Annotated in this window: 58 protein-coding genes, 1 tRNA gene and 2 riboswitches (2 of these 61 running past the window's edge); of the genes, 56 read left to right on the top strand and 3 right to left on the bottom strand. The window is 47.7% G+C overall.

Going from position 1 to position 57,671, the window contains the following annotated elements; genetic code table 11:
- Positions 1 to 959: the end of a helix-turn-helix domain-containing protein gene (locus tag PCH02S_RS12705; protein WP_246069055.1), read on the top strand. Its footprint begins 1,405 nt before the window's first position; only the last 959 of its 2,364 coding nucleotides appear in the window; its start codon lies off the left edge, out of view; the stop codon is at positions 957 to 959.
- A 653-nt stretch (positions 960 to 1,612) separates the two neighbouring features.
- Here PCH02S_RS12705 and PCH02S_RS12700 read toward each other — a convergent pair.
- Positions 1,613 to 1,686: transfer RNA gene (locus tag PCH02S_RS12700), tRNA-Arg, on the bottom strand.
- A gap of 393 nt (positions 1,687 to 2,079) precedes the next feature.
- The gene (gene tadA, locus PCH02S_RS12695) at positions 2,080 to 2,547 is read right to left on the bottom strand and encodes a tRNA adenosine(34) deaminase TadA (RefSeq protein WP_407670067.1); all 468 of its coding nucleotides are present in this window, start codon (positions 2,545 to 2,547) and stop codon (positions 2,080 to 2,082) included.
- 268 nt (positions 2,548 to 2,815) lie between these two features.
- Positions 2,816 to 2,903: riboswitch (cyclic di-GMP riboswitch) on the top strand.
- 81 nt (positions 2,904 to 2,984) lie between these two features.
- On the opposite strand from tadA, the gene PCH02S_RS12690 reads away from it, so the two are divergent.
- From PCH02S_RS12690 to PCH02S_RS12640, 11 genes are all read left to right on the top strand, one after another.
- Positions 2,985 to 3,737: a PilZ domain-containing protein gene (locus PCH02S_RS12690; protein ID WP_127453459.1), complete on the top strand. Its 753-nt coding sequence runs from the start codon at positions 2,985 to 2,987 to the stop codon at positions 3,735 to 3,737.
- A gap of 78 nt (positions 3,738 to 3,815) precedes the next feature.
- Positions 3,816 to 4,916: a redox-regulated ATPase YchF gene (ychF, locus tag PCH02S_RS12685; protein WP_127453457.1), complete on the top strand. Its 1,101-nt coding sequence runs from the start codon at positions 3,816 to 3,818 to the stop codon at positions 4,914 to 4,916.
- A gap of 32 nt (positions 4,917 to 4,948) precedes the next feature.
- A complete protein-coding gene (gene prfA / locus PCH02S_RS12680; protein ID WP_127453455.1) occupies positions 4,949 to 6,025 on the top strand; it encodes a peptide chain release factor 1 in 1,077 nt (358 codons plus the stop codon).
- A complete protein-coding gene (gene prmC / locus PCH02S_RS12675) occupies positions 6,025 to 6,912 on the top strand; it encodes a peptide chain release factor N(5)-glutamine methyltransferase (protein ID WP_127453454.1) in 888 nt (295 codons plus the stop codon). The genes prfA and prmC overlap by 1 nt, the downstream gene beginning before the upstream one ends.
- Positions 6,913 to 7,296: 384 nt before the next feature.
- Positions 7,297 to 8,046 (top strand): stage II sporulation protein R, encoded by a 750-nt coding sequence (gene spoIIR, locus PCH02S_RS12670; RefSeq protein WP_127453452.1) that lies wholly within the window; start codon positions 7,297 to 7,299, stop codon positions 8,044 to 8,046.
- 34 nt (positions 8,047 to 8,080) lie between these two features.
- Positions 8,081 to 9,148 carry an L-threonylcarbamoyladenylate synthase gene (locus PCH02S_RS12665; RefSeq protein WP_174806772.1) on the top strand — a complete coding sequence of 356 codons (1,068 nt, stop codon included), beginning with the start codon at positions 8,081 to 8,083 and terminating at the stop codon, positions 9,146 to 9,148.
- Positions 9,149 to 9,212: 64 nt separating this feature from the next.
- Entirely contained in the window at positions 9,213 to 9,773 is a 561-nt protein-coding gene (locus tag PCH02S_RS12660; protein WP_246069054.1) for a manganese efflux pump MntP, read from the top strand.
- A 115-nt stretch (positions 9,774 to 9,888) separates the two neighbouring features.
- Positions 9,889 to 10,491, top strand: coding sequence for a low molecular weight protein arginine phosphatase (locus PCH02S_RS12655; protein WP_127453449.1), 603 nt, complete (start codon positions 9,889 to 9,891; stop codon positions 10,489 to 10,491).
- Positions 10,492 to 10,548: 57 nt separating this feature from the next.
- Positions 10,549 to 10,629, top strand: a riboswitch (ZMP/ZTP riboswitch).
- A 102-nt stretch (positions 10,630 to 10,731) separates the two neighbouring features.
- The gene (rpiB, locus tag PCH02S_RS12650) at positions 10,732 to 11,190 is read left to right on the top strand and encodes a ribose 5-phosphate isomerase B (protein ID WP_127453447.1); all 459 of its coding nucleotides are present in this window, start codon (positions 10,732 to 10,734) and stop codon (positions 11,188 to 11,190) included.
- 11 nt (positions 11,191 to 11,201) lie between these two features.
- Positions 11,202 to 11,807 (top strand): TIGR01440 family protein, encoded by a 606-nt coding sequence (locus tag PCH02S_RS12645; protein WP_127453445.1) that lies wholly within the window; start codon positions 11,202 to 11,204, stop codon positions 11,805 to 11,807.
- A 42-nt stretch (positions 11,808 to 11,849) separates the two neighbouring features.
- Positions 11,850 to 13,100, top strand: a complete 1,251-nt coding sequence (locus tag PCH02S_RS12640; RefSeq protein WP_127453443.1) for a serine hydroxymethyltransferase — start codon at positions 11,850 to 11,852, stop codon at positions 13,098 to 13,100.
- Between the two features lie 60 nt (positions 13,101 to 13,160).
- On the opposite strand, the gene PCH02S_RS12635 is transcribed toward PCH02S_RS12640, so the two are convergent.
- Positions 13,161 to 14,429, bottom strand: a complete 1,269-nt coding sequence (locus PCH02S_RS12635; protein ID WP_127453441.1) for an MFS transporter — start codon at positions 14,427 to 14,429, stop codon at positions 13,161 to 13,163.
- 183 nt (positions 14,430 to 14,612) lie between these two features.
- Here PCH02S_RS12635 and PCH02S_RS12630 point away from each other — a divergent pair, with 183 nt between their 5' ends.
- The 44 genes from PCH02S_RS12630 to PCH02S_RS12415 form a co-directional block, all read left to right on the top strand.
- Positions 14,613 to 16,439, top strand: coding sequence for an ABC transporter substrate-binding protein (locus PCH02S_RS12630; RefSeq protein WP_127453439.1), 1,827 nt, complete (start codon positions 14,613 to 14,615; stop codon positions 16,437 to 16,439).
- Positions 16,440 to 16,629: 190 nt separating this feature from the next.
- Positions 16,630 to 17,259, top strand: a complete 630-nt coding sequence (upp, locus tag PCH02S_RS12625; protein WP_127453437.1) for a uracil phosphoribosyltransferase — start codon at positions 16,630 to 16,632, stop codon at positions 17,257 to 17,259.
- A 25-nt stretch (positions 17,260 to 17,284) separates the two neighbouring features.
- A complete protein-coding gene (gene wecB / locus PCH02S_RS12620; protein ID WP_127453435.1) occupies positions 17,285 to 18,421 on the top strand; it encodes a non-hydrolyzing UDP-N-acetylglucosamine 2-epimerase in 1,137 nt (378 codons plus the stop codon).
- 224 nt (positions 18,422 to 18,645) lie between these two features.
- Positions 18,646 to 18,867 (top strand): AtpZ/AtpI family protein, encoded by a 222-nt coding sequence (locus tag PCH02S_RS12615; protein WP_127453433.1) that lies wholly within the window; start codon positions 18,646 to 18,648, stop codon positions 18,865 to 18,867.
- A complete protein-coding gene (locus PCH02S_RS12610) occupies positions 18,867 to 19,247 on the top strand; it encodes an ATP synthase subunit I (RefSeq protein WP_127453431.1) in 381 nt (126 codons plus the stop codon). Before PCH02S_RS12615 ends, PCH02S_RS12610 begins: the two co-directional genes overlap by 1 nt.
- A 33-nt stretch (positions 19,248 to 19,280) precedes the next feature.
- On the top strand, positions 19,281 to 19,979 hold the full coding sequence (gene atpB / locus PCH02S_RS12605) for a F0F1 ATP synthase subunit A (RefSeq protein WP_127453429.1): 699 nt from the start codon (positions 19,281 to 19,283) through the stop codon (positions 19,977 to 19,979).
- Between the two features lie 77 nt (positions 19,980 to 20,056).
- Positions 20,057 to 20,281: a F0F1 ATP synthase subunit C gene (atpE, locus tag PCH02S_RS12600; protein WP_028556930.1), complete on the top strand. Its 225-nt coding sequence runs from the start codon at positions 20,057 to 20,059 to the stop codon at positions 20,279 to 20,281.
- A gap of 78 nt (positions 20,282 to 20,359) precedes the next feature.
- Positions 20,360 to 20,845, top strand: a complete 486-nt coding sequence (gene atpF / locus PCH02S_RS12595; protein ID WP_127453427.1) for a F0F1 ATP synthase subunit B — start codon at positions 20,360 to 20,362, stop codon at positions 20,843 to 20,845.
- The gene (locus PCH02S_RS12590; RefSeq protein ID WP_127453425.1) at positions 20,842 to 21,375 is read left to right on the top strand and encodes a F0F1 ATP synthase subunit delta; all 534 of its coding nucleotides are present in this window, start codon (positions 20,842 to 20,844) and stop codon (positions 21,373 to 21,375) included. Before atpF ends, PCH02S_RS12590 begins: the two co-directional genes overlap by 4 nt.
- Positions 21,376 to 21,408: 33 nt before the next feature.
- A complete protein-coding gene (gene atpA / locus PCH02S_RS12585) occupies positions 21,409 to 22,923 on the top strand; it encodes a F0F1 ATP synthase subunit alpha (RefSeq protein ID WP_127453423.1) in 1,515 nt (504 codons plus the stop codon).
- Positions 22,924 to 23,053: 130 nt separating this feature from the next.
- Positions 23,054 to 23,911: an ATP synthase F1 subunit gamma gene (atpG, locus tag PCH02S_RS12580; RefSeq protein ID WP_127453421.1), complete on the top strand. Its 858-nt coding sequence runs from the start codon at positions 23,054 to 23,056 to the stop codon at positions 23,909 to 23,911.
- A 49-nt stretch (positions 23,912 to 23,960) separates the two neighbouring features.
- Positions 23,961 to 25,358 carry a F0F1 ATP synthase subunit beta gene (gene atpD, locus PCH02S_RS12575; RefSeq protein WP_127453420.1) on the top strand — a complete coding sequence of 466 codons (1,398 nt, stop codon included), beginning with the start codon at positions 23,961 to 23,963 and terminating at the stop codon, positions 25,356 to 25,358.
- Positions 25,359 to 25,404: 46 nt separating this feature from the next.
- Complete coding sequence (locus tag PCH02S_RS12570; protein WP_127453418.1) at positions 25,405 to 25,809, top strand: F0F1 ATP synthase subunit epsilon; 405 nt, start codon at positions 25,405 to 25,407, stop codon at positions 25,807 to 25,809.
- 227 nt (positions 25,810 to 26,036) lie between these two features.
- A complete protein-coding gene (locus tag PCH02S_RS12565) occupies positions 26,037 to 26,402 on the top strand; it encodes an NADH-quinone oxidoreductase subunit A (RefSeq protein ID WP_127453506.1) in 366 nt (121 codons plus the stop codon).
- Positions 26,387 to 26,905, top strand: a complete 519-nt coding sequence (locus PCH02S_RS12560; RefSeq protein WP_127453417.1) for a NuoB/complex I 20 kDa subunit family protein — start codon at positions 26,387 to 26,389, stop codon at positions 26,903 to 26,905. The genes PCH02S_RS12565 and PCH02S_RS12560 overlap by 16 nt, the downstream gene beginning before the upstream one ends.
- 428 nt (positions 26,906 to 27,333) lie before the next feature.
- Entirely contained in the window at positions 27,334 to 27,774 is a 441-nt protein-coding gene (locus tag PCH02S_RS36695; protein ID WP_276562926.1) for an NADH-quinone oxidoreductase subunit C, read from the top strand.
- Between the two features lie 3 nt (positions 27,775 to 27,777).
- Positions 27,778 to 28,878: an NADH-quinone oxidoreductase subunit D gene (locus PCH02S_RS12550; protein WP_127453415.1), complete on the top strand. Its 1,101-nt coding sequence runs from the start codon at positions 27,778 to 27,780 to the stop codon at positions 28,876 to 28,878.
- Positions 28,878 to 29,882: an NADH-quinone oxidoreductase subunit NuoH gene (gene nuoH / locus PCH02S_RS12545; protein WP_127453414.1), complete on the top strand. Its 1,005-nt coding sequence runs from the start codon at positions 28,878 to 28,880 to the stop codon at positions 29,880 to 29,882. Before PCH02S_RS12550 ends, nuoH begins: the two co-directional genes overlap by 1 nt.
- Before the next feature lie 174 nt (positions 29,883 to 30,056).
- The gene (nuoI, locus tag PCH02S_RS12540; RefSeq protein ID WP_127453413.1) at positions 30,057 to 30,509 is read left to right on the top strand and encodes an NADH-quinone oxidoreductase subunit NuoI; all 453 of its coding nucleotides are present in this window, start codon (positions 30,057 to 30,059) and stop codon (positions 30,507 to 30,509) included.
- Complete coding sequence (locus PCH02S_RS12535; protein WP_127453412.1) at positions 30,502 to 31,032, top strand: NADH-quinone oxidoreductase subunit J; 531 nt, start codon at positions 30,502 to 30,504, stop codon at positions 31,030 to 31,032. The genes nuoI and PCH02S_RS12535 overlap by 8 nt, the downstream gene beginning before the upstream one ends.
- Positions 31,033 to 31,034: 2 nt before the next feature.
- Positions 31,035 to 31,346, top strand: coding sequence for an NADH-quinone oxidoreductase subunit NuoK (nuoK, locus tag PCH02S_RS12530; protein WP_127453411.1), 312 nt, complete (start codon positions 31,035 to 31,037; stop codon positions 31,344 to 31,346).
- Positions 31,347 to 31,361: 15 nt separating this feature from the next.
- On the top strand, positions 31,362 to 33,263 hold the full coding sequence (nuoL, locus tag PCH02S_RS12525; protein ID WP_127453410.1) for an NADH-quinone oxidoreductase subunit L: 1,902 nt from the start codon (positions 31,362 to 31,364) through the stop codon (positions 33,261 to 33,263).
- The gene (locus PCH02S_RS12520; protein WP_127453408.1) at positions 33,253 to 34,875 is read left to right on the top strand and encodes a complex I subunit 4 family protein; all 1,623 of its coding nucleotides are present in this window, start codon (positions 33,253 to 33,255) and stop codon (positions 34,873 to 34,875) included. The genes nuoL and PCH02S_RS12520 overlap by 11 nt, the downstream gene beginning before the upstream one ends.
- Positions 34,876 to 34,879: 4 nt before the next feature.
- Positions 34,880 to 36,391, top strand: coding sequence for an NADH-quinone oxidoreductase subunit N (locus PCH02S_RS12515; RefSeq protein WP_127453406.1), 1,512 nt, complete (start codon positions 34,880 to 34,882; stop codon positions 36,389 to 36,391).
- Between the two features lie 237 nt (positions 36,392 to 36,628).
- On the top strand, positions 36,629 to 37,102 hold the full coding sequence (locus PCH02S_RS12510; RefSeq protein WP_127453404.1) for a hypothetical protein: 474 nt from the start codon (positions 36,629 to 36,631) through the stop codon (positions 37,100 to 37,102).
- Positions 37,103 to 37,231: 129 nt separating this feature from the next.
- Positions 37,232 to 37,909 carry a hypothetical protein gene (locus tag PCH02S_RS12505; RefSeq protein ID WP_127453403.1) on the top strand — a complete coding sequence of 226 codons (678 nt, stop codon included), beginning with the start codon at positions 37,232 to 37,234 and terminating at the stop codon, positions 37,907 to 37,909.
- 32 nt (positions 37,910 to 37,941) lie between these two features.
- Positions 37,942 to 38,367 (top strand): hypothetical protein, encoded by a 426-nt coding sequence (locus tag PCH02S_RS12500; RefSeq protein ID WP_127453402.1) that lies wholly within the window; start codon positions 37,942 to 37,944, stop codon positions 38,365 to 38,367.
- 289 nt (positions 38,368 to 38,656) lie between these two features.
- Positions 38,657 to 41,185 (top strand): S8 family peptidase, encoded by a 2,529-nt coding sequence (locus PCH02S_RS12495; RefSeq protein ID WP_127453400.1) that lies wholly within the window; start codon positions 38,657 to 38,659, stop codon positions 41,183 to 41,185.
- Between the two features lie 19 nt (positions 41,186 to 41,204).
- On the top strand, positions 41,205 to 41,465 hold the full coding sequence (locus PCH02S_RS12490; RefSeq protein ID WP_246069053.1) for a DUF1146 family protein: 261 nt from the start codon (positions 41,205 to 41,207) through the stop codon (positions 41,463 to 41,465).
- Between the two features lie 197 nt (positions 41,466 to 41,662).
- Positions 41,663 to 42,982, top strand: coding sequence for a UDP-N-acetylglucosamine 1-carboxyvinyltransferase (gene murA / locus PCH02S_RS12485; RefSeq protein WP_127453399.1), 1,320 nt, complete (start codon positions 41,663 to 41,665; stop codon positions 42,980 to 42,982).
- A gap of 662 nt (positions 42,983 to 43,644) precedes the next feature.
- The gene (locus PCH02S_RS12480; protein WP_127453502.1) at positions 43,645 to 44,808 is read left to right on the top strand and encodes an RCC1 domain-containing protein; all 1,164 of its coding nucleotides are present in this window, start codon (positions 43,645 to 43,647) and stop codon (positions 44,806 to 44,808) included.
- Between the two features lie 100 nt (positions 44,809 to 44,908).
- Positions 44,909 to 45,961 carry a stage II sporulation protein D gene (gene spoIID / locus PCH02S_RS12475; RefSeq protein WP_127453397.1) on the top strand — a complete coding sequence of 351 codons (1,053 nt, stop codon included), beginning with the start codon at positions 44,909 to 44,911 and terminating at the stop codon, positions 45,959 to 45,961.
- Between the two features lie 82 nt (positions 45,962 to 46,043).
- Entirely contained in the window at positions 46,044 to 46,775 is a 732-nt protein-coding gene (locus tag PCH02S_RS12470; protein WP_127453395.1) for a M23 family metallopeptidase, read from the top strand.
- Positions 46,776 to 47,075: 300 nt separating this feature from the next.
- The gene (gene spoIIID, locus PCH02S_RS12465) at positions 47,076 to 47,366 is read left to right on the top strand and encodes a sporulation transcriptional regulator SpoIIID (protein WP_127453393.1); all 291 of its coding nucleotides are present in this window, start codon (positions 47,076 to 47,078) and stop codon (positions 47,364 to 47,366) included.
- 164 nt (positions 47,367 to 47,530) lie between these two features.
- The gene (mreB, locus tag PCH02S_RS12460; protein WP_079417018.1) at positions 47,531 to 48,532 is read left to right on the top strand and encodes a rod shape-determining protein; all 1,002 of its coding nucleotides are present in this window, start codon (positions 47,531 to 47,533) and stop codon (positions 48,530 to 48,532) included.
- Between the two features lie 25 nt (positions 48,533 to 48,557).
- Positions 48,558 to 49,451 (top strand): flagellar hook-basal body protein, encoded by an 894-nt coding sequence (locus PCH02S_RS12455; RefSeq protein WP_127453391.1) that lies wholly within the window; start codon positions 48,558 to 48,560, stop codon positions 49,449 to 49,451.
- A 23-nt stretch (positions 49,452 to 49,474) separates the two neighbouring features.
- Positions 49,475 to 50,341 (top strand): flagellar hook-basal body protein, encoded by an 867-nt coding sequence (locus PCH02S_RS12450; protein WP_127453389.1) that lies wholly within the window; start codon positions 49,475 to 49,477, stop codon positions 50,339 to 50,341.
- Positions 50,342 to 50,367: 26 nt separating this feature from the next.
- A complete protein-coding gene (locus PCH02S_RS12445) occupies positions 50,368 to 50,598 on the top strand; it encodes a DNA-directed RNA polymerase subunit beta (protein ID WP_127453387.1) in 231 nt (76 codons plus the stop codon).
- A gap of 100 nt (positions 50,599 to 50,698) precedes the next feature.
- The gene (locus PCH02S_RS12440) at positions 50,699 to 51,217 is read left to right on the top strand and encodes a CDP-alcohol phosphatidyltransferase family protein (RefSeq protein WP_174806771.1); all 519 of its coding nucleotides are present in this window, start codon (positions 50,699 to 50,701) and stop codon (positions 51,215 to 51,217) included.
- 159 nt (positions 51,218 to 51,376) lie between these two features.
- A complete protein-coding gene (gene fabZ / locus PCH02S_RS12435; protein WP_127453383.1) occupies positions 51,377 to 51,805 on the top strand; it encodes a 3-hydroxyacyl-ACP dehydratase FabZ in 429 nt (142 codons plus the stop codon).
- Positions 51,806 to 51,839: 34 nt separating this feature from the next.
- Positions 51,840 to 53,534, top strand: a complete 1,695-nt coding sequence (locus PCH02S_RS12430) for a phospho-sugar mutase (RefSeq protein ID WP_127453381.1) — start codon at positions 51,840 to 51,842, stop codon at positions 53,532 to 53,534.
- Positions 53,535 to 53,705: 171 nt separating this feature from the next.
- Positions 53,706 to 55,754: a DUF5693 family protein gene (locus PCH02S_RS12425; protein WP_307719933.1), complete on the top strand. Its 2,049-nt coding sequence runs from the start codon at positions 53,706 to 53,708 to the stop codon at positions 55,752 to 55,754.
- Positions 55,730 to 56,839 (top strand): polysaccharide pyruvyl transferase CsaB, encoded by a 1,110-nt coding sequence (csaB, locus tag PCH02S_RS12420; RefSeq protein ID WP_127453378.1) that lies wholly within the window; start codon positions 55,730 to 55,732, stop codon positions 56,837 to 56,839. The genes PCH02S_RS12425 and csaB overlap by 25 nt, the downstream gene beginning before the upstream one ends.
- Positions 56,840 to 56,890: 51 nt before the next feature.
- Positions 56,891 to 57,671: the 5' portion of a WecB/TagA/CpsF family glycosyltransferase gene (locus PCH02S_RS12415; protein WP_127453376.1), read on the top strand. Its footprint extends 5 nt past the window's final position; only the first 781 of its 786 coding nucleotides appear in the window; its start codon is at positions 56,891 to 56,893; its stop codon lies beyond the right edge, outside the window.

Genomic DNA, 57,671 nt, shown 5'->3' with positions numbered 1-57,671 from the left:
AAACCCCAAATGCGGAGATTATGAACTTCCAGGATATGACCGTAGGTATTCTGCTCTCTTACCCCATGGATCGGACGAAACAGCAGGCCAAGGATGAGCTGTATCTGTTAGCGAATGATTTGGCGCAAACCATTAGCTCCCTTCTTAAAATGCAGACCACCGTCTGCATGGGCCGTTTAACCGCGAACGTGCAGGATCTGCCGCAGCTTTTAGTATTTTTGCGCAGCTCTATCCGCTATCGGGATTTGAAAGCTGATCATCAAGTGCTTGATTTGGAAGAGATGCTGCCGAGCACCAACGACGATGTGCATTATCCATTTGCCTTGGAGAAGGAGCTGATGCAAGCCATTCGAATGGGGCAAAGCGAGCAGTCGCTGAGCTTGATCGAGAGCTTCGTTCATGAGCTTGTGCGCCAGTCGAGCAAAGAGAAGATCCTCCAGGAAGGAGCCATGCAGGTTCTAGGCAGTATGCTGCATACTATGCTGGAGTCAGGCTTTAATCCGCATCATTTCTTCGAGGGCTACAACTTGTACGAACAGTTGAACCAGCTTCGGGAGCCTGAGCAGATGGTCCGCTTTTTCCAGACGAAGGTGATCTCACCTTATATTGAAGGGCTGAATGAATACCAGGACATCCATATGAAGCGCCTGGTGGAGCGCGTTACCGATCGGATTCAGGAGCGTTTTATGAACAGCGACATCTCCCTAGAGGAATGTGCGGATGCTTTTAATACAACGACCTATGCGCTAAGTAAAGCATTCAAGCAAATCAATGGCGTGAATTTCATCGACTATTTGATCACCCTGCGGATGGATAAAGCCAAGAAACTGCTGGTCGAGTCTGATTTAAAGGTCAACGAGATTGCGGAGCAGATCGGGTATCAGCCATCGTATTTTATACGTCTTTTTCGAAAATATGAAAATATGACGCCGGGACAGTATCGGGACCGGGTGAAGTAGGGAGAGCCTGCCGCTTTTTGATGCGGTGGGCTCTTTTTTTTGCTGAGATGCCGCCCTATGTTGCATTTTATACAATACTGAAGGCGGTTTTACCCCGGAATCGTCATCTTCATTGCATGATCTACACTCATTTTGGCCTGTATGGGGTTAATACCGTTCCTCCCTCTCGTCGGAAGTGTTGCACAAAGTACAACGAAACTGCGAATTTAGGCCGAGCCTCCGTCTTTTTGTTGCAATAAGTACAACACAGCGCATGCTTTTTCCTGTGTACTACTGTTTGGTGCCCCTACCTACCAAATTGGGGATAACCCTCCCTCTTTTCGTTGTTAATAACGTTCTACAAACCTCTTACTTGTACTGATGTTGATAACGCTGATTTTTTTTCTCAGCCGGCAGGAAGTCTATTAACATGTGGATAGGTAGAAAAAATTGAATTTTTGCAGGAATTTTCTAGAAATATTAGAAATGTTACAAGTGGCAATCAACCAGCTTATTTGGGTGGGGGAGAAAGTTTTTATGAAAAAAGAAAGTAATTGTGTTTATGCTAGCGTTTTTTTTGTTTGGCTGGTGTCGTTCATGCAGCGGGCTGTCCTGTGGATTGAAAAAAAACGCCAGCTAACGGCTTATACCGTTAACTGGCGTTATGTTATATACGCGCCCGAGATGATTCGAACATCCGGCCTACAGTTTAGGAAACTGTTGCTCTATCCTGCTGAGCTACGGGCGCATGGCAAAGATTATGATAGCACGAAGCCTTATATGGCGCAACCTTTGAGTGGCAAGATTTAACTTGTAGTTGAAATTCGCTAACTGCATCGTGCGATGGGGAACTACAGGGCTCTATTTGAGTAAAACCGTATACTTCCAAGGTTCAGACGGAACTACAGGGCTCTATTTCGCCTAATTAGCCAAGATTTCGGCTAAAAGTACTAAAATAGCGGATCACAGTTCCCTCTTCCTCGGCGAATTAATTAAGATCCGGCGAATAGGGGATCATAGTTCCCTTTCGCATATCAATGCGAGGCGACCGCTAGCGAAGCTAACTCATACTCAGCCTAGCGGCCACCCCCAACGGCAAAGTCCAAATCCAAAGTCCAAAGCCAAAGCCAGGGCCAACGCGCTATTCCTTCCCGCGCAGCTTACGGAAAAACTGCGTCAGCATCGTCGCGCACTCCTCTTGCAGCACGCCGCTGACCACATCGACCCGGTGATTGAACCGGTCTTCCTGCAGCAAGTTCATTAACGTTCCCGCGCAGCCGGCCTTGGGATCAGTTGTGCCATAGATCACCTGCGGAACGCGCGCTTGAACAATCGCGCCTGCACACATCGGGCAAGGCTCTAGCGTAACGTAGAGCTTGCAGTCAAGCAAACGCCACGCTTGCAAATGCTCACTGGCCTGCTTAATAGCAATCATCTCAGCGTGAGCAAGCGGATCCAGCGTCGTTTCACGAAGATTGTAGCCGCGGCCGATAATTTCCCCTTGATAGACAACAACGGCACCAATCGGCACCTCTCGAATGGCTTCGGCTTTACGCGCTTCCTCTATGGCCGCCTTCATCCAGGGGATATGTTCACTATATTCATCCACAGGGGGACACCTCACTAAAAATAATCTTATCCACATGTGAACAAGGATCGAACAAGCATTCGTTGTTAACAACCTGTGGATAACAATGTGTATAACTCGAAAAGTTGTGGATATTTAATTCTTCTAACATTCATACAACAAATACCAGATGTATGCAAGAGAATTAGTTGATAATAGGGAAATCCATCCGTATAATGAGAGATAACGTAGGTCTTTTAGACCATATAGCGCGATATTGTACGACAAAGCATGACAAATCATTTGCAAGGTTCGATAATGGCAAACTTGCCGAAAGGTAAGGACGCAAAGCCGAGGGTCTACGGTTCCTATGGAACTACGACAGCCTGGTTACCGAAAATCGATGCTTTTTCAGGTTGAGGTAATAGGCTGTCCCCAAAGCAGGGGCAGTCTATTTTTTATATGGAACGCGGGGAGGGGTGATCAACAAAGTGGTTAGCAACAGCAAACAAAAATCTGCTAAGTTCTACGGCAGCAAAGAAGGGTACGACGCTGATGTAATGATTGACAGCAAGGCGATGCTGAGCAAGGAAGATTTCGTAGCCACTGGCGTGTTGACCTATGCACTAGGTGACATCATTGAAGTGGAACTGCCGGAGTATCATGTTTTTGCGCTGGGAGATAAGTGTAAAATGACGGTATATACGAAATCAGGGCTGTTTGTTATGGATACGGTGGTTGTGGCCAAGGAGCAGGGTTCGTTGATTGTTCTGAATCCCCCTGAAAACCGCAGGAAGTTCACGGAAAAGCGGGAATTCCCTCGCGTAGATGTGAAGAATGAAGGGCTTCTTTTCGCGCTCCAGGATAGAAACAAGAGGCTTAAACATCATTTTGATACACCAATTCGATTCTCTATCAAAAATCTATCTATTAATGGTTTAGGATTTACGATCAGTGAAAATGCTATGCTTGAAAAAGTTATTCAAAAGAACTCTCAACTGGAAGTGGAGTTAATTTTGGGCTTTTTGGTGCCTTGTACAATGGAAATTGTTCGGCAAGAAAAAACAAATGACGGCTACTATTACGGTGCTAGTTTTGTCAGCATCCCGGATGAGAAAACGAACGCGTTGCGCGGATTTATTTTAAAAAATCAGATTGAAACGTACTACATTCAGAAGCAGGAAAATGAAACAAAAAAAGCACTGGAAAAAAAGTCTGCGGCTAATCAGTAGCCTACAGGCTTTTTTTTGCGTTCCAAGTACTATATAATAAGAAGGATGATTTTCGAAAATTAAGGAGTTGTAACTACGATGGCTTTGAAAGCAGGTATCGTCGGTCTACCGAACGTAGGAAAATCGACATTGTTTAATGCAATTACACAGGCGGGGGCAGAATCTGCAAACTATCCGTTCTGTACGATAGATCCGAATGTTGGGGTAGTTGAAGTACCGGACGAGAGATTGCACAAGCTGGTAGAGATGATTGTCCCTAAGAGCATTGTTCCGACAGCCTTCGAATTCGTTGATATTGCGGGTTTGGTGAAGGGCGCGAGCAAAGGTGAAGGGCTTGGAAATAAATTTTTGGCGCACATTCGTGAAGTGGATGCCATTGTGCATGTTGTCCGTTGTTTTGAGGATGATAATATTACGCACGTCTCCGGTAAAGTAGATCCGATTGGCGATATCGAGACGATTAATCTTGAATTGATTTTGGCTGACATTGAGTCGGTTGAGAAAAAAATCGAGCGCTCCCGCAAAAACCTGAAAGGCGGCGACAAGAAAGTTGTTGCCGAGGTTGAGTGTTTGGAACGCATCAAGGAAGCTCTTTATAACGATCTGCCAGCGCGTAGCATCGATTTGAGCGACGATGAGAAGCTGCTTGTTCGCGACCTTCACTTGTTGACCATGAAGCCGGTTCTTTATGCGGCCAATGTGAGCGAAGACGAAGTATCAACGGCGGATGAGAATCCATTTGTTAAAATCGTTCAGGAATACGCGGCGAAAGAAAACAACGAAGTTGTTTCGATCAGCGCGAAGGTGGAATCCGAGATTGCTGAGCTCGAAGATGAAGAAAAAGCAATGTTCCTCGAAGAGTTGGGACTTCAAGAGTCCGGCTTGAATAGATTGATTAAAGCAGCTTATCGCAAACTTGGCTTGTATACGTATTTTACAGCTGGGGTGCAGGAAGTAAGAGCTTGGACGATCCGCAAAGGAACGAAAGCTCCTCAAGCGGCTGGCGTAATTCATACTGATTTCGAGCGTGGATTTATTCGCGCCGAGGTTGTGTCTTATACGGATTTGGTAACGGCGGGTTCCATGAACGGCGCGAAGGAAAAAGGGCAAGTGCGTCTGGAAGGTAAAGAGTACGTAGTGAATGACGGCGACGTTATGCATTTCCGATTTAATGTTTAAGGAATAAAAAATAAAGAAAGGAGTGATCCGTTATGTTGGATCGACTTCAGTCCATTGTGGACCGCTATGATAAATTAAGTGAGCTGCTGTGTGACCCGGATGTGACGAGTGACACGAAGAAGCTTAGAGAGTATTCGAAGGAACAATCCGATCTTCAGGAAGCCTACGATGCTTATAATGAATATAAGAGCGTGAGTGAGCAGCTGGCAGACGCTAAAGCGATGCAGAACGAGAAGCTGGATGATGAAATGCGTGAAATGGTGAAAATGGAGATCGAAGAGCTTAGCGAGCAATCGGCTAAGCTGGAAGAACAACTCAGAATCCTCATGATGCCAAAAGACCCGAATGACGACAAGAACGTCATCGTTGAAATTCGTGGAGCGGCAGGCGGCGATGAAGCTGCGTTATTCGCAGGCGATCTTTATCGTATGTATACCCGCTATGCGGACGCGCAAGGATGGAGAACGGAGATTCTCGATGCTTCCGTGAATGATTTGGGCGGATTCAAAGAGATTATTTTCATGATCACAGGAAAAGGCGCTTTTAGTAAGCTGAAGTTTGAGAGCGGGGCGCACCGTGTGCAGCGTATTCCAGTAACAGAATCAGGTGGACGTATTCATACATCCACTTCGACGGTTGTTGTCATGCCTGAAGCGGAAGAAGTTGAGATCGTTATTAATGACGCGGATATTCGCGTAGATACATTCTGTTCCAGCGGAGCGGGCGGCCAGTCCGTTAATACGACAAAATCAGCGGTTCGCGTGACTCACGTGCCTACGGGCATTGTGGCAACATGTCAGGACGGCAAATCGCAAAACTCCAATAAGGAGCAAGCGCTTCGCGTACTGCGTGCACGAATTTCCGATAAGATTCGTGAGGAAGAGGAAGCCAAATACTCAGGCGAGCGTAAAAGCAAAGTCGGTACAGGTGACCGTTCGGAGCGAATTCGCACGTATAACTTCCCGCAAAGCCGGATTACGGATCACCGGATTGGTTTGACGCTTCACCGACTAGATACAGTGCTTAACGGTGACATGGGAGAAATCGTGTCGGCGCTAACCATTGCCGCGCAGTCGGATGCTTTGGATAATGGGGAGCAGGCAATGTGATGCTGACTGCCTCGAAGACGATTAGAGAAGCCTATGTAGAGGCTTCTTCTTTTTTAGGGAAGCTGGGCGTAGCGGAGGCGGCTTCCTGTGTGGAGCTTTTGCTGCAGCATTTATTGGGCTGCAGTCGAACTGAGCTGCTGTTCCGCTTCCAGGAACAGTTTCCTGCCGAGCTGGAGGGCGCTTGGCGCCAGCTAGTGGAGAGGAAGGCCGCGGGTGAGCCGGTACAGTATGTAATCGGCGAGCAGGATTTCTACGGCCTTACGTTTGCCGTTAGCCCGGCCGTGCTGATTCCGCGGCCGGAGACGGAGCTGCTCGTGGAGGCTTTGCTCCGCGAGGGCTCGCGTCTGTTCCCGCAAGGCGCTCCGCTCCTTGCGGATGTGGGCACCGGGAGCGGCATCATCCCGGTGACGGTGGCTCACGCGCGCCCGGACTGGCGCGTGGCGGCCAGCGACATCTCCGCGGCAGCGCTGGAGATGGCCCGGTCCAACGCGCAGCGCCACGGCGTGGTTGCGCGGGTGGAGTGGCTCGAGGGCGACCTCCTCGAGCCTTATATCCAGCGCCGGATCGCTCCGGATATACTGGTGTCCAACCCACCGTATATCCCTGATGGCGAGCTCCCGGCGCTGATGCCGGAGGTGCGGCTGTTCGAGCCGCACACGGCTTTGTTCGGCGGTGTCGAGGGACTCGACCTGTACCGCCGGATGGTTGCGCAGCTGCCGCTGCTGCCGCGAATCCCGACCATGGTCGGGTTCGAGGTCGGCATCGGGCAGGCGGAGGCAGTGGCGGCGATGCTGCGCGCCGCCGCGGATTGGGAGGAGATCCGGTTCGTGCCGGATCTTCAAGGGATTGATCGCCACGTGATCGCGATCCGGCCGCGGGAACAGTAGGGTTTCGTTGTGCCTGGTATCCAGCTCCGGCGTTAATCTTGATAATGGAGAAGGGAACAATGGTCCGCTATTCTCCTTTAAAATTGCATTTTCCACCTGGTACAGGAACTACAGTCCGCTATTTTGCCAGTTTCGCTCGATTGACGCTCCATGGGGGTTAAATAAGACCCTGTAGTTCCGTTCAGAGAGAAAACAGCCCGTTTTTCCCAAAATAGCGTTCTCTGGTTCCGCTAAAGATAGGACCTGACAGGGATTTTGTTAATTGGCAGGTAACGGAATCCCAACTCTATCAAATCTACCAAATTTAAATAGATTGCTAGGTTTAGCCTCTCCTCTTTTTGCCTATACTGGCTAGTAGAAGCGAAGGGAAAGGGGCTTTTCCTCATGGTAAAAAGAACGGATCGTCATTCATTCAAGCACTTATTATTTGTGGCTTTTGCACTTATTGTTATGATAACTAGTTGGGAATCCAATCGTACGAATGCGGCGGTTATTTCGCCTACCATACCGGAAGAATCTATTCGCCTGCGTATTCTAGCAAACTCGGATTCGGCGCAGGATCAAGCACTGAAACGCGAAATTCGCGATGCGATTATTGAGCGTATGCAGGGTTGGGTTGTTGGCCCGCATTCCTTGGATGAAGCAAGAGCGGTAGTATTGGCTCATTTACCGGAGTTCGATGAACTTGTCGGACAAATGATTGAAGCCCGTGGCTACAGCTACACACATACGGTTGAACTTGGCAAAGTCCCTTTTCCTACGAAAATGTATGGGAATGAAGTTTACCCTGCGGGTGACTATGAGGCGCTCCGTGTCACGATTGGCAGCGGGGAAGGCCAGAATTGGTGGTGCGTGTTGTTTCCACCGCTTTGTTTTGTAGATTCTGTTTCAGGAGAAGCGGTGGCAACCGCCGCTGTTGTAGCGAAAACAGAAGGCCAAGACAAAATGAAAACTTCGACTACACCTGCGCCTGCAGCAAAAGACAGTAAAGCAGCCCAGCCAATGGTTAAGCAGAAAGCAAGTATGGAAGCGCAAGCGCAGCCTGTCCTTGCTGATGCGACTGAAGACGCGCAGCCTAAAGTGAAGTTTTTCTTCTGGGAAATGACTAAAAAAATCGTTTCATGGTTTAGTTAACTTGAATTCATTTTGGAAGTAAGGATGATAGATCGTGACAAAGTACTGGAAAGTAGACCCGGATACGGTAGCTAGCAGGGGTGAAGAATTATCAGATGCCGCAGTGCTTTTGCGGGACGGGGACACCGTAGCTTTCCCTACGGAAACGGTATACGGACTTGGTGCTGATGCTACGAATACCTCAGCGGTAGAACGTATTTTCTCAGCCAAAGGACGGCCGTCGGATAATCCATTGATCGTCCACATTGCGGATGCGGGGCAGCTCTCAGATCTCATTGAACCTGATAGTGTCACGCCTGACCATCATACGCTTATGGAGGCTTTCTGGCCTGGGCCTCTTACGATCGTGCTGCCTGTGAAAACAGGCGGCATTTCGCCGTTGGTGACTGCCGGCCTTACGACGGTAGGCATTCGTATACCGGATCATCCTGTGGCTCTGGAGCTGCTTCGGAAAGCAGCGCTTCCTATCGCAGCCCCTAGCGCCAATAGTTCCGGCAGACCGAGTCCAACACTGGCGTCACATGTGCGAGAAGATTTGGACGGCCGAATCGGTGGTATTGTGGATGGCGGCGGCACGGGGGTCGGTGTTGAGTCGACGGTGATTCAGCTTGTTGATGGCGAGCTGTATATTTTGCGTCCAGGCGGCGTTACGGCAGAGCAGCTGCAGTCCGCCCTGTCGGCTATTCGAATTCATGAGCCTGAGCGGGAAGATGTGCAGGTTTCAGAAACGCCTCGTGCTCCGGGAATGAAGTACACACATTATGCGCCGAAGGGATACATGCATATTGTATACGGAGACAATGCTGAGGCAGTGGCCGATTGGATTCAGCGCGACATCCATGCCGCTAAGGAGCGAGGGGAGTCGACGGGAATCCTTACTTTTGAGGAAAGGGCTTCTCTGTTTGAAGCTGATTTGGTCATTGCCTGCGGCTCGTTAGCGGAGCCCGAAAAGATTGCTCAGGAGCTGTACGCCGCATTAAGGCGATTTGATCAGCAAGGGATTCAGTATATTGCTGCAGAAGGCTGCCCGGAAACGGGGATTGGTCAGGCCATTATGAACCGTCTGCGCAAGGCAGCCGGTCACCGGCTTGTACGTGTTTAGCTAGCATGATTCCCAGTATGTCCGCATATCTTGATTAAGAAAGCGGACAAGGGGGACAGCACTTATGCTCGTAACTGGCGTTGAATTTGGGCAGCTCATCACCATATTCATCATGGCGATAGCCTTGGGTTTGGATGCTTTTTCCTTAGGAATCGGTATCGGCATGAAGGGGATTCGCTTATTGGATATTTTTAAAATAAGCATGGTGATCGGTATTTTTCATATCATAATGCCGTTAATGGGCATATTTATGGGACAATATGTCTCGCTTCTGCTTGGCAATGTGGCTACTGCTGCGGGCGGATGTTTGCTCATTCTTTTAGGCTCCCATATGGTTTATAGTTCGATCCGTGGAGAGGAAGCAACCTCTTTTGATCATAGATCTTTATGGGGACTGACGATTTTTGCGCTTAGTGTAAGCATAGATTCGTTCTCAGTAGGTGTATCCTTAGGTATGTTTGCTACGGATATCTTGTTAACCGTGCTTGTATTTGGCTTGTTCGGCGCGCTGCTATCTGTAGCTGGTTTATTGGTTGGCAGACGGGTGAACGGCTGGGTTGGCGAATATGGAGAAGCGTTTGGCGGGCTAATTCTGCTCGCGTTTGGGATCAAGTTTTTGCTATGATACAATAGAGGCGGAGCAGGATCTGGCTATGTTTATGAAGAAAGTTTCGCTGACGCAAAACTCAGCCCATGCTTACGAAGAAAGTTTTGCTACGCAAAACTCTAAGGAGGATCTCATGTTGCGAATTCTATTTGTCTGTACAGGAAATACGTGCCGCAGTCCATTAGCCGAAGGTTTGCTGCGTATCAGAGTGCACCAAGAAGGACTTGCGGCAGAAGTTCGTTCAGCTGGCGTATCCGCGATGACCGGCGCTCCGATCTCCCGAAATAGTGCAACACTGCTGCAGGAGGCAGGGTTCAAAGAACCCATTCGTTCCCTAGCGATTCAGGAGTCTGAGGTGAATTGGGCGGATCTCATTTTGACGATGACGATGGGACATAAACGTTCGGTTATCCAGCGGTATCCGGGCGCAATTGATAAGATTTTTACACTCAAAGAATATGTAGAGGACGATCAGCGTATCCTTCAAGCGATTGAGGAGAGAGAGAGGCTGGTCACGGAGCTTCAGCTTAAGCAGGCTCTTTCACAAACAGTAACCGTTGAAGAACGAAATCGGATTTATCTGTTGGAAGATGCCATTCCGGATTACGATATTTCTGACCCGTTCGGTGGCCCATTAGAGGTTTACCGGCAGACAGCGAATGAAATCAGCGGGAGTTTAGATAAATTGGTTAAAAAGCTGCGCGAGCGGAAAGAGGATTCGCAGTCTGGGAAATGATTTGCGAAAGACATCTTTACACCTCGTGCATAATGCGATAAGATGGATTTATCAAGCAAGACTCAATGTAACTGGCGACGAGTGGGAGTAACCACAATGGAGCATTGAGCTATACGGCCGGTCGCCTGGGCAAAAGAGCAACGCGCTATTTCAGCGTGTCCGCTCTTTTTTTCGTTTTCTGGTGGACTTTGGGATATAATAGAAGGGTCGAATTCGAACAAGCAAAGGAGCGTTCTATCCATGAAAATTGCGTTAGGTGCGGATCATGCAGGCTATCGTTTGAAAGATGTTATTATTCCTTTTATTGAATCCTTGGGCCATCAGGTCATAGATTATGGATGCAGCTGTGCAGATTCCGTCGATTATCCGGATTATGCACTCAAGGTTTGCGAAGATGTGGTTTCCGGGGAAGCAGACAAAGGAATTCTGATCTGTGGAACAGGCATCGGGATGTCGATTGCCGCGAATAAGGTTCCAGGCATCCGTTGCGCGCTGGTTCACGATCTATTTTCAGCTAAAGCCACACGGGAGCACAATGATACGAATGTACTTGCTTTAGGCGAGCGTGTCATCGGACCGGGTGTTGCCGAGGAAATCGTGAAAATTTGGCTGGAAACAGAGTTTTCCCAAGGCGTTCGTCACCAGAACCGCATTAACAAAGTGCAAAACATCGAAGATCGCTTCGCGATTCATCCTTAAGGGTGGCCACCATGACAAATTCCATACTTCACACGATTGCAGAGGATTTGGAAACAAATCTTCGCGAGTTGGTAAAGGTGGGCAATCTACGGCCAGGGCATATTCTGGTCATTGGTACAAGCACGAGTGAGATTCTCGGTCATCGGATTGGGACGTCGGGGACGCTGGATGCAGCTCGGCCGATTTTTGAAACGGCGCAGCGCATTAGCCGCGAGTTCGGTTTGCACTTGGCTTTTCAGTGCTGCGAACATTTGAACCGCGCGCTTGTCATCGAGGAAGATCTCTTCGCGATTTCCCCTCAGCTTGAGCCTGTATCGGTGATTCCCGTGCCAAAAGCCGGCGGTTCAATGGCCTCCTACGCGTACCGCCACTTCGCTAAGCCCGTAGTCGTCGAGACGATTCAAGCGCATGCCGGGATCGATATTGGCAGTACGCTGATCGGGATGCATTTGCGGCGGGTTGCTGTGCCAGCACGGCCGCCCGTGCGGAATATGGGTCATGCCTATGTGACCATGGCTTTCACACGGCCTAAATTGATTGGCGGAACAAGAGCTGTCTACACACCTGAGGCTGCCGAGCAGCTCTATCAGCAAGCCGCGCCAGATGCGGATTGCTAGGTTAACTTATAGATATAAATTATCTTTTAGGAGGAATTCCATATGACAAACTTTCTAAGTAAACAAGATCCAAAAATCGTAGAAGCTATGAACCTAGAACTTGGTCGTCAACGCGACAAAATTGAGCTTATCGCTTCTGAGAACATCGTCAGCCAAGCTGTGCTTGAAGCGATGGGTACAGTACTGACTAACAAATACGCAGAAGGTTACCCGGGCAAAAGGTACTATGGCGGCTGCGAATACGTAGACATCGTAGAAGATATCGCTCGCGACCGCGCGAAAGAGCTTTTCGGAGCTGAACATGCGAACGTTCAACCGCACTCTGGTGCACAAGCGAATATGGCTGTTTACTTGGCAGCTTTAAACCCTGGCGACACTGTTCTGGGTATGAACCTGGCACACGGTGGTCACTTAACACACGGCAGCCCTGTTAATGCTTCCGGTATTCTTTACAACTTCGTGGCTTACGGTGTAAGTGAAAAAGACTTCCGCATCGACTACGACGATGTTCGTAAAGCGGCTTTCAAACATAAGCCTCGCATGTTAGTTGCTGGCGCAAGTGCTTACCCGCGCACGATTGATTTCGAAGCACTAGCATCCATCGCTAACGATGTAGGCGCATTGTTCTTCGTTGACATGGCGCATATTGCCGGTCTAGTTGCTGCTGGCTTGCACCCGAACCCAGTGCCGCATGCACATTTCGTTACAACTACAACGCACAAAACACTTCGCGGTCCTCGCGGCGGTATGATTCTTACGCGCAAAGCTTGGGCAGCTGCCATTGATAAAGCTGTATTCCCTGGTTCCCAAGGCGGTCCTTTGATGCACACAATTGCTGCAAAAGCCGTTTCCTTCGGTGAAGCTCTGCAACCGGAATTCAAAACTTACGGTCAAAACGTCATCAACAACGCTCAAGCATTGGCGACTGCATTGACAGCTGAAGGCATCAACCTTGTTTCCGGCGGTACAGATAACCACTTGATGCTGGTTGATCTGCGCAACCTGAACATCACAGGTAAAGATGCTGAGCACGTACTTGACGAGATCGGTATCACAGCGAACAAAAACGCGATTCCTTTCGACCCAACAAGCCCGTTCATCACAAGCGGTATCCGTTTAGGCACGCCGGCTGTAACATCACGCGGTATGGGCGTAGAAGCGATGCAAACAATCGCGAAAGTGATTGCAATGACATTGAAAAGCCCGAAAGATGAGGCTGTTCTTGAGAAAGCTCGCGGCATGGTGAAAGATTTGACGGCTCAATATCCGTTGTACGCAGGTTTAACTTACTAATCGAAATAGAAAGGGCTGTACCAGAAGGTCGTCTAAGACCTCTTGGTACAGCCCTTTTTTTTATACTGCCGCATGACGCACCTTCTGCTCTGATTCCTTCAGGCTCGGCAGTATGGACGCCAGCAAGCCGATTCCCGCGACGCCAGTCAGCAGAATAAACAGCGCCATGGCCCCGGATGGCAGAAAACCGCCGATGATCATGTTCAGTCCGCTAAGCATAATGGCAACGCGATTCGTCATGCTGCTGAGAGCCATATAGGAGCTGCGGGCGTGGTCGGGGACAAGCTGTACAAGCAGCGATTGTTTTAAAGGCACATAGGTCAGCTCACCTATGGTGGCAACGAGCATTAGCAGCATAAGCATGATCGGTTGACTGCCGAATACGAGATATGTATAGCCGGCTACGTTCAGAAACATGGCGAACAACATCATCCTGGTGTCGGAGTTTCCCTTGAGCAACCGCCCAACAAAGAGGGAGAGCAGCACGACGGCGAGTGTATTCTCTGTGCGTAGAACGCCGACAAGAGGCAAGCCGTCGATGGTGGCGGACATGCCGGGAAACCAAGGGGTGTGATGAATATCTTGAGCGAGCCGGATGCCGATATATCCGTTTAGATTCATTTCTACGGACACGATGAGCACACTTGAGATTAGATAGATGAGGAATCTGCGGTCACTCAGCACCTCTTTATAACGGTGATACATCGAGATACGTTTAGAAGAGCGCGCCTCTTCCTCCACGCTAGTCACCTCGGAAGGCATCGTTTCTGCCATGAAAAAGGCGGTCACCAGCAGCGCAACAAGTGACATTCCGCTAGCAACGAACAAAAGCTCAAAGAGATAGTCGCTAAAGAAGAAACCGCCGATCATCCCCGCAACGGAAATGGCCAGGTTATTGGACCAATAATTTATCCGATAGATGGCTTTACGGGTATCAGGTCCTGATACATCAATCAGCATGGCCTCAACAGCAGGTTTGCTTAGTCCCCAAGAGGCCGTACTGATCACTGTCATGATGAGCGTGAGTGCTGCGGAATGCCAGATTGGCGAATTAGCGAAGGTCATAATCGTATAAGCCAGAAGGGCGACGCCTTCCCCGATTAGCATCATTTTTTTGCGGCCGACCCGGTCAGCGTAATGACCACCGATCGTGGCACTAATTAGAGCAACAGCAATGGAGATAGTCGTCGCTGTGCCGGCGATGGTTGTGCCGAGTGTACGTGCAAAGTAAATCGACATGAATGGAATAACCATATTGCTGAGAATGTTGGTCAGAAAGCTTAGAGCAATGCGCAGTCGCACATTAGGATGGAATTGAAAGAATGTCATGCGCTATCACCTGTTTCCTAGTGTCGTCAATTTCTGTGTTCCCCCATCATAACAAATGACCATGAGTTAAAAAGTGTACAGAGTGTTGGAAAACTTTCACCTTTTATCCCTCCTGCAGGCTGTTGACGAAATGGCAAGGCGCAACTATACTCTTTGGTAATTCGTGTAAAGGAGGGGACTTTCATGCAGCTTGCCTTACAATATGCGCAGTTGAAAACATCAGTAACGCGTGTTTTACAGATCCCCCACACGTATATGGACGTGCCAGTCTCCGTAGAAGAAATTGCCGGTTACCTGTATTGTACGGAGCGCAATGTAAAAATTTTGATCCGCAAAATGAGCGAAATGGGTTGGATCGTCTGGACGCCGGGACGAGGCCGTGGACACCGCTCGATGATTCGATTTCTGGTTCCGGCGGAAGATGTGCTGATGGCGGAAGCGAAGATCCATGTTGAACAGGGAAACTTGAACCATGCGATGAGTTTGTTTCAAATGGAAGGATTGGACGGGAGTGTCATGGATCGGTTCTTGGCCTGGCTCGGAAGTTATTTCGGATACAAAGGCAATTGCGATTCCGGAAATCCTGAAACTCTGAGGCTGCCGATGCAGATTCGCGTGCTGACGCTTGATCCTGTCGATGTGCTGTTCTCACGGGACCTGCATTTTGTGAAGCAAGCCTTTGATACGCTGCTCTATTTCAATCCGCTTTGCGGCAGCCTGGAGCCTGGCTTGGCTCATGAGTGGGAATGCAATGCGAATGCGACGGTATGGACTTTCTATTTGCGGAAAAGAGTGAGATTCCATCATGGCCGGGAGCTGACGGCGGACGATGTTGTGTTTTCCTTCAACCGGCTGCGCTCACTGGGCACAGAGGATTCGCCGAATCGGTGGCTGTTGAATTCCGTCAAGGATATTCGCGCCGTCGACAGGCTGACGGTTCGCATGGAACTTGCTGCGCCGAATTATATGCTGCCGCATTATGTTAGCTCCTATCAGGCAGCGATTGTCCCTGCAGATGTTTACAGTGCAACTAAGGTAGCGGATGCCAGCATGCTCCCTGTTGGAACGGGTCCTTTCCGGATTACGAGGCATGATGCGGGTGGTGTGACGTTAGAAGCCTTCGAGGAGTACTACAAGGAAGGCGCACATCTAGATCGCATCGAGCTGCTCTATGTTCCGGATAACGTCAGCGATCGAAGATGGCAGCAGTTAAACTTTCAAATGGGGAAACTCAACCATTATAAACAGCCTGCCCCTGCACACTGGTGTAAAAAAGAAGTGATGATGCTGGGGTCTAGCACGGTTGTGTTTAATCTTCGCAAAAATGGGCCACAGCAAGCCCTTGAATTCCGCCAGGCTATTCAGCTTATTCTGGACCGCTGTGGGTTAATTAAGGAATTAGGCCTTTATCATGCAAGGCCAGCTGCCGATTTCCTGCCAACGGACTCGCCGGGGCAAGGACCTATGGATCACCAGCCGGAGCGGGCAAGGGAGCTGCTTAGAGAATGCGGTTATAATGGCGAACCCATTACCATGACATTTACGCTCAAGAATCAGCCTCAAGCCGAATGGATTCAGGCTCGCTGCCAGGAAGTGGGTATTCCCGTTATTCTGAAGCTGTATACGTTTGAACAAATGACAAAGGTGCCGCTGCTGTTAGAGGCCGATGTTATCATAGGCGGAGTTGTTGCGGATGATGATGAGGCACGCTGCCTAATCGAGATGTATAAAGTAGGAAATTTAGCGGTACGTGTTTGTGCGACGGATGAGCAGCGGCGAGTTTTTGATGAGACTATTGCGGCTATCGAAAATGAGCCCGACAGACAGGCGCGCCTGGAACGAATTCGGGGTATGCAAGATTTAGTATCGAAAAATTTCGCCGTCCTCTTCCTTTTGCATACGACGCAGCAATTGGTGTACAGCCCTCATTTACAGGGCATAACGTTCAATACGCTGGGATGGTTTGACTTCAAAAACATTTGGTACCACCCGGGGCCAGTGGAAGAATAAACAGATAAGATGCAAAGCCGCTTGGGAGATGATCTCAGGCGGTTTTTTACGTAAATAAGGATATTCATGGTAGGTTTGGTTTTTCGGAGGATAAGTTGGATAACATATGATATAATGAACGAGGTTTGTCGTACCTTGACGCTAAAATGGGTAACATACATATAACATTGTGGTTTTTTAGGAGGAAATTATGGGGAAGTTATTTATTTGTGATCATCCGTTAATTCAGCATAAGCTGACCTTTATTCGGGATGAGAATACCAAAACAAAAGATTTTCGGGAGCTCGTAGACGAAGTAGCGACTTTGATGGCCTACGAGATCACGAGAGATATTCCGCTTGAGCATGTTCAGGTGAAAACGCCTGTAACAACGGCAGATTGCCGCATTATTTCCGGCAGAATGCTGGGACTTATCCCTATTTTGCGTGCAGGCTTAGGAATGGTTGACGGTGTGCTTAAACTGATTCCGGCTGCCAAAGTAGGACATGTTGGTCTATACCGTGATCCTGACACGCTGCAGCCTGTCGAATATTATGTGAAGCTGCCGACAGATGTCTTGGAGCGGGAGCTCATTGTGATTGACCCGATGCTCGCAACAGGCGGTTCAGCGAATGCAGCGATTGAAGTTTTGAAACGCAGAGGCTGTACACAAATGAAGCTGATGTGTTTAATTGCTGCGCCGGAAGGAATTAAAGCGGTTCAACAAGAGCATCCGGATGTTGATATTTATGTGGCGGCCGTGGATGACTACTTGAATGATCATGGCTATATCGTACCTGGCTTGGGAGATGCGGGAGATCGCCTGTTCGGCACGAAATAATTTATGACGATGGGGAGAAGAACCAATGAAACGTTTGAAAGTCATTACGATCTTCGGTACTAGACCTGAAGCGATTAAAATGGCTCCGCTGATTAAGGAGCTGGAGAAGCATCCAGAACATATCGAGTCTCTCGTTTGCGTAACGGCTCAGCATCGCCAGATGTTGGATCAGGTGCTTGATATTTTTAAAATCACACCGGATTATGACCTTAACGTTATGAAGGATCGTCAGACGCTGAATGAAATTACTATGCGCGTGCTGCAAGGTTTGGAGCCGGTGTTCCAAGAGGCGAAACCGGATCTGATTCTCGTGCACGGCGATACACTGACAACGTTCCTTGCGAGCTATGCGGCATTTATGCAGCAAATCCAGGTTGGACATGTCGAAGCGGGTCTTCGTACGTGGAACAAAATGTCGCCATATCCGGAAGAAATGAACCGTCAGTTGACAGGCGTTTTGGCGGATCTGCATTTTGCACCAACCCAGCAATCGGCTGATAATCTGCGTAAAGAAAATAAATCCGAATCTCAAATCTATGTAACAGGGAATACCGTTACAGATGTCTTTCAATATACCGTTCAGGAATCCTTCGAGCACCCGGTTTTGGAGTGGGCAGCAGGCCGCAGGCTGATCTTGATGACAGCTCATCGCCGTGAAGCGCAAGGTGAACCGCACCGCCAAATTTTCCGTGCTGTGAAGCGTATCGCTGATGAGTTTGAAGATATCGCAATCGTATATCCGGTGCATCCGAGCCCGGCTGTCAAAGAGCCTGCGCACGAAATTCTGGGTAACCACCCGCGCATCAAGCTGGTAGAGCCATTCGATGCCAGTGAATTCCATAACTTCTATCCGAAGACACATATGATTCTGACAGACTCTGGCGGTCTTCAGGAGGAAGCCCCATCCTTTGGTGTGCCGGTACTTGTGCTCCGTGATACGACAGAACGTCCGGAAGGCATTCAAGCGGGCACATTGGAGCTGGTTGGAACGGACGAGGAGAAGGTCTATGAGCGTGCTCGCGCGCTGCTGACAGATCCAGTTTTATACAACAAAATGAGCCAAGCTGCCAACCCTTACGGGGATGGAAAAGCATCCCAAAGAATCGTTCAAGCGATTCTGCATCACTTTGGCAAGGTCTCGGAGCGCCCTGAAACATTCTAACCGTGACAAAATCATGACAAACGCTACAGCGTACAGTTCGACTGTTTGGTTTGGAAACTCGCAAACCTTAGAGCCGCAAGGCTCTGAGGGCTTTCGGGCTGCGAGGACTGTTAAGTTTCGTCAATTGACAAACCTCGCACTGCTTCGATACAATAAATGAGGATTCGTAGCACTATGTCTACGAAACAGGTTTTCCACAGCGGAAAGCCTTCAGGAGGGATGCGATGAAACGGCAAAATCCCAATGATAATCCGTGGCGGGCAGTAGCGTTAACTAGTGCGATCGGCATTGACCTTGTAGTTTGTTTAGGAGCCGGATATTTGTTCGGCGATTGGCTAACGCGTGTACTAGGGGGACAATTCTGGTTGTTAGGCGGATTTTTGCTAGGGCTTGTAACCGGAATCATTAGCATTTACTTCATGATAAAGCGGTACGGAGGGCTATGATGGATGAATTTTCAGCCACTCTGAAAACGGTTCAAAATGTGTTTCTTTTCTTTTTATCCTTTTGTTTGGCTGCATGGGCGCTTCTTGTCGATTACCGGGTTTACTTTGCCGGCATTATGCTTGGATCTATGGCGAGCATGATCAATGCAAGGTTTCTGGCCTGGAAAATTAACAAGTTGGCAGCAGCTGCGATAGAGCAGAAAGGGCGCAAGGTGACCCTAGGTTTTCTGACAAGAGCAGCAATTGCTGGCTTCGCAGGTTTGGTTGCCGTTCGGTATCCGGAACATGTCGCTTTAACCACGACGATTGTTGGATACTTTTTTGCTCAATTGGCAACACTCGTACTGGGTATTCTTTCTATTAGGAAGTCTAAGAAGTAATTCCATTCGATGAAAGGGGTGAAAATGGGAAATATGGAACATAAGGTACCAGAATTTGAGTGGTTAGGTATTCACTTCGACGCATCAGCTCTTATGATGATCGGAATTACCACCATTATCGTGCTTATTCTTGCAATCGCAGGGGCTAGCCGTGCATCCGTAACGAATCCTTCAAAAATTCAAAACTTCATGGAATGGACGATTGAGTTCGTAGAAGGCATCATTGGAAGTACGATTGGTTCTAAGCATGGCAAAGGTTTTATCGCGCTTGGTCTTACGCTCATTATGTACATCTTTATCGGCAACATGCTCGGCCTTCCTTTTTCGATCGTGACGGAAGATCATGTGTCTTGGTGGAAATCACCAACGGCTGATATCGCTGTAACAGGAGCACTGACGGTTATTGTTATCGTACTAAGTCACTACTTAGGGATAACACGTAACACGAAGCATTACTTTGCGCATTATTTTGAGTACAAAGGGGCAATGTTGATCCTTCATTTGATTGAAGTCGTATCAAAGCCGCTGACGCTCGCTTTCCGTCTTTACGGTAACATTTATGCAGGTGAAATTATGATATCTGTCATCATCGGAGCTGGTTGGTTTGGAATTGCGCCTCTCTTCGTATGGCAGGGCTTCAGTGTGTTCGTAGGTGCTATTCAAGCCTTCGTATTTACAATGCTGACAATGGTTTACATCTCACAAACGTTAATCCATGAAGAAGAACATTAAGAGTAAGACTTACCTCGGGTAGTCTCGAGTCACTTATACACAAAACAAACCTAAGAGTTTAAGGGAGGATTTTATCAATGGGAGCAATAGCATTAGTAGCAGCAGGTATCGTATTCGGTTTAGGAGCACTAGGTGCAGGTATTGGTAACGGTTTGATCGTAGGTCGCGCTTTGGAAGGTATTTCTCGTCAACCAGAACTACGTGGTACGCTTCAAACAACTATGTTCATCGGGGTAGGTCTAGTAGAGGCAATGCCGGTCGTTGCATTGGTACTTGCGTTCATCTTTATGGGGAAAGCTTAAGAAACCGTTTGGCGGGGATGGCCGTAGTCGCCACCACGCCTTCGTTTTGCCCACGTTATCAGAAGGGAGTGACGTTACTTGCATATTGAATGGTCCACATTTTGGATTCAACTTATCGCGTTCTTAATTTTATACGTGCTACTTTCCAAGTTTGCGTTCGGCCCTTTGTTCGGCATGATGGAGAAACGCAGACAGTTAGTTAAAGATCAAATTCAAACAGCTGAAGCGAGCCGCAAGCAAGCTGATCAACTGTTAGAGGAACAAAAACAAGCACTGCAACAAATGCGTAAGGAAGCTCACGATATCATTGAGCAAGCGAAACAAACAGGTTCCAAACAAGCTGATGATATCGTTCGTGCAGCTGGAGCAGAAGCAGCTCGTCTGAAAGATGAAGCTTTGAAAGATATCGAGAACGAGAAGAACAAAGCGGTTGCCGCTCTTCGCAGCCAAGTTGGCGCGATGTCCGTTCTGATTGCCTCCAAAATTATTGAAAAGCAAATCGACGAAAAGTCACAAGAGCAATTGGTTGAGCATTACCTCAAAGAGGTAGGAGGCAACGTATGAGTGACATCGTCGTAGCGAAGCGTTATGCCAGAGCTCTTTTTGAAGTAGCCAAGGATAAGGGAATTATTTCCCAAGTCGAAGAAGAGCTGAAATCTGTAGCTAGTGCGATTAGGGACAATGCAGACTTGCAGAAGTTCCTGAACCATCCGAACATCGGGAACACCGTCAAAACGGACCTGCTGAAGCAGATTTTTGAAGGCAAAGTTTCCGAACCGGTGTGGAACACGCTGCTGGTCTTGATTGATAAAGGAAGACAAGCGATTTTATCCGTTCTTGTAGTCGATTATGTGAAGATTGCGAATGAAGCGCTTGGACAAGCGAGTGCAACGATTTATTCCGCTTTTACACTGACAGAAGCTCAACAAGCGGAAATTGCATCACATTTCAGCAAAGTTACGGGAAAAACAATTCGTGTTGCGACTGTTGTTGAGCCTAAGCTGCTCGGCGGCATCCAAGTGCGCATTGGTGACCGTTTATATGATGGAAGTTTGGCAGGCAAGCTAGACCGCCTATCCAAAGCTTTGGTTTAATAACAAGCACTGTAAGAATAGGGGTGACGTTCGTTGAGTATCAAACCTGAAGAAATCAGCTCATTGATTAAACAACAGATTGAAAACTATAAATCCGATATGCAAGTGGTTGATGTTGGTACAGTCATTCAAGTAGGGGACGGTATCGCTCGTGCTCATGGTTTGGAAAACGTAATGGCAGGCGAACTGCTTGAGTTTTCAAATGGCGTTCTGGGCTACGCGTTTAACCTTGAAGAAAGCAACGTAGGTATCGTTATTCTCGGACCTTACAAAGATATCCGTGAAGGCGATGCAGTAAAACGTACAGGACGTATCATGGAGGTTCCTGTTGGGGAAGCCCTTCTCGGCCGTGTCGTTAACTCCTTGGGTCAACCAGTCGATGGTCAAGGACCTATTGCTACAACTGAATTCCGCCCTGTTGAGAACATGGCTCCAGGCGTAATGGCTCGTAAATCCGTTCATGAGCCAATGCAAACAGGTATCAAAGCGATTGACGCGATGGTTCCAATCGGTCGCGGTCAACGTGAGTTGATCATTGGTGACCGTCAAACAGGTAAAACAGCGATTGCGATCGACGCAATCCTGAACCAAAAAGGCAACGGCGTTAAATGTATCTACGTTGCTATAGGTCAAAAACAATCCACAGTTGTAGGCGTTGTTGAAAAACTTCGTGCTGCTGGCGCTTTGGAATACACAATCGTTGTAACAGCATCTGCTTCCGAGCCTTCACCAATGCTTTGGTTGGCTCCATACTCAGGCTGCGCAATGGGTGAGTACTTCATGTACAAAGGCGAGCACGTATTGATCGTATACGATGACTTGTCCAAACAAGCGGCTGCATACCGTGAGTTGTCCCTCTTGCTGCGTCGTCCACCAGGTCGCGAAGCATACCCAGGTGACGTATTCTACTTGCACTCCCGTTTGCTGGAGCGCGCTGCGAAATTGAACGATGATCTTGGTGGCGGTTCGATTACGGCACTTCCATTCATCGAGACACAAGCGGGCGATATCTCCGCATACATTCCTACGAACGTAATTTCCATTACGGACGGTCAAATCTTCCTTGAGTCCGATCTGTTCTACTCCGGTCAGCGTCCAGCGGTTAACGTTGGTAACTCTGTATCCCGTGTAGGGGGTTCCGCTCAAACGAAAGCAATGAAAAAAGTTGCCGGTACACTGCGTGTAGACTTGGCACAATACCGTGAGCTTGCTGCCTTCGCAGCGTTCGGTTCCGACCTTGACAGAGCGACGAAAGCTCGTCTGGATCGTGGGGTTCGTACACTTGAAATCTTGAAGCAAGGCGTGCATCAGCCGCTTTCGCTTGCAAAACAAGTTTGCTCGCTGTACACCGTTGTTAAAGGTCACTTGGATGACATTCCGGTACAAGACGTAACTCGTTTCGAGCAGCAGTTCTTGGCTTACCTGGAATCCAACCGTCCGGAAATCTTGAACAGCATTAATGATACGAAAGACATTTCTGCGGATAACGACAAAGCGCTAGTTGATGCTATCAACACGTTCAAAAAGAGCTTCGCAGTTTCTGAATAATATTTGAATACCTGCGCTTTTCTTAGCGAGAAGCCAGGTACTCCGTTTATGCCTGAGATTAGGTGCATGCTGCCTGAGATCAGGCCTTCGAATGAAGGCTTTCCAAAGCCTCAAAAGAGAGGTGACAGGTATGGCAAAAGGAATGCGCGAGATTAAGCGCCAAATCAAATCGACACAAAACACGAAGCAAATTACGCGTGCGATGGAGATGGTTGCAGCTGCGAACTTGCGTCGTGCTCAGCAAGCTGCTGAAGCGGCTCGTCCTTATTCGGATAAGCTGAAAGAAGTAGTAGCTAGCATCGCTGCAGGCTCCAAAGGTGTGAAGCACCCAATGCTGCAAACACGCGAAGTGAAGAAAACCGCTTACTTGGTTATCACTTCGGATCGTGGTTTGGCTGGAGGCTACAACGCGAACGTATTGCGGAAAGCGATGACGGAGATTCGCGAAAGACATCAATCCCCGTCGGAATATGCTGTTTTTGTAATCGGACGTAAAGGTAGCAACTTCTTCAAAAAACGTAATGTTGAGATCGTTCAAGAAGTTACAGGACTTCCGGATTCACCGAAGTTCTCGGATATTAAATCGATTGCGGCTTCTGCTGTTTCCAATTTTGAGAAGGGCGCGTACGACCAATTGTTCTTGGTGTACAACAAATTCCAAAATGCAATCAGTCAAGTACCAACCATGGTTCGCTTGCTTCCTATGGAGGAAGTTAAAGGCGCGTCAACGGCTAGCTACGAATATGAGCCGTCTGCGGAAGGCGTTCTAGAAGTACTGCTGCCTAAATATGCGGAAACAATTATTTACAGCGCGGTATTGGAAGGTAAAGCAAGTGAGTTCGGCGCGAGAATGACAGCGATGAACTCTGCAACGAAAAATGCAACGAAGATGATCAGCAGCTACACATTAGCATACAACCGTGCACGTCAAGCTGCCATTACGCAAGAAATTGCGGAAATCGTCAGCGGCGCGAACGCGAACGCTTAATTGAATAAACGCCTCGCTTAGAGGCGAAGCTTTTCTTAGGAGGGAAACCATGAGCAAAGGGCGCGTTGTGAATATTACAGGGCCTGTCGTCGACATTGAGTTCGGACGCGGACAACTCCCTGAAATTCTGAATGCAATCAAGATTGAAAAAACGGAAGCCGGTCAAACGGTTACGATTACGGTTGAAGCGGCGGTTCACCTCGGTGACAACCTCGTTCGTTGCGTAGCGATGTCTTCCACAGACGGACTTGTACGTGGCGCTGAAGCTACGGACACAGGAGTTCCAATTACAGTACCTGTAGGTGCTGCAACACTAGGTCGCGTGTTCAACGTAGTTGGAGATCCTATCGATGGTATCGAAAACGTTGATCGTACGTTGACTAGTCCAATTCATAAAGAAGCTCCTGCATTCGAGAACTTGTCCACGAAATCGGAAGTTCTTGAAACAGGAATTAAAGTTATTGACCTTATGGCTCCTTACGCAAAAGGTGGTAAAATCGGTCTCTTCGGTGGTGCGGGTGTAGGTAAAACCGTAACCATGCAAGAGTTGATTCACAACATTGCTCAAGAGCACGGTGGTATCTCCGTTTTCGCAGGCGTTGGTGAGCGTACTCGTGAAGGTAATGACCTTTACCACGAGATGAAAGACTCCGGCGTTATCGAGAAAACAGCGATGGTATTCGGTCAAATGAACGAGCCTCCGGGCGCGCGTCTTCGCGTAGCTTTGACTGGTTTGACAATGGCTGAGTATTTCCGTGATGTTGAAGGCAGAGACGTTCTTCTGTTCGTAGATAACATCTTCCGTTTCACACAAGCAGGTTCCGAGGTTTCGGCTTTGCTTGGACGTATGCCGTCTGCGGTAGGTTACCAACCGACTTTGGCTACAGAAATGGGTCAATTGCAAGAGCGTATTACATCCACGAAAAAAGGTTCCGTAACGTCGATTCAAGCGATTTACGTTCCTGCGGATGACTATACGGATCCAGCTCCAGCTACAGCGTTCGCTCACTTAGATGCGACAACGAACTTGGAGCGTAGTATCGCGGCTGCGGGTATTTTCCCAGCGGTAGATCCACTTGCTTCCTCTTCCCGTATCTTGACGCCAGAAATTCTAGGCGAAGAGCACTATAAAGTAGCACAAGGTGTTAAACAAGTTCTTCAACGTTACAAAGAGCTTCTGGATATCATCGCGATCTTGGGTATGGATGAGTTGTCCGATGAGGATAAACTAGTCGTTACTCGTGCGCGTCGTCTCCGTCTGTTCTTGTCTCAGCCGCTTCACGTTGCTGAGCCGTTCAACGGTTTCCCAGGCTTGTATGTGCCATTGAAAGAAACTGTGCGCAGCTTCAAAGAAGTTCTTGAAGGTAAGCACGACAACCTTCCTGAAGTAGCGTTCCACAACGTAGGTACGATTGAGGACGCAATCGAGAAAGCGAAAACGCTGTAAGGTTACCATTGGTAAACTTCGCGTTAGCTGAGGAAGGAGAATCCAAGTGAGTACATTCCTACTTGAAATTGTTACTCCTGAGCGCAAAGTGTACGCTGAACAAGCAAACATGTTAGTCGCAAAGGGTGTCGAAGGGGAGCTTGGAATTCTGCCGAACCACATTCCACTCGTGACTCCATTGAAAATCAGCTCGATTACTGTGAAGAAGCAGGGCTCCAAAGACGAGATCATCGCAGTGAACGGCGGATTTATGGAAGTGCGTAAGGACAAAGTGGTCATACTGGCGGAAAGCGCCGAGCTGCCAGAACAAATCGATGTGGATCGTGCGAGAGCAGCGAAAGAACGTGCGGAGAAGCGCCTTGCGGAAACGAAGCAAGATAACGTGGATTTCAAACGTGCGGAAGCGGCTTTGCAAAGAGCATTGAACCGGATCAGCGTGTCCGGCAAATAATAGATCAAAGAAGCGATGGAACTTAGGTTCCGTCGCTTTTTTTCATATAAACGGATTATTATCGATAATTATGGAAAATCTATTCACAAAGTATGTAAAAAAATAGGGCTTGGAATTAGTCATCGACTCCCCTGAGCTCTTTTGGTATAATATTGAAGGTGATTATTACCAATTTGAATCAATGATTTGAGAAAGTAAATAAGAATGGAGGCGGTTACATTCAGATGATGTACACAAATAACTATGTAATCGTAGCGATTTTTCTTGGGTTAGGTATTTTCCTCCCGGTGGCAGCGCTTACGATAGGCAAATGGTTAAGACCGAGCAAACCCGTTGTGGAGAAGTATACGACGTATGAGAGTGGGAACGAGCCTGTTGGTGAAGGGCAAATCCGGTTTAACATTCGATATTATTTGTTTGCGTTGATGTTTGTCATCTTTGATGTAGAGACCGTGTTCCTGTATCCTTGGGCTGTTGCTTTTAATCAGCTAGGACTTTTTGCTTTAGTGGAAATGTGCATTTTTGTAGCCTTGCTAGCCATAGGATTAATATACGCTTGGAAGAAGAAGGTGCTGCAATGGACTTCAGTCTAGAGTCGATCTCCCCAGAAGAACGCGAAGAGTTAAACCGCAACGTATTTATGACAACACTGGAGCAGGTGAAAGCTTGGGCTCGCAGTAATTCACTTTGGCCTTTAACGTTTGGTCTTGCTTGCTGTGCTATCGAAATGATGGGTACGGGCGGATCACATTATGATTTAGACCGTTTTGGAGTCATCTTCCGTACGTCCCCTAGGCAATCCGATGTCATGATTGTAGCAGGGACAGTTACGAAGAAAATGGCTCCTTTGCTGCGCCGTCTTTATGAGCAAATGCCGGAACCGAAATGGGTTATCGCGATGGGTTCTTGCGCGACTGCCGGTGGACCGTATGTGAAATCGTACTCCGTTGTCAAAGGTGTAGATCAGATCGTTCCGGTCGATGTGTACATACCGGGTTGTCCGCCGAACCCGGCGGCACTTATTTATGGGATCAACAAGCTTCAGGAGAAGATTCGCTATGAGGCGAAGACCGGTAAGCAGGTGATCAACCGATGAGTGAGGATAAGAAACCGGAGGAGAAGGTCGAGGTCGGGCAGACAGCCTCTGCGGAAGAGACCAAGGCTGAAGGAAATACAGCGCAGTCGACACCTGCTGCTGAGGTGAAACCGGCGAGCGAAGCACCTGCGGCTGAAGCGGCGGAGAAAACCGCCGAAGAGAAGGCCGCGGAGCGCGCCGCGGCAAGAGCCGCCCGCCTAGCGGCGAAGGCGGCGGCCGCTGAGCCGACGGGCGAGCCCGCGTCGGCGGCAGCACCACCATCCCCTGCTGCTGCAGGGGATGACGAGAAGGCGGCCAAAGCGCAGGCCGCCGCAGAAGCACGCGCAGCGCGAGCTAGCGCGCGCGGAGCGAAAACCGATGCGGCGGAGCCTGCCGCGCCGAAAGAGCCTTCGCCGAACCAGCCTTTGCTGGACCGGCTGGTGGCGATCTTGAAAGAAGGCGCCGGCGAAGAGGCCGTCGTCGATAGCTTCATTAACGAAAGGGACGGACACCGTCCTTACGTTGTCATTCACAGCTCCCGCTGGCCGGAGGCTGCGCTGGTGCTGCGGGATCACGAAGAGCTGCGCTGCGACTACTTGCGCAATCTCTCGGGTGTGGATCAAGAGACGCATCTGGAAGTGGCGTATCATCTGCTTTCCCTCACGCACAAGCGCGAGTATTGTGTGAAGGTGAAAACAGACCGGGATCAGCCAAGCATCCCATCTGTCGCTCCTGTGTGGCCAACCGCGAATTGGAATGAGCGGGAAGTGTATGACCTGCTGGGAATTGACTTCCCTGGGCATCCCAACCTGGTAAGAATCATGATGCCTGACGATTGGGTCGGCCATCCACTGCGCAAAGATTACGAACCGCTTGACCCGGAGGTGTAGCATTTGTTACGGACAGAAGAGCTCCTGCTAAACGTTGGTCCTCAGCATCCTAGTACGCATGGCGTTTTCCGCGTGATTGTGAAGCTGGATGGAGAGATCATCAAAGAAGCTATACCCGTTATGGGCTATCTACATAGAGGAACAGAGAAGCTGGCTGAGAATCTGAGCTACACACAAATTATTCCTTATACAGACCGTATGGATTACGTCTCTGCCATGACGACGAACTATGTTCTCGTTCATGCCGTTGAGAAAATGATGGGACTGGAAGTTCCGGAACGTGCGGAATTCCTTCGTTTGATCGTGATGGAACTTCAGCGGATTGCTTCCCATATGGTGTGGTGGGGCACGTATTTGCTGGATATCGGAGCAATGAGTCCGTTCTTATTCGCTTTCCGTGATCGGGAAATTATCATTGACCTGTTCAATGAACTCTGCGGAGCTCGTTTGACTTACAACTACATGCGTGTAGGCGGGGTAAAATGGGACGCTCCGGACGGTTGGATCGATAAAGTTAAGAAATTTATCCCGTATATGTACGGAAAATTGGAAGAATATCATACCCTTGTATCCGGAAATGAGATTTTCCTGTCCAGGATTAAGGGAGTAGGTAAATATGACGCTGATACAGCCATTGCCTATGGGCTTAGCGGCGCTAACTTAAGATGTACGGGTGTTGACTGGGATATCCGCAAAACGCAGCCATACAGCCTTTATAATCGCTTTCAATTCGATGTGCCTGTACGAAGCGGCGGCGATTGTTATGATCGCTATCTAGTACGCATGGAGGAAGTAAAACAGTCCCTGCGTATTTTGGAGCAAGCTGTGGCACAATTCCCTGAACAAGGGGAAACCATGGGCAAGGTGCCTAGGGTGATTCGTCCTCCTGAAGGTGAAGTGTATGCGGCTATTGAGTCTCCTCGTGGAGAAATCGGCTGCTATATTATTTCCCGAGGCAAGCAAGAGCCATTCCGTCTGAAATTCCGCAGACCGTCCTTCGTAAATCTACAAATATTGCCCAAGCTCCTGGTCGGTGAATCGATGACCAACCTGATTACGATATTGGGCGGCATCGATATTGTCGTTGGGGAGGTGGATGCTTAATGGTAAATTTGCTGGAAGAGAGTCTAACCTGGACGAACTTCTTCGTTTTCCTTTTCTGGGGCATCGTTATGCTGCTGTTGGTTCTTGGCTTCGTTACCTACGCGATCTACTTTGAGCGGAAGGTCATTGGCTGGATGCAGCTGCGGATCGGACCAAACCGCACAGGGCCGCTAGGGCTTCTGCAGAGCGTCGCGGACGTTTTCAAACTGCTGATTAAAGAAGATACCATTCCCAAAAAGGCGGAACGCGAGCTGTTCATTTTGGCGCCTATTATTACGTTCATTCCTTCGTTTACAATTATTGCGGCGATTCCTTTCTCGGATCGTATGTTTAATGCGAACTTGAATGCCGGTCTGCTTTATTACGTGGCGCTTACAGGCATTTCTACGATTGGGATTATTCTTGGGGGCTGGGCATCAAATAACAAATATGCCTTGCTAGGCGGTATGCGTTCAGCAGCGCAAATGATCAGTTATGAGGTCCCGCTCGTCATTTCCGTCATTGGTGTCATTATGATGACAGGCAGTTTAAATCTGCATACCATCGTTGACCATCAAGCGGGGGGCTTCTGGCATTGGAACTTCATTCCTCAAATTCTAGGTTTCATCATCTTCGCCATTGCCGGTGTATCGGAGCTTAACCGGACGCCTTTTGACTTGCCGGAAGCAGAGTCCGAGCTTGTAGCAGGTTATCACGTGGAATACAGCGGCTTCCGCTTTGCATTTTTCATGCTATCGGAATACGTTTACGTGTTTATCATTGCTTCTTTAACCAGCCTGATCTTCTTAGGCGGATGGCATGCGCCGTTCCCATTCCTTGATTTTATTCCGGGGATCATCTGGTTCCTGCTGAAATTCTCCCTCGTTGTGTTCGTCTTGTTCTGGTTGCGGGCGACGCTGCCTCGCGTACGGATTGATCAGCTCATGGGCTTCGGCTGGAAAGTACTGCTGCCCTTGGCGCTAGTCAATATGCTGGTAACGGCGATCATTATGACGATCTTTTAACAAAGCCTACGCATACGATGTCAGTTTTGCTAAAGCAAAACTCAGTTTATGCTTACGATGCAAGTTTCCTACGGAAACTCTAAGCTGATGCTTACGATGTCAGTTTTGCTAAAGCAAAACTCAGTTTATGCTTACGATGCAAGTTTCCTACGGAAACTCTAAGGAGTGAACCAAATGAAGGGCATAATTAAAGGCTTAGGCGTAACGTTGAAAAGCATGACACAGAAAAAAATCACGTACGCATACCCTGAGGTCCCGATCAAAATGCCGGATCGTTTTCGCGGTATTCAACATTTCGACCCAGAAAAATGCATCGTGTGCAATCAATGTGCGCGTATTTGCCCAACCGAGTGTATTACTTTGACGGGCAAAGCGAATCCGGACCCCGAGAAAAAGGGTAAGGTCATTGATACGTATGATATCAACTTCGAAATTTGTATTTTGTGCGATCTCTGCACAGAGGTGTGTCCGACGGAAGCAATTGTCATGACAAATAATTTCGAGCTAAGTTCCTATAGTCGCGATGATCTTTTCAAAAATTTGCAATGGTTGAATGACAATAACCAAAACATTCGCCAGGAGAATAACTCGGCCATGCCAAAAGGGGGGGCCAAAAAAGATGTTTAGCGGAATTGGTGATTTCCTCTCAAGCGGTTCAAGCTGGGCTTTCTTCATTTTCGCCCTTCTGGCCATCGGCGGAGCGATCTTTATGATTTCTTTTACCAAAGTTGTTCATATGGTCATTGCCGTTGCGCTTACGTTCATTAGCTTAGCAGGGCTATATATTATCCTTGAAGCCGAGTTTGTTGCTTTCGTACAGGTGTTGATCTATGCAGGGGCCATCTCGATCCTCATGATTTTCGGCATTATGATGACAAAGCACAGACAAGGGGAAGAGGAGGAGCCAAGGCGTCCTTGGCACGAAGGTTTGGCGATCGTTGGCGCTTTGGGCTTGTTCGGGGTGTTATTTTATGCGATTCAAAAAACGACTTTCGTCTCACAAGGCTCTTTAGATGCCGGCAAAGACAATACATTAGAAATCGGCAAGCTGTTGTATAACCAGCACGTGATTCCATTCGAAATCATGTCTGTGCTGCTGACAGTCGCTTTCATCGGCGCTATTATCGTCGCGAAGAGAGAGGAGGATTAGCTATGGGCAACATTATTACTCCCTATCTCACGCTGGCTGCAATCCTGTTCTGTATCGGTCTGTACGGCGCTTTAACGAAAAAAAATGGAGTCATCGTATTATTGTCAATTGAGCTGATGCTCAACGCGGTGAACTTAAATTTGATCGCTTTCTCCAAACTTGGGGATCATCCAGCGCTGACAGGACAAATTTTCTCACTCTTCAACATTACGATTGCAGCCGCAGAAGCAGCTGTCGGGATAGCGATTCTTATTACGATTTACCGAAATAGAGGAACAGTAGATGTAACGGATTTGGATTCTATGAAGCGCTAGGAGGCTAACAAGGATATGGTATCGGACTATTCACAGTACGCCTGGCTCATTCCGTTGTTTCCGTTGATTGCTTTTCTAGCGCTTACGGCTATGGGACGTCAATTAAAGGACTTGGGCATTTATATCAGTATTTTTGCGATGTTCGCCTCATTTATCGTCGCTGTGCTGATATTTGTTGAACGCATCGGCGGCAAAGTTGAGGATTATACGTGGGATAAGCTGAATTGGCTGCAAGTTGGCGATTTTACCTTGAGTATGGGATTTGAGGTCACCAATTTGAACGCCCTGATGCTGGTCATCGTCACGTTGGTCTCTCTCCTCGTTAATATTTACTCTAGAGGTTATATGAAAGGCGACGAGCGAATCCACGTGTTTTTCGGTTATATCGCTTTGTTCTCTTTCTCCATGTTAGGTCTCGTTATTTCGGAAAACATGTTAGAACTCTACATTTTCTGGGAGCTTGTAGGGGTATGTTCCTTCTTGCTTGTAGGTTTCTGGTACTTTAAGCCTGAGGCTAAAGCTGCAGCGAAAAAAGCCTTCATCGTTACCCGTATCGGGGACGTGGGCCTGTTCCTTGGCATCCTGCTGCTGTTCTGGTATATGCCGGGGCATGCACTTGATTTTACCTCTATACATAATGCCTTCACTACGGGCAAAATTGACCCGACCATCGTCACTTGGATTGCCGTTCTGATCTTTATCGGGGCGATCGGGAAATCAGGCCAGTTCCCGCTGCACACCTGGTTGCCTGACGCCATGGAAGGTCCGACGCCAATCAGTGCGCTAATCCACGCAGCAACAATGGTTGCCGCAGGGGTGTACTTAGTGGCGCGTACGTTTGATATTTTCCATGCTTCGCCGGATGCCTTAGTGGTTGTTGCTTATGTGGGGGGCTTTACGGCTATCTTCGCAGCGACGATTGGGATCGCGCAGAACGATATCAAACGCATTCTCGCCTATTCAACGGTAAGTCAGCTCGGCTACATGATGATGGCGCTCGGCATTGGCGTGTCGTATACGTCAGGGATGTTTCATTTGTTCACGCATGCTTTCTTCAAAGCCTTGCTCTTCTTGGGCGCAGGCAGCGTGATTCACGCCGTGCATACGCAGGACATTAATGAAATGGGCGGCTTATCCCGCAAAATGAAAATAACGACCTGGACATTCGCTATCGGAACCTTGGCGCTCTCGGGAATTTTCCCATTCGCAGGATTCTGGTCGAAGGATATGATTTTGACAGAAGCGTACGAACATAACCAGCTGTTGTTCTGGGTTGGTGTGATTGCAGCTTTCTTCACCGCCTTTTATATGTCCCGACTGTTCTTCCTGGTTTTCCTGGGCTCGCCTAGAGGGAAAGCGCACGGGCACGACGATCATGCCCATGAGCCGCATGAATCGCCTTCCACGATGACGATACCGCTGATTATTTTGGCTGTACTTGCTGTGGTTGCGGGATTTGTGAATACGCCGTTCAACGAGTGGCTGGGCCACTGGTTAACGGGTCAAGAACATGACGAGAAAGCCAACTGGATCGTTATTATTTTATCCACACTCGCCGGATTGCTTGGTATTGGTCTAGGGTACCTGATCTACCTGAAACGCACGATTCCTCGGGATGTCGTATCCGGTAAGTTGCCTTGGTTGTACACACTGCTCAACCGTAAATATTTCGTGGATGAAATCTATGACAGTCTTATCGTCAAGCCACTGCGAGGTTTAGGATGGATTCTTGAACTGATTGATGTGTACATCATTGATGGTATCGTGCGTTTGGTCGCCTTTACTGTCGTCAGTCTTGGGCGTTTGGGCTCCCGTCTTCAGAATGGCCAGATGCAGACCTACGGCGTCATCATGATTCTAGGGATGCTGATCTTGGCGCTCGCCATCGCAGGAAGGAGGTTCATCCATGCCGGCTAATCTACCTATACTCAGTCTTATCGCTTTTTCACCTTTGCTCGGTGTGCTGGTCTTGCTCTTCATTCGAAGTGATCGCGGCCGTTTAATTAAAACGATCGGTATTGTCACGACATTGATTCCGCTTATTTTGGCGGCATGGTTGTATGCTGATTACAATTTTCAAGGTGATCCGATTCAATACAAAGAACAACTCGACTGGATTAAAGTCCCGCTGAACCATGAGGGGATTCAACAAATCACATCGTATTTCTTTGAATTCAAATACAGCGTTGCCGTTGATGGAATTTCATTGCCGCTTGTATTTTTAACCGCTCTTGTGTCGTCCATGGCTGCTCTAGCCTCGGTGTACATCAAGAAACGGTGGAAAACATACTTTATTCTATTCCTGCTGCTGGAAACCGGTATGTTCGGCGTCTTTATGGCTCAGGACCTGTTCTTGTTCTTCCTGTTCTTCGAAATCACGCTGGTGCCGATGTTCTTCCTGATCGGAATATGGGGCTATATGAAGAGAGAGCAGGCGGCGAACCGCTTCCTTCTCTACAATGGGCTCGGTTCAGCGATTATGCTGATCGCATTCCTGATCCTTGTCAGCACGGCAGGTTTCAACCAAGATCCGTCGCAGACAGAGGCTATCATTTACTACAGCGGAGATATTCATACCATTGCGCATAATTTGCTGCAAGATCCCGCTGCTTATGTGAATCAAGAGGGAGCGCCGTTCTTCCTAAGCCCGGCCATGAAATGGACCGTATTCATTATGCTGCTGGTTGCCTTCGGCATCAAACTGCCGATCTTCCCGTTCCATACGTGGATGCTAAAAGTACATACAGAGGCTCCGCCTGCTGTTGTTATGATTCACTCCGGTATTTTGCTCAAAATGGGAGCTTACGGCCTTATCCGCTTCGGCATTCTGTTCTTTCCGGCGGAGGCGAAGCAGTGGGCCTGGATGCTGGCGCTTCTAGGTGTTATCAACATCGTGTACGGCGCCATTCTCGCGATGGTGCAAAAAGACTTCAAACTCGTGTTGGCTTACTCGAGTATCAGTCATATGGGCATCGTCCTGCTCGGTCTCGCCGCATTTAACGTATCGGGCCTCCAGGGCGCCGTGTTCCAACTGATCTCACACGGTCTGATCTCGGCCCTGATGTTCCTGCTCGTCGGCAGCATCTACGAGCGGACGAACACGACCGAGCTCGATCGCTTAGGCGGTCTCGCCTCGTCGGTTCCCTTCATCAGCGGGATTCTGCTGATTGCGGGGATGGCTTCGCTCGGATTGCCGGGCTTATCCGGCTTCATCAGTGAGTTCCTCGCGTTCCTCGGACTCTTCGAGACACACCGGGTGTACGCGATTATCGGTACACTGGGGATCATTCTCGCAGCGGTGTACGTGCTGCGCGGGGTGTTGAACATCACGTTTGGCCCTAAGCAGCCAAACCTGGTCCTGCAAGGGATACGCGACGCGCGATTAATCGAGGCGGTGCCGATGATTACCCTGGTGGCGTTCATCCTCTTGCTCGGGGTGTACCCAAGCGTGCTGAGCCAGCCGCTTCAGCAAACGATAGGCAGCTTGGATCAATTGATCCAAAGCGTAGCCGGGAAGATAGGAGGTTAGTCCGGTGGAACAGCTTCGACTCCAAGTCGCCGATTTAGCGCATCTGCTCCCTGAACTTTCGCTGGTTGCCACCGCGATCATCCTATCTCTCTTGGATTTGATCCTGCCAAGCAGGTTAAGTCGTTCCGTTATTGGATGGTTGACCTTGGTCGGCCTTGTGATTTCCGGCGTGTTTGTCTTGCTTCAGTTGAATCCCGATGAGGCGATTCAGCTGCTCAATCAAAGCTATAGAGTGGATGATTTCTCCAATCTGCTGAAATTGTTCACTCTGCTAGGAACAGGTCTCGTCGTTCTGATGAGTTTAAGTTATGTGAAGGAAGATACAATCCCGCATGTAGGTGAGTACTACTACTTCTATCTTCCTGCAGCGCTCGGCGCAATGATTATGTCATCCTCGGGTGATCTAATTACGCTGTATGTAGGGCTGGAACTGCTTAGTATTACCTCGTACTTGCTTGTGGCGATGAAGAAGAAAGATAGCAAGTCCAATGAAGGAGCCTTTAAATACTTAGTGATGGGCGGTGTGTCCTCTGCCATCATCTTGTATGGCATGTCCTTCCTATATGGGATGGTCGGATCGAGCAATCTTGCACAGATTGGTGCTGCGCTCCCATCGCTCATTGGTTCCTACGAGCCGCTGCTCTACGTTTCATTTTTCATGCTGCTTGCCGGATTCGGTTTCAAAATAGCCGCTGCCCCTTTCCACAGCTGGGCGCCGGATGTCTACGAAGGCGCACCGACGCCTGTGACGGCCTTCTTGGCTGTTGTGTCCAAAGGTGCCGGTTTCGCCATCCTTTTCCGAGTTTTCTACGTCTTGTTCGGGTTTAGTTCTTTCGAGGAATCGAAATTCCAATCCGATGTGTTCCTGGCTATCTCCGTTATGGCTGCGATCGCCATGGTGGTCGGTAATTTCATCGCCCTGAAGCAAACGAACATGAAAAGGCTATTGGCTTACTCGGGAATTGCCAATGCGGGATATTTGCTTGTACCAATTGCGACGTACTTCTCTGGTGTACACTACGCGAATTTCTCTGAATTTATTTTCTATCTAATCGCGTACTTGTTCATGAACATCGGTGCTTTCGCAGTACTGATGATTATTGAGCAAGCAGAGGGGCATACCGAAGCCAAGGGTTTCGGAGGTCTGTATTACCGTGCTCCTTTTACAGCTGCTGCTATGGTGCTCATTGTGTTGTCCTTAACAGGAATCCCGATATCCGGCGGATTCTTCGGTAAGTTGTACATCATATTCGGTACTATGCAAACCCATCAATACTGGCTCGGCTCCCTAATGATCGCGACGAGCGTCGTATCTTTCTACTACTACTTTGGTGTCGTTCGTCAAATGTTTATGCGCAGCGATTATGAGTCGGCTGAGGTCAAGGTGCCTATTGCTTTGGGCATAACAGTCTGGGCATGTGCTATTATCAGCGTTGCGCTAGGTTTGGTGCCGCATCTTGTGCTGAAATGGATTGAATCTATCTTCATGCTTACGAAGGATTTTATCTTGATGTAAATAGGATATTGTTTGAAAAGCCTTTCCCTGCATAAGCGGGGGAAAGGCTTTTTTTATTTACTTATTTAAGTGATTTTTGGGATTTAAAATTTAATTAAAAGTTAGCGCTGGTGACATTGAATATATTAGTTGTAATAATTAACCAAAAATTTATCAAATTGTAACATTGTTTAAATGTTAGGCTATAATTAAATGGTATAATATGTAAGAAATTATAAATTATATGGAGGTTGTTTAATGAAAAAGTATTGTGCTGCTTTATTTTCGTTTGCATTATTTGCGAGTCTAGTTCTACCAGCAAATGCAGAATCGTCACAAGGGTTATTAACGGAGTTGCAACTAAATCCGGAAATAACAATTGAAGTGCTTGACAAGAATGAAGCCCATGTTAATAGCGCAGATGTATTAATCTTTTCACTGACGGAGGATAACAACAAAGTGGTCTTTAATGGTAAAACCGATAAAGACGGAAAATATATACTTAAATCAACATTATCGGATGAAGAAAAAGCAAAGCAAAAAAGTCCGATTGCAGTAGCAGCTTACGAAGTTTATGCTCTTTCTCCAGAAGGCGAAATGTCACACCAAGTTTTTTCTGTTCCGCATCTTAAAAATAGTAGTCAATTAACAAGGGATGATCGAATAGCATTGGAAAGAGATAGAGTTAAAACAATATCAACTAAATTTAAAGGACAAAAACCACAGCTTTAAAAAAATGGAGATGAAGTATCAACACTAGCTGTTGGTGATTGCGTTCCTTTTGGCGGAGGGAATGGATATACAGTTTGTACAACTTATCAAAATGATGCTCAACAACCAACCAAAATAATATCTGTAAATTTGGGTAGTAATGAATCTGCATCAGTAAGTATGGCATCCTCTGCTTCTGTGAAGATAGATTCTGGATTCAAGCAGGGGTCAGGTTCATGGACTGTTAGTGGTAATACAACATTATCAACTGACACAGGCACTGCAATTGATTACACTGTAAACGGACAGTGTATTTATAACAATGGAACTTACTGTGATGCTGGTGTGGATTTGTATGCTAACTACATGTACAGATCTATAAAAAGAGATATAAAATATTTCGGATCTTATCAATGGTCGGATTACTCATCTACAGCGTTGTATTTAATTGGGCCTTCATCTACATATAATTGGTATACTTCATCTTTGAATGGAATTTCACCTTCCTCAGTTACTGGAGGCTCCTACGGTGCGTACTTTTCAATTTATAATGACGGTAGTGTAAGTGCGACGGCAACAAAATCATACTCAGCAGAAAGGACTCTTGGAGGTGCATTTTCAGTACCAACGCCAGGGGGGACTTTTACAGGTGGGGTGACAACTAGTTATAAAAATTCACATTCAATTAAGTGGTCTGTACCTAATGTGATTCCTGGTTTAAAATATTACCATTATGATAATAACTTTACAGGTACAAACTGGTATGTAACACATGAATCATTAGAATTAAAAACCCTAGTCAGGATTATCTGCACGAGGGTTTTTTAATATTTCATTAGTGCATAAAGGAGTTGAATTTAGTGGCTATTAAAAAAACGATAATTATACTGTCATTCATTATATGTATTGCAATATCAGGATGTACAAAAAAAACGGTAGAAACTCCGATTAAATATCATCATTTTCAATCAAAAATTTTTAGTACAGTCAATCAGAAGGGGAAGAATGCAGAAGGAATAAGAATGATGTATACCGTCTCTTTAACTGAATTCCATCCCATAGGAGAAGAATTTGAGAGGTTCAACGCCAATAATTCAAACCCAGGTACGAATGGATTCATTGTTATTGATAACAAAACAAAGATCTTTAAAGTTGAAGCCGATACTAAAACAGAAATTGACCCTCAAACACTAAAAAAAGGCGATATTATTGACTTTTGGGTTTATATTTATAATTATGATAGTGGTGTCATGTTGGTTGCTGATGAGATTAGTTTAATAAACTAAAAGTTTGCCATTACCCATATTTTAACTTTATTTTTGACAAAATCCACAAGTAACAATCCTTACACCTCATGGTATAATTTATGGGTGAGGATTGTTTTTTTGTTTCTTTAATCATGACTTCTTCTTAAATATTGGACTATAAGAGCCACTCTGTGGTGTTCATCTCAAATTTTTTCAAAAGTTCTGAACTTTTTGCGAAGAAAAACCGTTATATGTATCGAGAAGACGGGTAATGTGGTATAGATAGATAAGGCATAAGACCATTACGAGATAAAGGAACTGTGATTTCATGAAATTCATTCGACACTTAGGGTTCATCGTCCTGATGATACTTGTTGTGGAACTTACAGTGATGGTTACAAAAACAGAAGCAGCCTATCCCGTTTCGACGGATCCCATGAGGGTGAAACAGACCTATCTGGATATGATCCACATCAATGAAGCATGGGCTGCGGCTGGAGATTCGCGTGCATCCATTGTAGTTGCTGTGGTTGACACGGGCGTTGATCTTACACATCCTGATTTGGTAGGTAATTTGGTAGAAGGCGTGAATTTGCTTCAGCCTTCAAAGAAGCCAATTGATGATAATGGACATGGAACGAATGTAGCTGGCATCATTGCAGCTTCGATCAATAACGATAAAGGCATTGCCGGTATAGCTCCAATGGCGAAAATCATGCCGATCAAAGCATTGGAGTCAGATGGAACAGGCGGCGAAGCGAAGCTTGGCGAAGGCATCAAATATGCTGTGGATCATGGGGCGAAAATCGTCGTGCTCTCTCTGGGACTGAATAAGTACTCTGATTACATGGAAGGCGTAGTAAAGTATGCAGAGGATCACAATGTCCTGCTAGTGGCTGCTGTCGGCAATGAAAGCATGAGTGTGAAATACCCTGCGGCGTATCCAACGGTTCTCGCCGTAGGAGGCGTTACGGCTGATAAGCAGGCGGACCCTCGCTCGAATTTCGGGCCAGAGCTGGATCTGGTTGCACCCTGGGATGTGTATACCACAGCACTAGGCGGCGGCTATCAGTATCAAGACGGCAGCTCGATGTCCGCACCGCAGGTTGCTGGGGCAGCGGCACTAGTATGGAGCAAATATCCAACGATGAGTGCTTATGAAGTGAGAGCTCAGCTGGAACAGACAGCGGATGATCTGGCAGAAACCGGATGGGATGCCAAAACGGGATATGGGCTGCTGCGTGTAGATATGGCGCTGACTAAGCCTTATAAAGAGGATCGATTTGAGCCAAACGATCGTCAGAGCCAAGCGGCTAAGCTGCCAATACATACCTCTGTGAAAGCCGCGTTATCCTCCGCGCTGGATGAGGATTGGTACGCGATAGATGCGGCCTATGACGGATATATTGAGCTATGGGTGCAGAACACCGATAGTGCGGGTATTCGTGTACGCTTTGATTCCGGGGAAACTTTTATTTCCAATAGTTCCTCAGATGGAACTCAGCCTTTTAAGGTAAAAGTGACAAAAGGGCGCACGTATGTGCAGCTTCAAACCGTAGATCGCGAACGGAAAACAGGGATTAGTTACAGTTTGCAAACGGATTTTATCATCTACACGGACCCTTTTGAAGATAATGATAAGCAATACAAAGCATTTGCCCTCCCTGAACGCAGTCAAACGATTCGCGGAACCTTTCACCAGAAAGGGGATGTCGATTGGTTTGTCTTACCTCTAGAGCATTCGGGTTCAATAAGATTGAAGCTCTCCGTCGATACGGGTCGTATAGATCCGATGATTCTTTTTCAGAAGGAAGGGGAAAAGTCGATTACTATAGATCAAGGTGGAGATGGCGGAATTGAAATCAGCTCGCTCATGGATGTATTTCCAGGGCAATACTATATTCGAGTCAGTAATACGAAGGATTATACAGAGCCGATCACAGGTGAATATACGCTAGAAATTGAATATACACCGAAGTTAATTGATCCGAATGAACCGAATGATAAGTCGTATCAGGCGACTTTTGCAGCGATGAATTCGGTGTATGAAGGTTTATTTAACAACAATGATGATGTGGATTGGTTCGAATTCCGAATGAGCCAAAACGGTCTGGCACAAATACGGTTGACCAACATTCCGACTTCGAGGACGATGTACGCAACGCTTTATGACAGCACATTAAAGGAACAAGGTTTTTATAGAAATGAGTACGGTTCTGATCAGCTTTTTGTTGAGAAAACGTTGAATGCAGGCACCTATTATATTAAGCTGCAAGCCAACCAATGGTTCATGAGCCAAATGTACAGGTTGAAAATTGGCAGTTACACGCTGGTAAGCGGATTCGCCGATATTGAAGGGCATTGGGCTCAAGATGCGATAAGCAAGCTTACGGAGCAAGGCGTGATTAGCGGTTATGGCAATTACCGTTTTGCTCCGAATCAGTCGATTACCCGAGCGGAAGCAGCGACGGTTTTGACTCGAGCCTTGAAGCTGACGAAACGCAAAGAGCTGAAGTTCTCTGATATGCCCAATACACACTGGGCCTATGATTATGTCGCCAAAGCGCTGCAAGCAGATATTGTTGCCGGTTACCCTGATGGAACCTTCGGACCTGATCGTACGCTTACGCGAATGGAAATGACACAAATGCTTGCCCGCAGCATGAATATGACAGGGAAAAAGCGGGGGAATTCACCTTTTAATGACGTAGATGAGTCTTACTGGGGCTTGGGGATTTTGAAACAAATGTGGGCTGACGGCTGGATCACCGGCTATTCAGATGGTTCCTTCCATCCTGATGAGCAAGCCACACGCGCTGAATTCGTCTCTATGCTGGTGAAAGTAATGAATCGGTAGAACCGAGAAGGGGTGACCTATGGGAGAAGCGGATAAATGGAATGAAGCCGCGAAGTATGCTTCGGTAATGAACATGGTCGATATCGTTGTTTATATTTTGTGTATCGGCCTCGCGTGGTGGGCGCTGCAAGCATTTCGCTTTGATGTGCTGCTTAAGAATCCTAAGGGCGCGCAAGCCATTATGCTACAAATTCTACTTTCTATTGGGCTCGGTCACTTAGTCGCCAGTTTTTTTATCCAATATTTAGGGTTCTCCATGGGCTTCGGAAAGATGTTTTAATTCCCTTTTTCGAATAATGATTTAAATTGTTGTCAACAATGGATAGTAGAACGGATCGAAAATGGAGATCCTATTCGAACTCTATGTAGGTGTTTGAGAATACCAAAAGAACACAGTTGTAACTATGTGGCTTGTGATGATAAACTTAGGAAATGTGCAAAACCTTGTAATTAAAATAAGTGCGCGGAGGGACCATGATGAGCAAAATTATCGTCCGCGGTGGCCGAAAGTTAGCTGGCAATGTGAAAATCAACGGAGCGAAAAATGCGGTACTGCCGATTATTGCAGCTTCCATTCTGGGGTCGGAAGGTGAAAGCGTCATCCACGATGCGCCTCCCCTTGACGATGTACTAGTCATTAATAAAGTATTGCAAAGCTTAGGTATTGAAGTCGCCTATGACCGACAGGTTATTCGTGTTCGTGCGGAACGCATTGACACATGCGAAGCATCCTATGATCTAGTCCGTAAAATGAGAGCCTCTTTCCTTGTTATGGGGCCATTGTTAGCAAGACGGGGGCAAGCAAGAATTTCACTCCCAGGTGGTTGTGCGATTGGCACGCGGCCAATTGATCAGCATCTCAAAGGCTTCGAAGCGATGGGTGCCGATATTGAATTGGGCCAAGGGTATATTGAAGCCAGAGTGAAGGGGCGCCTGAAGGGTGCTAAAATTTATTTGGATGTTGCCAGCGTTGGCGCAACCGAAAATATTATGATGGCAGCTACGCTTGCGGAAGGCACAACCATCATTGAGAATGCAGCCAAAGAGCCGGAAATTGTCGATTTGGCGAACTATCTGAATGCGATGGGGGCAATTATCCGCGGCGCAGGAACGGGCGTTATTCGCATAGAAGGCGTAGAGAAACTTTGTGGGGCCGTACATACGGTTATACCGGATCGCGTAGAAGCGGGTACATATATGATTGCTGCTGCTATTACCGGCAGTGAACTGTACATGGAAAATGCTATCGGGGATCACCTGCGTCCTGTCATTTCTAAAATGCAGGAGATGGGCGTTGTCATCGAAGAAGATGAAAACGGTATTCGCGTTCGTGCCACGGGACCGCTGCGCGCGGTTGACGTGAAGACACTGCCGTATCCGGGCTTCCCAACCGATATGCAGTCGCAAATGATGGCGCTGCTAATGGTGGCGGATGGCACAAGCCTTGTGACTGAGACCGTGTTCGAAAATCGGTTCATGCACGTGGAAGAATTCGCGAACATGAACGCTCATATTAAAGTCGATGGCCGTACGGCAATCGTCAGTGGGAATGCGAAGCTGCGCGGTGCAAAAGTGTGCGCAACCGACTTGCGTGCTGGTGCGGCGCTGATTTTGGCGGCGTTGGCAGCGGAAGGTGAGACCGAGATTACAGGCGTTCACCATATTGATCGCGGATATGTCGATATTACCGACGTATTGCGCGGGCTTGGCGCCGATATTTATCGGTCGGTGCCGCAACAAGTGGAGCAAGAAGCGGCGGAGCTGGGGTTTTTCAATATCCAGCCAACGTTAGCGTAGGATAGTAAGAACCGTCGGAGGGAGCTCCGGCGGTTTTTTTATGGCTATATGCATCAGATATGGGAACTGGAGTCCGCTATTTTCTGAAAAAGCGGAAGTTCCATGTGGAAGGGGAACTACGGACCGTTATTTTGTCGATATCATCTAGAAAACGCGCCATTGTGGACAATTAAGACCCTGTAGTTTCGCTCAGAGTGGCAATTGCTCATTTTTCACTAGGATAGAGGACTCTAGTTCCTCTAATTGAGCCTTTGCTGGATTCAAAGAAGATAAAAAAGCGAGGGCTTCCGAGAACAAAGATCAGTCCGCAGAGTTAAAACGTTATGTTTTGGAAAAAAGGAACTAACCAGTTGAATAAGAGCTCATAAGAGCTCCCAGGGGGATTTGTGCCAGTTGATATTCGGCCAAATCCCCCTTTTTGGCTACTAATAGTTGGTTATTTGTCCTGTATGCCTGAATGCGAGCCACCATTACTTTATACAAATATTGTAAAATTTTATTATTGTTTTAATCTCATAAATTAGTATTATTAATTATGTATCCAATTCCATATTTTTACACTATTAGAAAGGAGGATAAGCTTAGCTAGGCTATTTGGAATCTATGATTCCGACCGACGACCAGTCAGGCAACCAATTTATCAAGCGAAGGAGAGAATATTAATGCTGATGAGAAGAAAAGGATTTATTTCAATGCTTACTTTCATGTTACTCGCCATGATGATCGTACCTGCATCGGCGCAAGGAAATCCAACGAATCCACCTCAATTGAAGACAGTCCTTGCAACAGGTTGGGGTCATTCGTTATTTTTGAAGACAGATGCTACTTTATGGGCTTGGGGCGATGGGAATTTAGGACAATTAGGTAACGGTTTAGGTACGAGCAGCTCATCTGCGGTTCAAAGTTCACTTCTTCAAGATATTGTCGATGTTGCGGCAGGAGATGAAAACCACAGTTTGGCATTACGCAACGACGGAATCGTGTTCGCATGGGGAACTAATTCTGTTGGCCAACTGGGAGATGGCACGACGGTCATAAATCGCAACAGCCCGGTTCAAGTGAATAATTTAACAGATGTAATTGATGTAGAAGCTGGATTCTACCATAGTTTAGCTTTAAAGTCCGATGGAACGGTGTGGGCATGGGGGAGTAATATTTTCGGTGAGTTGGGGGATGGAACAACAACAAATCGGTCAACTCCCGTACAGGTATCTGGATTGACCAATATCGTAGCCATCTCATCGAAAAACTATCATAGCCTTGCCATAAAGTCGGATGGAACGGTATGGGCTTGGGGTTACAATACGGATGGTCAACTGGGAGACGGAACAACGACGACTCGGGTAACTCCGGTACAAGTGTCAGGTCTCAGTAATGTATCCTACGTGTCAGCCGGTTCCACCCACAGTCTTGCTATAAAATCGGATGGAACAGTGTGGGCATGGGGCAATAATTCAACTGGCCAATTCGGAGATGGTACGACTACCAGTCATACAACTCCGGTTCAGATTTCAGGTTTGAGCAACGTAAAAGTAGTAGAAGCGGATTGGCACCATAGCGTGGCGATTAAAAATGACGGCACGCTATGGGCTTGGGGTTATAACTCAACTGGTCAACTGGGAGACTGTACGGTTGGTTCGACCTATCTAAGCCCAGTTCAGGTAGCGGGTCTAAGCGGGGTGACGGCTGTGTCCACGAGTGCAACTTTTACGGTGGCACAAAAGTCAGACGGAACGGTATGGGCATGGGGCCACAACTATTTTTACCAACTTGGAGATGGCACAAGAACTGACCATTATACGCCGGCTCAAGTTACAGGTCTGTAAATCTCAAATTGTAACATGTTCTAATCTATCAGCGTCTCTCATAAGCTAAGTCATACCAAAATACCTGCTAGTAAACGCGCTTATGGAGGCTGCTGAGACGATGTTGAAGAAAAAACGTGTTCCTGGCCGCGGGGCCATCCTATGGATGGCTGTTTGTTTGTCTTCTATGCTCTGCGTCATCCTTCTTGTTCCTGGATTGCTAGTCAAGAAGATTCCGGGGGGCGAAGAACCGCCCTCTGTACAGCTAGCGATTGATGGCTCTCATCAGGAAACGGTGACCGCTCAAGGGTTGATGATCCCTGTCTATTTGACCAAAAAAGATGAAATCGAAACGGTGCCCTTGGAGCAGTATGTGAAGGGTGTGCTCGCTGCAGAAATGCCAGTAGAGTTCGAGCTGGAAGCGCTCAAAGCGCAAGCAATGGCAGCTAGAACATACGTCATACGCAGGGTGCTAGAGAAGGATTATAGTAATGTGCCTGTAAATGATGCGCTTGTAACAGACACGACGGCACATCAAGCCTATCTGACCGATCAAGAGTTAAGAGAGAAGTGGACCAAAGGGACGTATGAAACGAATATGGCCAAAATCGATAGAGCTGTGAGTGAAACGAAAGATTTGATTTTGACTTATGAGCACAAGCCTATCAATGCTACTTTTTTCTCAACGAGCAATGGGTATACGGAAAACTCAGAAGATTACTGGCCGTTTATGAGTCCCTATTTACGCAGCGTGCCCAGCCCGTGGGATGTGAAGCTGTCTTCTCGCTACCAGGAAACCGTAGATATTACGTACAAGAGTATGCTGCAGAAACTGGGCGTCACGAGTATAGCCACCACCGGTACCGGAACAAAGAGTATGAAGGTGCTAGAGTGGTCCATGGGACATCGAATCAAGAAGATGACGATCGGAGGAAAAACCTTCTCTGGTCGAGAAGTAAGAGAAAAGCTAGGATTAGCATCCTCCCAATTTGCCTGGAAATGGTCCGGTTCCAAAATTACGTTTACGACTTACGGATACGGTCATGGTGTTGGCTTAAGCCAATATGGCGCTAATGGAATGGCCAAGGAAGGCAAGACTGCAGCGCAGATTGTAACCTACTATTACACAGGCATCTCTATTGAAAAAGCGACCCCTTTTATCCAGAAATCTTAGTTTATAACGTTTCTATAAAAATATCTTTCTTCAAGTATAAAACCTTTAAATGTGTCAAGAATGGTTGATGAGGTGATTAACCATGAGTGATCAAAACAAAGGTTTTCAAAAAGAAGAAGCTCCTAAAACTGTTCAAGGGGCACAAGGAAGTCCATCCGCATGGAAGAGGTTGCTTGCTAAGAAATGGGTATTCCCAGCAACGTATGTAGCAGCAGCGGCAATTATCTTAACCTTAATGTGGGTGTACCAGGACACAGGTACGAAAACAGTCAGCCAAGACGATCTGGGCATTAAGGTAAGCAGCGACGATCAAGCACCTGACAATTCCAAAGATGGAGCGGTTGCCGTCAACGCACCAGCAGAAGCTATGCAATGGCCTGTGAAAGACAGAGCGGCTCTAGAAGTATCCATTCCGTTCTATGACACCAATGCAACAAATGAAGTTAAACAGGCGGCAATGATTCAGTATAACGATCAATTGACGCCGCATACCGCAATCGATTTGAAAGCCAAAGATGGCGCAGCATTTGATGTATTGGCCGCTATGAGCGGTAAGGTTACGGCAGTTGAGCAAAATCCGGTTGTCGGCAATCTTGTCGAAATTACGCACAGCAATGGCTTGATCAGCGTGTACCAAAGCTTAGCTGAGGTCAAAGTAACCAAAGGCGCTGAAGTGAAAAAAGGCGACGTCATCGCCAAAGCGGGACGTAATGATTTCGAGAAGGAAGACGGCGTGCACCTGCACTTTGAAGTGCGTCAAGTTAGCGATAATGCCGCTCTGAATCCGGAAACGATTCTAAACGCTAAACAGTAATCGGTTATCATGAAAAGGCAAGAAGGTGGCTTCGTCACCAACCAGCCTACATAGAATGAGGGCAGCGGGTATATCCTGCTGCTTTTTTGCTTTGAAACCTAAGGGGGCTACTCCACGGCTTGCCCTCCATTAGGTACACAACAGACTTGTCCTTGCCAAAAAAGACCGCATAAGCCCTTATTTCCTGATTTTTTTGAAAATAAATATGGGAAATGGGCTTGTCAGGCTTGGTTACGTAGAATATCTAGTCATGCCCCTCATATACTTTACCAAACTATCTCGAGTAGGGAGGCGAGGGGAGTGCACGATTACATCAAAGAGCGAACCATTAAGATTGGTACCTGTATCGTCGAGACCAAGAATACGGTTCGCACCATTGCGAAGGAATTCGGTGTTTCCAAGAGCACGGTGCATAAGGATTTGACGGAAAGACTGCCGGAAATCAACCCGGACCTGGCCAACCAGGTGAAGCACATTTTGGAGTATCATAAGTCCATTAGACATCTAAGGGGAGGAGAAGCGACGAAAATCAAGTATCGAAAGACACGAACCCCGAAGCACTCCGAGAACTTAGTCACGGTCAAATCCTAAAAATACCTTCATCCCGACGGTTTCCTGGAACTGGACATGTCGAAATTTCACGGAAAAAGAGGAATTAATGCATTTACAGCGAATTTAGCTTATAATTAGAACTATCTATAAGAGCGCCGATTCTTCACGGGATGGACGGTAGATTTAGGGAGGATTAACTTGAAATGTTAAGCAAGGATATTGGAATAGATCTCGGCACGGCAAATGTGCTCATTCATGTGAAAGGACGCGGCGTTGTGCTCGATGAGCCATCTGTAGTAGCGATTGAAAGCGATACGAAACGCGTGCTTGCTGTTGGAGAAGAAGCTTTCCGCATGGTCGGTAGAACTCCAGGCAATATTATCGCGATTCGTCCATTGAAAGATGGGGTTATTGCGGACTTCGATATTACGGAAATGATGTTAAAGCATTTTATTGCAAAAGTAGGGGGCAAGAACTGGTATTCGCATCCGCGTATCTTGATCTGCGCCCCTACCAACATCACCTCGGTTGAGCAGAAGGCGATCCGCGAAGCGGCTGAGCGCAGCGGTGCCCGAGAGGTATTCATGGAAGAAGAACCGAAAGCAGCGGCAATTGGCGCCGGTATGGACATTTTCCAACCTAGCGGCAACATGGTTGTAGATATTGGCGGAGGGACGACGGATGTGGCCGTGTTATCCATGGGCGACATCGTCACCTCCTCCTCCATCAAAATCGCTGGCGACAAGTTCGATATTGCCATCACGAAGTATATCAAAAATAAGTACAAGCTGCTGATTGGTGAGCGGACGAGCGAAGATATTAAGTTGAAAATCGGAACGGTATATCCACACGGCAGAGATCAAGAGATGGATATTCGCGGTAGAGATATGGTATCCGGATTGCCGCTTACGATTACGATTCACTCCAGTGAGGTCCAGGAAGCTCTATGGGATCCGGTTTCATCGATCGTAACGGCTGCGAAAAGCGTTTTGGAGCGTACGCCACCTGAACTTTCCGCAGACATTATTGACCGTGGCGTTATCCTGACAGGCGGCGGAGCTTTGCTGCATGGCCTGGATCAGTTGTTAGCAGACGAGTTGAAGGTTCCGGTATTAATTGCGGAAGATCCTATGTCTTGCGTAGTTAAAGGAACTGGGATCATGCTCGATAATCTAGATAAAGTTTCCAAACGTAAATTTAACTAGACAAGTTTATCCAAGAGGTGAAGAGATGCTAAGAGGACTGTATACCGCGGCGGCAGGAATGATCTCCGAGCAGCGCAGACACGATACCATTACGAACAATATTGCTAATATTAATTCCCCGGGTTTTAAACAAGGCAATGCCTTGTCGCGTTCGTTCCCGGAGATGCTTATTTCTACAATTCGCGGTGGACAAGGCGCCTCAACGGCACCGCTTGGGAAGATGAGTCTCGGTGTGTTTTCAGAGGAGAATATCTCCGTCCACGCACAAGGCGACTTGCAGGAAACGCAAAATCCATTTGATTTTGCCCTCGTGTCGAACATCCAAGTGCCTGGCATGTCTTTTGACGCTTCAGGGAAATACGTGAATGCGGACGGGGAGCGCACGTTCCAGCCGCAAGCACTATTCACCGTGATGAATGCGAATGGAGAACTCCGGTATTCCTTGAATGGTAAGTTCACCGTCGATCCGACAGGACAGCTCGTGAACGCCAATGGCAATCAGGTGTTAGGTCGTGATGGACAACCCTTGCTGCTTGTTGATGGAGCGGGCCAGCCCATTCGTTCCTTTAAGGTAACAGACAAAGGGGAGTTCCTTGACGGGAACGGCCAACCGCTGTTGAATCAGGCTGGACAACCTGTAGGATTGATGCTTTCGCGTGCAGAGGATCCGAATCTTTTGCTGCGTGAAGGGAACGGTTTGCTGCGGATCAATCCAGGCGACGAAGCAACGGTTACACAGGTTGCCGTCGGTGATCAAGTCGAAGTTCGCCAAGGTTTTATCGAGCGCTCCAACGTGGATTCTGCGCAGTCTATGGTCGATATGATGTCGGCACTGCGCGCCTATGAAGCCAATCAGAAAGTCATTCAATCTTATGATAAAAGTATGGACAAGGCAGCGAACGAAGTCGGACGCGTCTAATCTAGCTTGCGAAGGAGCCACACATGAACAATTCCATGATTAACTCATCGGTATCCATGCACAGCTTACAGCAGAAGCTGGATATCTTGTCCAATAACATAGCGAACCTCAATACGACCGGTTTTAAGAAAAAGGATGCCTCCTTTGAGGATGTTCTGACCAATGTGAAGTCACAGCCGGAAGGATTCCGTCAGCAGGGCAGATTCTCTCCTCTTGGTTTCAACCAAGGATGGGGATCAAAGTTGGTGCAAATCCAAACGAACCTTGCGCAAGGGCCAATTCAGTCCACAGGCGGTATTACGGATTTTGCGATTCAGGGAGACGGGTTGTTTGAAGTGTCCGTCAGCAAGGTGGATGGGAACGGAAACCAAGTATTTCAACCGGCATGGACGCGTAATGGGTCTTTCAATTTGACACCTGATGCCAATGGCGATACGGTTCTTACTACCAAAGAGGGTCATTTTGTTACAGGAACAGACGGTAACCCCATTCGTATACCTGCTGGCTTCAGACCTGTTGTTCAACCAAACGGCATTATCAATGGATACAGTGAGCAGGACCCGACTGCTGAGCCGCTTAATCTGGGTCAGATCAAGCTGGTTCGCGTTGTGCGCCCACAGTTGCTCCAAGATGCTGGAGATAACCTGTACGCACTTCCTACGGGAATTACGGAGGCCGAGAAGGCGAACATTTTGCAAAATGTGGATCCGGGGCTGGATACAACCAATAATCGGGTTACGTTAATGCAGGGGTTTTTAGAGCAATCCAATGTGACGCTTTCCGACGAAATGACGGATCTTGTGATGGTGCAAAGAGCGCTTCAACTCAATTCCCGGGCGATTACATCTGCCGATCAGATGATGAATATCGCGAATAATTTGCGCGTCTGATCGTAGAAAGGGAGGGATAGGGCTCGATGTCTGACAAGCCTAACAAGCCTACTCCAAAGAAGAAAAAGGCACCTAGGCCGAAATGGCTAAACATCATATGGCTTATTTTCAAAATCATACGTATTCCCGTTCTTTGCGTGCTAGCTGTTTATATCGGGCTATGGGTCGGATACTCCAAGCTGGGCCATCAGCCATCAGCGGAAATCTTCCATATGAGCACTTGGCGGCATTTATACGATTTGGTATTTGCGAATTAATTCGAACTCCCTTATTGGGAGTTTTATTTTTGTGTTAGCAAATGTATAATGAATGAAGGCTAATCGTCAGAGACCAGATAAAAGGCGCAGGAGGGGTACTTTGAATATTCCGAACATGCTCACCATCAGCAGGTTTGTTCTTATCCCTGTGTACCTCATCATTTTTTTCAGCGGCCATATCCAAATAGCCTTTCTGATCTTGCTGGCAGCAGGGCTTACAGATATCTTAGACGGTTATATTGCCAGAACTCGAGGTTTGGTGACACCTGTTGGTGTTATGCTGGACCCCCTAGCGGATAAGTGCATGATGATTGCGGTCATTCTCTCTTTACTCCTTACAGGGATGATACCATGGCAGGCGGCGGCAGCGATTTTTATTCGTGATCTGGGCATGATCATGGGCTCTGCTTTCGTCCACTTCAGGGGAAAACTAACCGTTCCCGCCAATGTGATGGGGAAATTAACGACAGTACTTTACTATCTCGCCATTCTCTTCATTGTATTTCATTTAGATTTCGCCATTACCTATTTGTGGTTCGTGATCGGGATCTCTTTCTTAACTTCCTTCATTTATATTTTTCAATTCTTGCTATTAAACCGGAGGGCCAAAGCGAAATAGACCATAACGTAAAAAGAGCCTATGTGAGGGCTGTGCACACACCTCTTTACATAAGCTCCCCTATATGAACCTTCACTTCTGCAGTTAATGAAGGGACACCAGTATTGTAAGTGATTACCTTGTATTTTATACAAGAAATTGAAAGGAGCATTTTCCGTTATGCTAGATATTAACCAGATTCAAGAAATTATTCCACATCGCCCCCCTTTTCTGCTTGTTGACCGCATTTTGGAAGTAGAGCAAGGCGTGAAAGCGGTAGGGATTAAGAATGTTACCATCAATGAACCTTTCTTCGCAGGTCATTTCCCAGGGTATCCGGTTATGCCGGGTGTGCTGATTATTGAAGCTTTGGCACAAGTGGGCGCTGTAGCTGTCCTTTCCATGCCTGAGTATAAAGGTAAAATTGGTTTATTCGCTGGTGCAGATGGCATTCGCTGGCGTCAACAAGTGGTGCCTGGTGATACACTGACATTAGAAATGACGATTACACGAGTTAAAGGAACAATTGTTAAAGGCCAAGCTGTGGCGAAAGTAGGCGAGAAAGTGGTAGTCGAAGGTGAACTTATGTTCGCCCTTGCTAATAAATAACCCCATAGATAAAAAGGAGATGAACCTGACTACTATGACGCGCGTACAAACAGAGTATCAATTATGGCTGAACGATCCAGCAGTGGATGCAGAAACGAAAAAGGAACTGCTTGCAATTCGGGAAGACGAGAAAGAAATTGAGGATCGCTTTTACAAGGATCTCGAATTCGGTACAGGTGGGCTTCGTGGCGTTATTGGCGCCGGAACGAACCGCATCAATGTCTACACCGTTGGTCGTGCAAGCCAAGGTCTTGCACAATATGTGAATAGCACAGGCGTACAAAGCCCTTCTATTGTACTGGCTTACGATTCACGTCATATGTCGCCGGAGTTCGCTCTAGAGGCTGCCCTGGTTTTTGCAGGAAACGGCGTTAAGGCCTATCTATTCAAAACATTACATGCTACACCACAGCTGTCTTTTGCCGTAAGATACTTAGGCGCGACAGCAGGCGTTGTCGTGACAGCAAGCCATAATCCACCTGAATATAATGGATATAAAGTATATGGCGCAGACGGTGGACAACTCGTTCCTCAGTTTGCGGAGCAAGTGATCGCCGAAGTTCAGAGCATTGACTCTTTTGATAAAGTGAAGAAACTGAGCCAGCAGGAAGCAGAAGATCAAGGTCTTCTTGTATGGCTTGGCGAAGATGTCGATCAGGCATACATAAAGGCAGTAACTGCGATTAGCCAGAATCCGGAAGTGATCAAGGAAATTAGCGATGATTTCCGTGTTATCTTCACGCCGCTGCATGGTGCGGGTAATGTGCCGGTTAGAGCCGTATTGCAAACCCTCGGTTTTGGACAAGTCCGTGTTGTTGCTGAGCAAGAGCTGCCGGATGCGCAATTCTCAACCGTGAAGTCTCCGAATCCGGAGGAACGTGAAGCTTTTACACTCGCTATTGCACAAGCGAAGGATTGGAATGCTGATATCATTATCGGCACCGACCCGGATGCTGACCGTATGGGCGCAGTAGTGAAGGATCAGAACGGGGAGTATTTTGTTCTTACAGGCAACCAATCGGGAGCCATTATGGTTAATTATTTATTATCGAGCTTGAAAGAGCGTGGAACACTTCCTGCCAACGGCGTAGTCGTCAAAACGATCGTAACGAGCGAGATGGGCGCTGTCATAGCGGACCATTATGGCATTCCAACGTTAAATACGTTAACCGGTTTTAAATATATCGGGGAAAAAATGACGCAGTTCGAGCAAACGGGCGAGCAAACTTTCTTATTCGGCTACGAAGAGAGCTATGGTTATTTGGCTGGCGACTACGCGCGTGATAAAGATGCTGTCATTGCAGCTATGCTTATCGCAGAAGCGGCAGCTTATTATAAGAAACAAGGCAAGACATTATATGAAGTCCTGCAAGAGCTGTACGAATCCTTTGGTTACTTTTTGGAAAAACTGGAATCAAGGACGCTTAAAGGGAAAGACGGCGTAGAACAAATCGGACGTATGGTAGAAGCGTGGAGAACGAACCCTCCAACCGAGATTGCCGGTACGCCGGTTACCGCTATGGAAGATTACGCCAAAGGGGTAAATGGACTTCCGCTTGAGAACGTGCTGAAATTCAAACTGGAGGACGGTTCCTGGTTCTGTTTGCGTCCATCGGGCACTGAACCCAAAATTAAATTCTATTTTGCGGTAAAAGGATCTTCAGGCGCAGAAGCGGCAGAACAGTTAGATCGCATCATTCAAAATGTACTTAGCCGTGTAGACGGATAATGAAATAGGATCAATTGAACCTCTTCAGAACCTAAGTCAGGGGTAGGTCGTCTAATGAATAGATGGAATAAATCCGTATTCATTGGGCCTATTTCCTCGAGTTTAGGAGCTGAAGGGGTTTTCGAATGTATATGGGACTAGAAAGTAAATGCTCTAAGGAGTGGACAATTGGTGAATTGGTATAAAACATGGAATAACCCGCTCAAAAATGTATTGTGGTGGCTTGTCATTATCGGCATGTTAGGCTCGCTTCCGCTAGCTTACACGCGTCACCTGACGGAAACTTCGACGAAGAACGTCGAGTTCGTTTTTGACTATCGCGACTTATTGGATATTTCGGATTTGCAAACAAACCCGCAGAGCTTCATCGCGCAGCAGCTGAAAAATATGAAGGCCGCTGGCATTGGATCAATGGCCGTGTATGAAAGCACGCTAGGCGAGTTCAAAGAAAGCCGTCATATTGAGATGTATAACTCGAGGGACGCTGCCGCGCTTACGCAAACCTTTGGTGATCCTAACGAGAACTTCACCTATGTGTTGTTCAAGGACAGTGCGACCCAGCAAAAGCTGGAGCCATTAATTCAGAAAACATTTGCTGACCTAAACGTTGGCATTAAACCATGGAGCTTCAAAAACCGTAACGGGCTCATCATTCAAATGAGCATGGACGATGCTTCAATTAAGGGAATGGATCCTGACCCGATTACGCTGCAAATGCTGAAGGATCAAGGTTTCCACATTGTAGTACGTTTATCTAATCGCCGACCTTTCGTCACGAATGAGATGGATAAGTTCCTGAAGCAGCTGCATGATATGGGCGTGAAAAGAATCATTGTCGATGGCAATGAAGTTCCAGGTTATACGGAAGAAGATACAGAAGTTAGCCTTAATAAAATGGCGGATCTGTTGAACAAGAATGGCATCGGTTTAGCTGCAATCGAATTACTGAAAGAGCCTCAGAAGGGTTTCAATACGTTAGCGAAACAGACGAACTATAATGTCGTCCGGCTGCATTCTTTCACGGAGAAAGATGGAGAGAAACTCATGGAGCCGCTGAAAAAGGCCGAGCTGGAAGACCGCATTCAAGGCGTTGCGGATCGCTTCGTGCTTGCGGTGAAGGATCGCAACATCCGGATGGTTTTCTTAAATGCCAAACCGCTGAAGAGTCTGGATAAAGGCAAATTAGTAGACCCTCTATCCGCCTTGTACGAGAGCTTGCAGGGCAAGGATGGGGCGATTCCGCGCATTGAGAAAGCTGGCTTTACGCTTGGTTCAGCGCAGACTTTTGAAGTGCATACAACAGGATGGCAAAAAATCGCCAGCGTCTTTATGTTGATTGGTGGTTTAAGCATCATCGTGCTCATGATTTCTTTCTTCATTCCAGAAGCTACACTTGTGCTTTTTGTGCTTGGACTGCTCGGTTTGGTTGCTTTGCATACCTTATCAGCTAATTTATACGCACAAGGACTTGCCTTGGGAGCGGCAATTTCCGCCCCAAGTATTGCGATTATGCTGGCGATTCGAACGGTTCGATCGGGAGCCGCAGCGAAGTGGAAATCAGGTCTTGCGTTTGCAATATGGACGCTCATCAAGACATCGGCGATCTCACTTCTTGGTGTCGTCTACGAGGTTGCGCTTCTGAATCACATTACGTATTCGCTTGTTCTGCAGCAATTCCGTGGTGTAGGTGCGCTGCATCTACTGCCAATAGCAATTGCGGGCGTTTACTTGCTGTTCTTTAGCGAGAGCAATACCTATAGCGATAAAATCATGCATATTCGTCGTATCCTTACATCTTTCATTAGTGTATTGTGGATCGTTGTTGCGGGAATTGCCCTGGCTGCTGTTTTCTATTACTTGTCTCGCACGGGTAACGAAGGACAAGCTTCAACGGTGGAAAAACTATTCCGTTCGTTCTTGGAAAACACACTAGGTGTACGCCCGCGTACGAAAGAGTTCTTGGTGGCTCATCCTTTATTCATTCTCGGTGCATACTTATCTATACGCTATAGACATGCTGTCTACTTGATTTTCATAGGTGTAATTGGGCAGCTTTCCATTGTTGATACCTTTGCTCACTTGCATACACCGCTTCATATTTCTCTCATCCGTATATCTTACGGTATCGGTTTTGGCGCGATTATTGGCCTCGTTCTTATCGCAGCTTGGGAAATCATCACAAGGAGTTGGAAACGATGGGTGCCAAGGTTGTCAAAATAGCGCTATCGGGCTACTACGGTTTCGATAATAGCGGGGATGAGGCTGTTCTTCAATCGATTTTGTTCGCTTTAGAGGAGCAAGGCCGGGAGCAGGGCATTCGTATTGAGCCGATTGTACTTTCTGCGAATCCGGAAAAGACGTCAGCGATGTACGGCGTCCAATCCTATCACCGCATGAAACCTGGTCCACTTCTCAGCGCTCTGCGGGAAGCAGACGGTTTGATCAGCGGCGGTGGGAGCTTATTGCAGGATGCTACAAGCTCCAAGACGATTCCGTATTACTTAGCCGTTTTGAAAATCGCACAGTGGCTTGGGAAGCCTACGTTTATATACTCTCAAGGCATCGGCCCGGTGAACCGCCGGATGTTCGATGGTTGGATCCGCGGCGTGTTCAAACGCTGCGCCTACATCTCCGTCCGCGATACGGAGTCCGCGGAGTTATTGACGACGATGCGCCTCCCGCGGGAGCGCATCGCCGTCGTGCCCGACCCGGTCATGGGCCTGCCGCTTCGCGGCGAGGCTGGTGCTAGCGGGTCGGCAGAGGGCGTGCGGACGGTCGGCGTGTCCGTCCGCTTCTGGAACGAGGACCGCTCGGAGCTGGAAGCTCTCTCGCGGTCCCTGGCACAGCTGCTCGCCGCCGATCCTAGCGTGCGGCTGCGGTTCTTGCCTTTCCACCTCCCTTCGGACGAGGTGGCCTCGCAGTTCGTGATCGACCGGTTGGGCGATCACGGGTCGCGGGTGGAGGTGGTGCCGGGCATCGTCCATCCGCAGGATATGCTCGCGCAGGTCGCGGGTTGCGACCTGCTGATCGGGATGAGGCTGCATTCCTTGATTTATGCAGCCTCGCAGTATGTGCCTATGGTAGGCATCTCGTACGATCCGAAGATCGACCAGTTTCTCCATAGGCTTGGCATGAAAGCTGCCGCATCGACGTCTCGTTTCGATGCGGATGCATTGGCCCAGGAGGCTGCGGCTCTCCTGGATGGCCGAGAAGCTTGGGCGGCGTCCAAGCGCGCCGCCATCGAGGAGCTTAAGGCGCAGGCCCAGTTCCCTGCGAAAAGCATCGTTTCTTTTTTTAATAAATAAAAAAATCAACCAAAACGTGAAAGCCAACGTCACATAAAGGAAGAGATATCTATGAGCTCAACATCGACAACGACAGCTGGAGTTGTTTCTGCCCAAGCTATACCGAAAGTCAGCATATATGGGGTTCCCATCTCTAAAATGAGCATGAACCAAACGGTTGCCTACCTAGCCAAGGCGATTGAACAAAGACAGCCTCATCAAATCATAACCGCCAACCCGATTATGGTGATGTCGGCGCTGGATGATCCCGCCTATATGAGCATGATGAAGCGCGCCGAGCTTATCGTTCCTGATGGAACAGGTGTGGTCTGGGCCGCCAATTATGTTGGAGAGCCAGTTGCAGAGCGGGTCCCTGGTTACGATTTGTTAAATGAGCTGATGAAGGTTGGAGAGTCGAAAGGCTGGAAAGTCTATCTGCTCGGGGCTTCCAATGAAGTGATTCAAGCGGCAGCGGACAAAATACGCAAGAATTATCCTGGAATCAAGCTCGTTGGTGTGCGTGACGGTTACTTCAAAGATGAGCAGGATGCCGAAGTGATTCAATCCATTGTAGATGCCGCACCGGATCTTCTATTTGTAGGGAGAGCGGCAGCGAATCAGGAGCCTTGGATCGGCAAATACAAAGGGCAGATCGGCGTTCCGGTTATGATGGGAGTCGGGGGAAGTTTTGATGTTCTTTCGGGCAAGCTAAAAAGAGCACCGGTTGTATTCCAAAAACTACGTCTTGAATGGTTTTACCGCCTGTTGCAGGAGCCGTGGCGCTACAAAAGAATGTTATTACTCCCTAAATTCGCGATGAAAGTGATGCGTGACAAAGAGAAAGTCACAAAAC

The sequence above is a fragment of the Paenibacillus chondroitinus NBRC 15376 genome, from assembly GCF_004000765.1.
Taxonomy (GTDB): Bacteria; Bacillota; Bacilli; order Paenibacillales; family NBRC-103111; genus Paenibacillus_E; species Paenibacillus_E chondroitinus.
Note: the sequence above shows the minus strand (reverse complement) of the source record. Positions and strands in the feature narration are given on the sequence as shown.

Bases quoted from the DNA above. Each gene is read 5' to 3' on its own strand.
- ychF (WP_127453457.1), top strand. From the start codon at position 3,816: ATGGCTTTGAAAGCAGGTATCGTCGGTCTACCGAACGTAGGAAAATCG.
- prfA (WP_127453455.1), top strand. From the start codon at position 4,949: ATGTTGGATCGACTTCAGTCCATTGTGGACCGCTATGATAAATTAAGT.
- prmC (WP_127453454.1), top strand. From the start codon at position 6,025: ATGCTGACTGCCTCGAAGACGATTAGAGAAGCCTATGTAGAGGCTTCT.
- spoIIR (WP_127453452.1), top strand. From the start codon at position 7,297: ATGGTAAAAAGAACGGATCGTCATTCATTCAAGCACTTATTATTTGTG.
- PCH02S_RS12660 (WP_246069054.1), top strand. From the start codon at position 9,213: ATGCTCGTAACTGGCGTTGAATTTGGGCAGCTCATCACCATATTCATC.
- PCH02S_RS12655 (WP_127453449.1), top strand. From the start codon at position 9,889: ATGTTGCGAATTCTATTTGTCTGTACAGGAAATACGTGCCGCAGTCCA.
- rpiB (WP_127453447.1), top strand. From the start codon at position 10,732: ATGAAAATTGCGTTAGGTGCGGATCATGCAGGCTATCGTTTGAAAGAT.
- PCH02S_RS12645 (WP_127453445.1), top strand. From the start codon at position 11,202: ATGACAAATTCCATACTTCACACGATTGCAGAGGATTTGGAAACAAAT.
- PCH02S_RS12640 (WP_127453443.1), top strand. From the start codon at position 11,850: ATGACAAACTTTCTAAGTAAACAAGATCCAAAAATCGTAGAAGCTATG.
- PCH02S_RS12635 (WP_127453441.1), bottom strand. From the start codon at position 14,429: ATGACATTCTTTCAATTCCATCCTAATGTGCGACTGCGCATTGCTCTA.
- PCH02S_RS12630 (WP_127453439.1), top strand. From the start codon at position 14,613: ATGCAGCTTGCCTTACAATATGCGCAGTTGAAAACATCAGTAACGCGT.
- upp (WP_127453437.1), top strand. From the start codon at position 16,630: ATGGGGAAGTTATTTATTTGTGATCATCCGTTAATTCAGCATAAGCTG.
- wecB (WP_127453435.1), top strand. From the start codon at position 17,285: ATGAAACGTTTGAAAGTCATTACGATCTTCGGTACTAGACCTGAAGCG.
- PCH02S_RS12615 (WP_127453433.1), top strand. From the start codon at position 18,646: ATGAAACGGCAAAATCCCAATGATAATCCGTGGCGGGCAGTAGCGTTA.
- PCH02S_RS12610 (WP_127453431.1), top strand. From the start codon at position 18,867: ATGGATGAATTTTCAGCCACTCTGAAAACGGTTCAAAATGTGTTTCTT.
- atpB (WP_127453429.1), top strand. From the start codon at position 19,281: ATGGAACATAAGGTACCAGAATTTGAGTGGTTAGGTATTCACTTCGAC.
- atpE (WP_028556930.1), top strand. From the start codon at position 20,057: ATGGGAGCAATAGCATTAGTAGCAGCAGGTATCGTATTCGGTTTAGGA.
- PCH02S_RS12590 (WP_127453425.1), top strand. From the start codon at position 20,842: ATGAGTGACATCGTCGTAGCGAAGCGTTATGCCAGAGCTCTTTTTGAA.
- atpG (WP_127453421.1), top strand. From the start codon at position 23,054: ATGGCAAAAGGAATGCGCGAGATTAAGCGCCAAATCAAATCGACACAA.
- atpD (WP_127453420.1), top strand. From the start codon at position 23,961: ATGAGCAAAGGGCGCGTTGTGAATATTACAGGGCCTGTCGTCGACATT.
- PCH02S_RS12565 (WP_127453506.1), top strand. From the start codon at position 26,037: ATGTACACAAATAACTATGTAATCGTAGCGATTTTTCTTGGGTTAGGT.
- PCH02S_RS12560 (WP_127453417.1), top strand. From the start codon at position 26,387: ATGGACTTCAGTCTAGAGTCGATCTCCCCAGAAGAACGCGAAGAGTTA.
- nuoH (WP_127453414.1), top strand. From the start codon at position 28,878: ATGGTAAATTTGCTGGAAGAGAGTCTAACCTGGACGAACTTCTTCGTT.
- nuoI (WP_127453413.1), top strand. From the start codon at position 30,057: ATGAAGGGCATAATTAAAGGCTTAGGCGTAACGTTGAAAAGCATGACA.
- PCH02S_RS12535 (WP_127453412.1), top strand. From the start codon at position 30,502: ATGTTTAGCGGAATTGGTGATTTCCTCTCAAGCGGTTCAAGCTGGGCT.
- nuoK (WP_127453411.1), top strand. From the start codon at position 31,035: ATGGGCAACATTATTACTCCCTATCTCACGCTGGCTGCAATCCTGTTC.
- nuoL (WP_127453410.1), top strand. From the start codon at position 31,362: ATGGTATCGGACTATTCACAGTACGCCTGGCTCATTCCGTTGTTTCCG.
- PCH02S_RS12520 (WP_127453408.1), top strand. From the start codon at position 33,253: ATGCCGGCTAATCTACCTATACTCAGTCTTATCGCTTTTTCACCTTTG.
- PCH02S_RS12510 (WP_127453404.1), top strand. From the start codon at position 36,629: ATGAAAAAGTATTGTGCTGCTTTATTTTCGTTTGCATTATTTGCGAGT.
- PCH02S_RS12495 (WP_127453400.1), top strand. From the start codon at position 38,657: ATGAAATTCATTCGACACTTAGGGTTCATCGTCCTGATGATACTTGTT.
- PCH02S_RS12490 (WP_246069053.1), top strand. From the start codon at position 41,205: ATGGGAGAAGCGGATAAATGGAATGAAGCCGCGAAGTATGCTTCGGTA.
- murA (WP_127453399.1), top strand. From the start codon at position 41,663: ATGAGCAAAATTATCGTCCGCGGTGGCCGAAAGTTAGCTGGCAATGTG.
- PCH02S_RS12480 (WP_127453502.1), top strand. From the start codon at position 43,645: ATGCTGATGAGAAGAAAAGGATTTATTTCAATGCTTACTTTCATGTTA.
- spoIID (WP_127453397.1), top strand. From the start codon at position 44,909: ATGTTGAAGAAAAAACGTGTTCCTGGCCGCGGGGCCATCCTATGGATG.
- PCH02S_RS12470 (WP_127453395.1), top strand. From the start codon at position 46,044: ATGAGTGATCAAAACAAAGGTTTTCAAAAAGAAGAAGCTCCTAAAACT.
- mreB (WP_079417018.1), top strand. From the start codon at position 47,531: ATGTTAAGCAAGGATATTGGAATAGATCTCGGCACGGCAAATGTGCTC.
- PCH02S_RS12455 (WP_127453391.1), top strand. From the start codon at position 48,558: ATGCTAAGAGGACTGTATACCGCGGCGGCAGGAATGATCTCCGAGCAG.
- PCH02S_RS12450 (WP_127453389.1), top strand. From the start codon at position 49,475: ATGAACAATTCCATGATTAACTCATCGGTATCCATGCACAGCTTACAG.
- PCH02S_RS12445 (WP_127453387.1), top strand. From the start codon at position 50,368: ATGTCTGACAAGCCTAACAAGCCTACTCCAAAGAAGAAAAAGGCACCT.
- fabZ (WP_127453383.1), top strand. From the start codon at position 51,377: ATGCTAGATATTAACCAGATTCAAGAAATTATTCCACATCGCCCCCCT.
- PCH02S_RS12430 (WP_127453381.1), top strand. From the start codon at position 51,840: ATGACGCGCGTACAAACAGAGTATCAATTATGGCTGAACGATCCAGCA.
- csaB (WP_127453378.1), top strand. From the start codon at position 55,730: ATGGGTGCCAAGGTTGTCAAAATAGCGCTATCGGGCTACTACGGTTTC.